The sequence below is a fragment of the Streptomyces sp. NPDC058335 genome, assembly GCF_042723915.1.
Taxonomy (GTDB): Bacteria; Actinomycetota; Actinomycetes; order Streptomycetales; family Streptomycetaceae; genus Streptomyces.
Genome location: NZ_JBHXHX010000004.1, coordinates 320,527 through 366,973 on the forward strand (window position 1 = coordinate 320,527; position 46,447 = coordinate 366,973).

The 46,447-nt window shown below is 73.2% G+C and carries 41 protein-coding genes and 2 pseudogenes; 21 read left to right on the forward strand and 22 right to left on the reverse strand.

The genetic code is table 11. The features are described 5' to 3' along the window. Positions 1-15: 15 nt before the first annotated feature. On the reverse strand, positions 16-1,470 hold the full coding sequence (locus tag ACFWJX_RS09525) for a tannase/feruloyl esterase family alpha/beta hydrolase (RefSeq protein WP_383239303.1): 1,455 nt from the start codon (positions 1,468-1,470) through the stop codon (positions 16-18). Positions 1,471-1,722: 252 nt separating this feature from the next. Here ACFWJX_RS09525 and ACFWJX_RS09530 point away from each other — a divergent pair, with 252 nt between their 5' ends. Next, positions 1,723-2,220: a peptidylprolyl isomerase gene (locus ACFWJX_RS09530; RefSeq protein WP_383239306.1), complete on the forward strand. Its 498-nt coding sequence runs from the start codon at positions 1,723-1,725 to the stop codon at positions 2,218-2,220. 147 nt (positions 2,221-2,367) lie between these two features. Here the strand turns inward: ACFWJX_RS09530 and ACFWJX_RS09535 are convergent, their stop codons facing one another. Next, positions 2,368-2,952, reverse strand: coding sequence for a L,D-transpeptidase family protein (locus tag ACFWJX_RS09535; protein ID WP_383239309.1), 585 nt, complete (start codon positions 2,950-2,952; stop codon positions 2,368-2,370). A gap of 249 nt (positions 2,953-3,201) precedes the next feature. Between ACFWJX_RS09535 and ACFWJX_RS09540 the strand changes: the two genes are divergently transcribed. Next, positions 3,202-4,224 (forward strand): RICIN domain-containing protein, encoded by a 1,023-nt coding sequence (locus ACFWJX_RS09540; protein WP_383239312.1) that lies wholly within the window; start codon positions 3,202-3,204, stop codon positions 4,222-4,224. Between the two features lie 77 nt (positions 4,225-4,301). Then, the gene (locus ACFWJX_RS09545) at positions 4,302-4,559 is read left to right on the forward strand and encodes a hypothetical protein (protein ID WP_383239314.1); all 258 of its coding nucleotides are present in this window, start codon (positions 4,302-4,304) and stop codon (positions 4,557-4,559) included. 125 nt (positions 4,560-4,684) lie between these two features. On the opposite strand, the gene ACFWJX_RS09550 is transcribed toward ACFWJX_RS09545, so the two are convergent. Next, positions 4,685-6,334: a sigma-70 family RNA polymerase sigma factor gene (locus ACFWJX_RS09550; protein WP_383239316.1), complete on the reverse strand. Its 1,650-nt coding sequence runs from the start codon at positions 6,332-6,334 to the stop codon at positions 4,685-4,687. Between the two features lie 1,032 nt (positions 6,335-7,366). Between ACFWJX_RS09550 and ACFWJX_RS09555 the strand changes: the two genes are divergently transcribed. Next, on the forward strand, positions 7,367-8,533 hold the full coding sequence (locus tag ACFWJX_RS09555) for a S1 family peptidase (protein WP_383239319.1): 1,167 nt from the start codon (positions 7,367-7,369) through the stop codon (positions 8,531-8,533). A gap of 93 nt (positions 8,534-8,626) precedes the next feature. Here the strand turns inward: ACFWJX_RS09555 and ACFWJX_RS09560 are convergent, their stop codons facing one another. After that, positions 8,627-9,157, reverse strand: coding sequence for a GNAT family N-acetyltransferase (locus tag ACFWJX_RS09560; RefSeq protein ID WP_383239322.1), 531 nt, complete (start codon positions 9,155-9,157; stop codon positions 8,627-8,629). On the opposite strand from ACFWJX_RS09560, the gene ACFWJX_RS09565 reads away from it, so the two are divergent. From ACFWJX_RS09565 to ACFWJX_RS09590, 6 genes and pseudogenes are all read left to right on the forward strand, one after another. After that, positions 9,156-9,746: a helix-turn-helix domain-containing protein gene (locus ACFWJX_RS09565; protein WP_383239325.1), complete on the forward strand. Its 591-nt coding sequence runs from the start codon at positions 9,156-9,158 to the stop codon at positions 9,744-9,746. The two genes, ACFWJX_RS09560 and ACFWJX_RS09565, sit on opposite strands and share 2 nt — an antisense overlap. Beyond that, positions 9,743-10,957 (forward strand): MFS transporter, encoded by a 1,215-nt coding sequence (locus ACFWJX_RS09570; protein WP_383239328.1) that lies wholly within the window; start codon positions 9,743-9,745, stop codon positions 10,955-10,957. The genes ACFWJX_RS09565 and ACFWJX_RS09570 overlap by 4 nt, the downstream gene beginning before the upstream one ends. Before the next feature lie 87 nt (positions 10,958-11,044). Next, positions 11,045-12,192 (forward strand): annotated as a pseudogene (locus ACFWJX_RS09575) (serine hydrolase domain-containing protein). A 108-nt stretch (positions 12,193-12,300) separates the two neighbouring features. Continuing rightward, entirely contained in the window at positions 12,301-13,950 is a 1,650-nt protein-coding gene (locus tag ACFWJX_RS09580; protein WP_383239331.1) for a serine/threonine-protein kinase, read from the forward strand. Next, entirely contained in the window at positions 13,947-14,612 is a 666-nt protein-coding gene (locus tag ACFWJX_RS09585) for a hypothetical protein (protein ID WP_383239333.1), read from the forward strand. The genes ACFWJX_RS09580 and ACFWJX_RS09585 overlap by 4 nt, the downstream gene beginning before the upstream one ends. 82 nt (positions 14,613-14,694) lie before the next feature. Then, complete coding sequence (locus tag ACFWJX_RS09590) at positions 14,695-15,582, forward strand: oxygenase MpaB family protein (RefSeq protein ID WP_383239336.1); 888 nt, start codon at positions 14,695-14,697, stop codon at positions 15,580-15,582. A gap of 38 nt (positions 15,583-15,620) precedes the next feature. Here the strand turns inward: ACFWJX_RS09590 and ACFWJX_RS09595 are convergent, their stop codons facing one another. The 8 genes from ACFWJX_RS09595 to ACFWJX_RS09630 all read right to left on the reverse strand — a co-directional run bounded on the left by ACFWJX_RS09595 (position 15,621) and on the right by ACFWJX_RS09630 (position 23,641). Then, on the reverse strand, positions 15,621-16,301 hold the full coding sequence (locus ACFWJX_RS09595) for a PASTA domain-containing protein (protein WP_383239338.1): 681 nt from the start codon (positions 16,299-16,301) through the stop codon (positions 15,621-15,623). Positions 16,302-16,407: 106 nt separating this feature from the next. Beyond that, positions 16,408-16,779, reverse strand: a complete 372-nt coding sequence (locus tag ACFWJX_RS09600) for a hypothetical protein (RefSeq protein ID WP_383239340.1) — start codon at positions 16,777-16,779, stop codon at positions 16,408-16,410. Between the two features lie 150 nt (positions 16,780-16,929). Next, positions 16,930-18,843 (reverse strand): molecular chaperone HtpG, encoded by a 1,914-nt coding sequence (htpG, locus tag ACFWJX_RS09605; RefSeq protein ID WP_383239343.1) that lies wholly within the window; start codon positions 18,841-18,843, stop codon positions 16,930-16,932. Between the two features lie 89 nt (positions 18,844-18,932). After that, positions 18,933-19,079, reverse strand: a complete 147-nt coding sequence (locus tag ACFWJX_RS09610) for a hypothetical protein (RefSeq protein WP_383239346.1) — start codon at positions 19,077-19,079, stop codon at positions 18,933-18,935. A gap of 846 nt (positions 19,080-19,925) precedes the next feature. Further along, entirely contained in the window at positions 19,926-20,393 is a 468-nt protein-coding gene (locus tag ACFWJX_RS09615; protein ID WP_383239349.1) for an MSMEG_6728 family protein, read from the reverse strand. A gap of 100 nt (positions 20,394-20,493) precedes the next feature. After that, the gene (locus tag ACFWJX_RS09620; RefSeq protein ID WP_383239351.1) at positions 20,494-22,758 is read right to left on the reverse strand and encodes a catalase; all 2,265 of its coding nucleotides are present in this window, start codon (positions 22,756-22,758) and stop codon (positions 20,494-20,496) included. 298 nt (positions 22,759-23,056) lie between these two features. After that, positions 23,057-23,377, reverse strand: a complete 321-nt coding sequence (locus tag ACFWJX_RS09625) for a DUF2795 domain-containing protein (RefSeq protein ID WP_383239354.1) — start codon at positions 23,375-23,377, stop codon at positions 23,057-23,059. Positions 23,378-23,455: 78 nt separating this feature from the next. Further along, positions 23,456-23,641, reverse strand: coding sequence for a hypothetical protein (locus tag ACFWJX_RS09630; protein WP_383239356.1), 186 nt, complete (start codon positions 23,639-23,641; stop codon positions 23,456-23,458). Between the two features lie 165 nt (positions 23,642-23,806). Between ACFWJX_RS09630 and ACFWJX_RS09635 the strand changes: the two genes are divergently transcribed. After that, a complete protein-coding gene (locus ACFWJX_RS09635) occupies positions 23,807-24,103 on the forward strand; it encodes a hypothetical protein (protein WP_383239359.1) in 297 nt (98 codons plus the stop codon). Positions 24,104-24,122: 19 nt separating this feature from the next. On the opposite strand, the gene ACFWJX_RS09640 is transcribed toward ACFWJX_RS09635, so the two are convergent. Together ACFWJX_RS09640 and ACFWJX_RS09645 are read right to left on the reverse strand one after the other, a co-directional pair. Then, a complete protein-coding gene (locus ACFWJX_RS09640; RefSeq protein WP_383239362.1) occupies positions 24,123-24,446 on the reverse strand; it encodes an alpha-amylase in 324 nt (107 codons plus the stop codon). Between the two features lie 204 nt (positions 24,447-24,650). Continuing rightward, positions 24,651-24,830, reverse strand: coding sequence for a hypothetical protein (locus ACFWJX_RS09645; protein WP_383239363.1), 180 nt, complete (start codon positions 24,828-24,830; stop codon positions 24,651-24,653). A 403-nt stretch (positions 24,831-25,233) separates the two neighbouring features. Here ACFWJX_RS09645 and ACFWJX_RS09650 point away from each other — a divergent pair, with 403 nt between their 5' ends. Beyond that, positions 25,234-25,419: a hypothetical protein gene (locus ACFWJX_RS09650; RefSeq protein WP_383239366.1), complete on the forward strand. Its 186-nt coding sequence runs from the start codon at positions 25,234-25,236 to the stop codon at positions 25,417-25,419. Between the two features lie 137 nt (positions 25,420-25,556). Next, positions 25,557-25,904, forward strand: a complete 348-nt coding sequence (locus ACFWJX_RS09655) for a transglycosylase family protein (protein WP_383239368.1) — start codon at positions 25,557-25,559, stop codon at positions 25,902-25,904. A 19-nt stretch (positions 25,905-25,923) separates the two neighbouring features. Here the strand turns inward: ACFWJX_RS09655 and ACFWJX_RS09660 are convergent, their stop codons facing one another. Then, positions 25,924-28,428 carry a SpoIIE family protein phosphatase gene (locus tag ACFWJX_RS09660; RefSeq protein WP_383239370.1) on the reverse strand — a complete coding sequence of 835 codons (2,505 nt, stop codon included), beginning with the start codon at positions 28,426-28,428 and terminating at the stop codon, positions 25,924-25,926. 202 nt (positions 28,429-28,630) lie between these two features. On the opposite strand from ACFWJX_RS09660, the gene ACFWJX_RS09665 reads away from it, so the two are divergent. From ACFWJX_RS09665 to ACFWJX_RS09690, 6 genes are all read left to right on the forward strand, one after another. Further along, a complete protein-coding gene (locus ACFWJX_RS09665; RefSeq protein WP_383239372.1) occupies positions 28,631-30,697 on the forward strand; it encodes a SpoIIE family protein phosphatase in 2,067 nt (688 codons plus the stop codon). A 210-nt stretch (positions 30,698-30,907) separates the two neighbouring features. After that, positions 30,908-31,096, forward strand: a complete 189-nt coding sequence (locus ACFWJX_RS09670; protein WP_383239375.1) for a hypothetical protein — start codon at positions 30,908-30,910, stop codon at positions 31,094-31,096. A gap of 23 nt (positions 31,097-31,119) precedes the next feature. Then, positions 31,120-31,827, forward strand: coding sequence for a hypothetical protein (locus ACFWJX_RS09675; protein WP_383239377.1), 708 nt, complete (start codon positions 31,120-31,122; stop codon positions 31,825-31,827). A 23-nt stretch (positions 31,828-31,850) separates the two neighbouring features. Then, on the forward strand, positions 31,851-32,825 hold the full coding sequence (locus ACFWJX_RS09680; protein WP_383239380.1) for a DUF6895 family protein: 975 nt from the start codon (positions 31,851-31,853) through the stop codon (positions 32,823-32,825). Beyond that, positions 32,822-33,745, forward strand: coding sequence for a DUF6895 family protein (locus ACFWJX_RS09685; RefSeq protein WP_383239383.1), 924 nt, complete (start codon positions 32,822-32,824; stop codon positions 33,743-33,745). The genes ACFWJX_RS09680 and ACFWJX_RS09685 overlap by 4 nt, the downstream gene beginning before the upstream one ends. Further along, positions 33,742-34,830, forward strand: a complete 1,089-nt coding sequence (locus tag ACFWJX_RS09690; protein WP_383239386.1) for a serine hydrolase domain-containing protein — start codon at positions 33,742-33,744, stop codon at positions 34,828-34,830. The genes ACFWJX_RS09685 and ACFWJX_RS09690 overlap by 4 nt, the downstream gene beginning before the upstream one ends. Before the next feature lie 65 nt (positions 34,831-34,895). Here ACFWJX_RS09690 and ACFWJX_RS09695 read toward each other — a convergent pair whose 3' ends face one another. After that, positions 34,896-36,269 (reverse strand): trypsin-like serine protease, encoded by a 1,374-nt coding sequence (locus ACFWJX_RS09695; protein ID WP_383239389.1) that lies wholly within the window; start codon positions 36,267-36,269, stop codon positions 34,896-34,898. Between the two features lie 155 nt (positions 36,270-36,424). Beyond that, positions 36,425-37,609 (reverse strand): ROK family protein, encoded by a 1,185-nt coding sequence (locus ACFWJX_RS09700; RefSeq protein WP_383239392.1) that lies wholly within the window; start codon positions 37,607-37,609, stop codon positions 36,425-36,427. Positions 37,610-37,797: 188 nt separating this feature from the next. Between ACFWJX_RS09700 and ACFWJX_RS09705 the strand changes: the two genes are divergently transcribed. Beyond that, the gene (locus tag ACFWJX_RS09705) at positions 37,798-39,930 is read left to right on the forward strand and encodes an alpha-galactosidase (RefSeq protein WP_383239704.1); all 2,133 of its coding nucleotides are present in this window, start codon (positions 37,798-37,800) and stop codon (positions 39,928-39,930) included. A gap of 16 nt (positions 39,931-39,946) precedes the next feature. On the opposite strand, the gene ACFWJX_RS09710 is transcribed toward ACFWJX_RS09705, so the two are convergent. The 3 genes from ACFWJX_RS09710 to ACFWJX_RS09720 form a co-directional block, all read right to left on the reverse strand. After that, complete coding sequence (locus ACFWJX_RS09710; protein ID WP_383239395.1) at positions 39,947-43,009, reverse strand: glycosyl hydrolase; 3,063 nt, start codon at positions 43,007-43,009, stop codon at positions 39,947-39,949. Between the two features lie 137 nt (positions 43,010-43,146). After that, positions 43,147-44,019, reverse strand: a complete 873-nt coding sequence (locus tag ACFWJX_RS09715; protein WP_383239398.1) for an alpha/beta hydrolase fold domain-containing protein — start codon at positions 44,017-44,019, stop codon at positions 43,147-43,149. Then, positions 44,016-44,573, reverse strand: coding sequence for a quercetin 2,3-dioxygenase (locus ACFWJX_RS09720; protein ID WP_383239401.1), 558 nt, complete (start codon positions 44,571-44,573; stop codon positions 44,016-44,018). Before ACFWJX_RS09720 ends, ACFWJX_RS09715 begins: the two co-directional genes overlap by 4 nt. Positions 44,574-44,736: 163 nt before the next feature. On the opposite strand from ACFWJX_RS09720, the gene ACFWJX_RS09725 reads away from it, so the two are divergent. Next, positions 44,737-45,186: a MarR family winged helix-turn-helix transcriptional regulator gene (locus tag ACFWJX_RS09725; protein ID WP_383239404.1), complete on the forward strand. Its 450-nt coding sequence runs from the start codon at positions 44,737-44,739 to the stop codon at positions 45,184-45,186. Between the two features lie 70 nt (positions 45,187-45,256). On the opposite strand, the gene ACFWJX_RS09730 is transcribed toward ACFWJX_RS09725, so the two are convergent. Both ACFWJX_RS09730 and ACFWJX_RS09735 read right to left on the reverse strand, forming a co-directional pair. Next, entirely contained in the window at positions 45,257-46,240 is a 984-nt protein-coding gene (locus tag ACFWJX_RS09730) for a polysaccharide deacetylase family protein (protein ID WP_383239407.1), read from the reverse strand. A gap of 90 nt (positions 46,241-46,330) precedes the next feature. After that, positions 46,331-46,447: pseudogene (locus ACFWJX_RS09735) on the reverse strand (1,4-beta-xylanase); the annotation flags it as partial.

A 46,447-nucleotide genomic window follows, 5' to 3' on the forward strand; every position in this document is an offset into this window, starting at 1 on the left:
CGCGCCGGGCGCCGGTCAGCCGTCGAGGGGGCAGTCGTCGAGCAGGGTGGCCGCGTCGGCGTCCGCCGGCCGCGCGATGGTCCGGCTCGCCGGTGGCCGGTGGCCGGACGCGAGCCAGGTCTCCAGGGCGGTGACGGCCGAGCGGTGGCAGGGCAGCAGGGGACGGAGCCGGTCGGGGAAGCTGTCGACCAGGGCGTCGGTGTGCGTGCCGTCCTCGACGCGGTAGTACCGGAACAGGCCGCCGCGGCCCGCGTCCCGGACCATCCGGGCGTAGACGTCGGAGTCCCGGCCGATGGGCAACAGGACGTCGAGCGTGCCGTGGATCGTGATCAGCGGCTTGCCGATACGGCCCGTCAGCGCGACGCGTTCCACCGCCGCGGGTACGTCGGCGGGCCGTGCCGGATAGTCGTAGTCGGCGTCGCAGCCCGGGACCGAACCCGGGGCGCAGTACGGCGTGCCCGCCTCGGCGGCGCCGTCGAAGGCGGGGTCGAACTCCTCGCGGTAGATGCGCTGGGTCAGGTCCCAGTAGACCTGGTGGTGGAACGGCCACAGGAACTCCGAGCCGGGCGGGAATCCCGCCCGGTGCAGTTCCGCCCGCGCCTGCTCGGCCGCGGGGCCGCCGGCGGCATACGTGGGGTAGTGACGCAGGGCCGACGGCAGGAACGTGAACAGGTTGGGGCCTTCGGCCCGCCAGAGCGTGCCCTCCCAGTCCACCCCTCCGTCGTACAGCTCCGGATGGTTCTCGAGCTGCCAGCGCACGAGGTAGCCGCCGTTGGACATTCCGGTGGCGAGGGTGCGCGTGGGCGCACGGTGGTAGCGCTGGGCGACCACCGTGCGGGCGGCACGGGTGAGCTGGGTGAGCCGGGCGTTCCCTTCGGCGACGGCGTCGCCGGGGCGGGTGCCGTCCCGGTGGAAGGCGAGCCCGGTGTTGCCCTTGTCGGTGGCGGCGTAGGCGTAGCCGCGGGCGAGCACCCAGTCGGCGATGGCCCGGTCGTTGGCGTACTGCTCGCGGTTGCCGGGGGTCCCGGCCACGACGAGGCCGCCGTTCCAGCGGTCGGGCAGCCGGACGACGAACTGGGCGTCGTGGTTCCAGCCGTGGTTGGTGTTGGTGGTCGAGGTGTCGGGGAAGTAGCCGTCGACCTGGATGCCGGGCACGCCACGGGGGACGGTCAGGCCCTTCGGGGTCAGTCCGGCCCAGTCGGCCGGATCTGTGTGGCCGGACGCGACGGTGCCCGCCGTGGTCAACTCGTCGAGACAGGCAGCCTGTTGGTGTGCCGCGCCCGGTACCAGCAGGCGGGAGAGGCCCGCGCAGCGACCGGTGGCGGAGCCGGGGACCGACCAGGCGTCCGCGTCCGCGGGTGAGGGCAGCAGGGCCGCGGCGGCGGCCAGGGCGACGGCGCCGAGGACGGTGCGTCGCCTCGTCGGCGGAGTCGGCGGAGTCGGCGGGGCGGTGCCGGGGAGCAGGGCCATGAAAGGGCCTCCAGGGGGCGAGAAGTCCGACGGCTGGAGGCTAGGCGGCACCGGAAGGGGCCGGACATGTGTGCGCCCGCCATGGCGGCCACGCCGTTCGGGTGGGCCGGCGCCATACGGCGCGGAATGCTTCCGCACTACACGTTCACCTACGTGAACAGGACGGGCCGTCCGCCCGCCCCCGCGATGCCGTACGTCCCGACACGGGGGGCTGGATTCGGCAGCCGTCGCCGGAGCGTGCAGGATGGGGGCATGACGACCAAGGTCTATTTCGACATCACCATCAACAACGAGCCCGCCGGGCGCATCAACTTCAACCTGTTCGACGACGTCGTGCCGAAGACCGCGGAGAACTTCCGCGCGCTGGCCACGGGCGAGAAGGGCTTCGGCTACGCCGGTTCCTCCTTCCACCGCGTGATCCCCGCCTTCATGCTCCAGGGCGGCGACTTCACGCGCGGCGACGGTACGGGCGGCAAGAGCATCTACGGCGAGAAGTTCGCCGACGAGAACTTCACCCTCAAGCACGACCGGCCGGGCCTGCTGTCCATGGCCAACGCCGGCCCGAACAGCAACGGCTCGCAGTTCTTCGTCACCACGGTCGTGACCGACTGGCTGGACGGCAAGCACGTGGTCTTCGGCGAGGTCGCCGACGACACCAGCATGGAGCTGGTGCGGAAGATCGAGGCCCTCGGCTCGCGGAGCGGCTCCACCTCCGCGAAGATCACGATCTCGGCCTCCGGCCAGCTCTGATCCCGTGCCCCATGGGCCGTCCCACGGTCGGCCGGCCCATGCCGGGCTCATCACCTTCTTCCGGATCGACCCGCACGCGGGCACGTCCCGCCACGGGTGACCGGGCGGGACGTGCCGGGTGCGCGCTCGTGCGGGCGGCGGGTCCGCCTACTTGACCGTGAGCGTCTTCGGCCAGCCGTACCGGCCCGCCTTGCCGAACAGGTTCTTGATGTCGGCCGGCTTCAGCTTGATGCAGCCGTTGGAGTAGTAGTCGCTCGTGCCGTCCCAGCGCTCCGACTCGATCCGGCCCTGCCCGCCGTTCGGCTTCATCTCGCTGTGCACGAACAGTTCCGTGCGCTTGGTGCCGCTCGCGCCGTTGTTCTTGCACCGCTTGTCGGACACCTTGATGACGTAGCCGTTGATGATGCCGTCGAAGTTCGTGCGGTGGAACTCCACCTTGTACTTGCCGTTGGGCAGCCAGCCCTTGGCAGTGGCGCACGGGTTCTTGCTGCCGTTGCCCGAACCGGCGCGGTACGAGGCGACCGCCTTGTCCGCCGCGTCGGGCACGCTCTTCATCAGGTGGAGCCGGGAGTTGATCGGGTTGGCCGAGTTCTTCTTGAAGTAGAGGTAGTAGCCGCCGCTCGCCGCCTGGGCCTGCGGGGCGGTCATGGCGGAGGTGGCGGTGACACCGCCGAGCAGGGCCGCCGTGAGGGCGAGCGGGGTGATACGGGCACGCAGGCTGTTGATGCGCATGCCGGACTCCTTGTTGTCGGCTGTACGTCGGTGGGGCGCCGCCGACCGGTCCACCCCCGTGGGCTCGGTCCCGGCGACAGCAACTGAGCCTGGGCGGGCGGATCCTGTCCGGCAAGAGCCGGCCCTGTCCGGGACAGCCGCGCGCCTGTCCGGGCTGGTCGGACGGCCGGCGGACGGCCGGTCCGGACAGCCTCGGATGTGGCCGGGACCGTCGTTGCCGGACGGGACTGCTGTGACGACAATGACGGCATGACGATCTCGGGGGGATCGGACCCGGGCGAGGCACGTACCGCGTCCGAATACGTCGCGCTGCTGCGGCGGTTGAAGGACGGCAGCGGGCTGACGTACCGGCAGCTCGAACAGCGGGCCGCCGGGCGCGGCGACGTCCTCGCGCGCAGCACGGTGGCCGATGTGCTGCGGCGGGAGGCGCTGCCCCGCGCCGAGCTGGTCACCGCGCTGGTCCGGGCCTGCGACGCCGAAGCGGACCTGCCCCGCTGGCTCGCCGCCCGTGAGCGGCTCGCCTCGGCGGAGGACGAGACCCCGCGGGACGAGCGGCAGAACCTCACCGCAGCGGACATACCGGCCGAGGCTCCCGTACGCCGTCGTCGGCCCGCCTCGCTCGAGAGCAGGCGGGTGGGGGCCGCGTCGCTCGCCGCGCTTGCGTCGCTCTGCACGGTCGCCCTGCTGGTCGTGGCCGCGATCGTGCTGCTGCCGGAGGACGACGACACGCCCACCGGCAGGGAGGCGGGCAGCCTGTCCTCGGTGGAGTCGACGGCCGCTGCCACGGGCAGCGGGCCGGCCGCCGGCTACTCCCGGATCCGTCCCGTGCGGGCGCCGGGCCTGTGTCTGACCGAGGGGGACGTCCGGATGACCGGCGCCGACCGGTCCAAGACGGTCGCGGTCCAGCGGCCCTGCGACCAGGCGGCGCCGCCACGGACGTACCTCCAGCGGCAGGACGACGGGCTGTACCGCATCCAGTGGCGCCATCCGCAGCACGGCACCGGGTGTCTCACCGTCCTCACCGACGGGGCGTACCGCAACACGCTGGAGCCGTGGGACGACTGCCGGGCGGGCGGGTCGGCCCAGCTGTTCCGCATCGAACGCGCGGGCGGGGCAGGACAGTGGCGGCTGCGCCCGGCCCTGGACGACGGGCTCTGCCTGGGGATGCGCGGAGCTGCCGCCGAGCCGGGAACGGCGGCGATGACGGAGCGGTGTTCCGCCGGCGGGAACCAGGCGCAGGTCTTCCTCATCGGGAGCGAGGCGGCCGGCTGAGCCCGCGATGCGTTCCGGGCGCGTGCGGGTCCGGTACTCGCGGAGCCCGAGCCCTCGGAAGGTCCGGGACACCGATCATGAGCACGGTGGTGATGTACGGCGTCGTGTCCGTGGACGGCTTCGTCGCCGGCGCGGACGACCAGCTGGGCCCGCTGTTCGACTGGCAGGCCAAAGGCGAGGTCGCGCTCGGCGGCGGCGCGAAGGTGCCGCAGGCGGCCGAAGCCCGAGGTCCGGCACCCCCGGGGCTCCCTTCCCTTCGTCGACGACGTGAGCCGGGCGGTCGCCGAGGCCAGGGAACCGGCCGGGGACCGCACCGTCGGCGTGTCGGCGGGTGACGTCGGCGGTCAGGCCTTCGTGCTCGGGCTGGTGGACGAGGTGACGATGGACGTCGTACCGGTGGTGTTCGGCTCGGGCAGGCGGTGCTTCGGCCGGGTCCGGGCGCGGCGTCCTGTGGACCTGCTCACAGCTTGGCGCCGAAGTTCTGCGTCCACCAGGGGCCACCGCTTCCGTCGTGGACGCCCACGCCGATGTTCTTGAAATCGCAGTTGAGGATGTTGGCACGGTGTCCGGGGCTGTTCATCCAGGACGTCATGACCGACTCGGCGCTCCGCTGGCCCTTGGCTATGTTCTCCCCGTAGGTGGACCAGCGGTAGCCCGCGGCGGTGATGCGCTGTCCCGGGTCGGCGCCGTCCGGGTTGGTGTGGTCGAAGAAGTCGCGGGCGGCCATGTCCTCGGAGTGGTCCAGCGCGGCGCTCCGCAGCTTCGCGTCGTCGGTGAGCGGGCCGCAACCGGCCGCCGCCCGCTCCTTGTTGACCAGGGCGATCACCCGCGCCCCGGTATCGGTCGGAGCCGCCTGCGCCACCGGTGTGCGTGACGCGCCCGGCCTCGGCGCGGGGGCCTTCTCGGCGGCCGGCGTGCTCTTGGCCGGGCTGGGGCTCGGGGAGGCGCTCGGACTGGGCGACGCCGAGGCGGACGGGGACGCCGACGGGGAGGGGGAGACCGACGGGGAGGTCTCGGGTGTGGCACCGGGCGTGGTGAGGTCCGTGCGGAGCACCTCGTCGGCGGTCCGTGCGGCGGTCCGCCCGCCGGGCTCGTCACCGGGCTGGGTGCCGAAGTGGTAGAGGCCGCCGCCCGCCACACAGGCGGCCACGATCGCCCCGCCGACGGCCCGGCGCCGTGTGCGCCGCCTGCGACGGGCCGCGCTGCGGGCGGTGGCCTGCCCGCCGGCGGAGCGGTGCCCACCGGCGGCCGGGACGGAACCGGCGGGGTTCTCGCCGAGGTCGAGCGGGGAGGCCGATCCGGCCAGGGCCGAGGTGTCGTGAACCGAGCGGATGCTCGCCGCCAGCGCGGGCGTCGCCGCCACCAGCGCCAGGCCGGCCAGCAGACCCTCCGCGGGCAACAGCCCGCTCCACAGCCCCGAGCAGCGCGGGCAGCCGCGCGCGTGCCGGGCTATGCGCTTGCGCCACAGCGCCGAGGGCCGTCCGTCCCAGCTCGCCAGGACGCCTCGGAGTTCCTCGCAGGGCGGCTGGGCGTCGAGCGCCCGCACGACGACGCGCGCGGCATCCAACTGCGCCTTCATCCGCTGTACCCGGACCGCGGTGTGCTGAGGGGAGAGTTCCAGCGCCCCGGCCACCTCGGTCCGGGTCAGCGCACCGGCGCACTCCAGCCACCACAGGGACAGCAGGCTCCGGTCGTCGGGCTCGAGCCAGCGTGTGGCGCGCGCGGTCTCCTGGCGCTGGCCCGACAACTGGAGCCGCACCAGGGTGAGATCGACGAAGTCCGCGCCCGGGTCGGCGAGGTCCCCGGCCTCCTCCACGGGGCCCTGGGCGAACTGCCGTTGCTGCCAGTGCGCACGGACCTGGTTCATGGTGATGGCCACCAGCCAGGACCGGAAGCTCTCGGAGTCGCGCAGCGCGGTCAGGGAGTCCAGGGCGCGCAGCATGCTCTCCTGGACCACGTCGTCCACGTCCACCGAGCCGTTCAGCGCCCGGCCCACGATGTTGTAGACCAGCGGAAGGTACGCGCTGACCAGAGCGTCCTGTGCCGCCGGGTCGCCCCCTCGGGCCGCGGTCACCAGTGCCGCCTGCTCCACCGTGTGCTGAGTACTCATTGCGCTTCCCTGTCGTCGATGCCGAACGTTGCTGTCCGTGACAGGGGAGATCTCTGAGGCGGCCTCGGATAACAGTTATTCGGAAATTCGTGTGAGGCGATGTTCGCCGCACCACGCCGCCATCGCAATGGGGACGGTCACACCGGCCCCGCCGCGTGCCTCAACGGCCCGCCTCCGTGAGGCCGGTCGCGAGCTGTCCCACCACGTCCACGACGCCGTGCCCGAAGACGGTGGGTGCGACGAGAACGCCGAGGACCAGCACGATGAGCACGGTCAACTGCTCGTCGTCAAACGGCTCCGCGCCTCGGTCCGGCGCCGCAGTCGCAGCCGCAACCGCAGCCGCAGCCGCAGCCGCAGCCGCACCACGGTGATCACCGCGAGGCAGCACCGCCACATCGATGGTCGGCACGACAAGTCCTCCCCCTCGCACGACGTCTGTGCGCCGGTCCGGCCAGAGACGGCGGCGGAAGCGGCCCGCAGCCACGTCGAGGGCCGCATCCCGAACCAGGTCGGCCGAAATCGCGGTGTTGCGCGGTGGCCCCCGAGGCGGCGTGACCATCGCACGCCCCACTGGGCGCGTCCGTACGGGTGGCATCGGCCGGGCGGCGAAGCGGCTCGGGGCCGTCCTGCGTTGTGCAGAACCCAACCATCACCCTCGGGAAAGGCACTTCGATGCGACGTACGATCCTCCTCGCCGTCTGCGCCCTGATCACCGCCGCCGCCACCGGATTCTTCGCCACCAGCGCCATCCGCAGCCGCTGACGCACCGCCCCGGGCCCGTCACCCCGGACATCCCGACCCAGCACCCCGACCGGCACCCCGACCCAGCACCCCGCCCCAGCGCCTCGGCGCACGCCTGCCCCGCGTGCGCCGAGGCGTCCGCGCACCGGGAGAGTCCCGGGGAGTAAAGTCGCGTCATTGGCATGGACCTGTCTACAGGTGATGGCTACTCTCGACCCATCCGTACGAGAGCGCTCTCAACACGCGGTTGTTCCACCCCCACCTTGTCGGAACGACGAAGGGGCAACTCCCGTGAGACACCGCAGACTCAAGTTCGCCGGACTCGCCGTCCTGCTCATGGCCGGCAGCTGGACCACCGGCTCCGTCCTGCCCGCGGCGGCGAAGGACTCTCCCGCACCGGCCGTGGCCGACTCCGGGCCGGTCTCCCCCGGACTGCTGACCGCGATGCGGCGCGACCTCGGCCTGTCGGAGCGTCAGGCGCTGGAGCGTCTCGCCGCCGAGCGCACCGCCACCGCGGTGGAGCCACAGGCCCGCCGGGCCGCCGGCACCTCCTACGGCGGCGCGTGGTTCGACGCGGAGGAAGGACGGCTGACCGTGGCCGTCACCTCCGACGCCTCCCCCGCGACCCTGCGCGCGGTCCGCTCCACCGGAGCCGCCGTACGCACCGTCGAACACAGCGCGCGCGAACTCGACACGGCCAAGGCGCGCGTCGACCGGCTGGCCGCCCCGCAGGGCGTGAGCGGCTGGCATGTCGATCCCGAGGCCAACACGCTGGTGGTCGAGGTGGTCCGGGACAGGGCCGCCGACAACGATGTCCGCCGGTTCGTGTCCCGGGCTCGCGAGGCCGGTCCCGTCAGCGTCGAGACGGTCGCCGCCGCGCCGCGGACCTTCGCGGCGGGCACGGTCGGCGGTGACCCGTACTACACCGGCAACGTCCGCTGCTCCATAGGCTTCTCGGTGCACGGCGGCTTCGTCACCGCGGGGCACTGCGGCCGGGCGGGCGCCGGTGTCAGCGGCTGGGACCGCTCCTACATCGGCACGTTCCAGGGCTCGTCGTTCCCCGACAACGACTACGCCTGGGTGAACGTGGGCAGCGGCTGGTGGACCGTACCCGTCGTGCTCGGCTGGGGGACGATTCCCGATCAGCTCGTGCGCGGCTCGGCCGAGGCGCCGGTCGGCAGTTCGATCTGCCGGTCGGGCTCCACGACGCACTGGCACTGCGGCAGCGTGCTCGCCAAGAACGAGACGGTGAACTACAGCCAGGGCGCGGTGCACCAGATGACGAAGACCAGCGTGTGCGCCGAGCCCGGCGACTCGGGTGGCTCGTTCCTCAGCGGTGACCAGGCGCAAGGTGTCACCTCGGGCGGCTGGGGCAACTGCGCCGGCGGCGGGCAGACCTGGTTCCAGCCGGTCAACGAGATCCTCAACCGCTACGGGCTGACCCTGCACACGGCCTGATCCGCGGCGGACCCGGGAGCCTCGGCCGACAGCCGGGCCAGGCCTCCGGGTCCGTGCGGCGGCACCACGACGCCCGCCCCGATCGCCGCGCGGTCAGTTCTCCAGTGCCAGCCGCATGAGCGTGAGGTCGAACCACCGGCCGAACTTCAGTCCCGCCTCGCGCACCGTGCCCACCTCCGTGAACCCGAACCGCCGGTGCAGCCGGATCGACGTGGCGTTCCCCGACTCGATACCGGCGATCATGCTGTGGTGCCCGGCCGCGCGCGCCGCCTCGACGAGGGCGCCCAGCAGTGCGCGGCCGATGCCCAGACCCTGGCTGCCTTCACGGACGTAGACGGAGTTCTCCACGGTGTGGCGGTAGCCGTCGAGGTCGCGCCACGGGCCGTAGACCGCGAACCCGACGACCTCGCCGCCCTCACCGCCGGCCTCCGCGACGAGGGCCGAGCCCCGTGCGAGGTGTACGGCGAGCCAGGCGGCGGCGTCGGCCGGTGACTGCCGGGTGTCGGTCCACAGGGCCGTCGAGGTGGCGACGGCGTGGTTGCGGATGACGCGGATCGCCTCGCCGTCGGCCGTCGTCGCCGGACGGACCCGCACCACCTCGCGCTTCTCATATATTGTCACCATGTCCAACATAGTAGATCCCCTGGTGGAGCGGATCGCCGTCCGCGTCCGCAGCGAGCGCGAGCGGCGCGGCTGGACCCTCAACCAGCTGGCCGAGGCCTCCGGGGTCTCCCGAGCCATGATCCACCGGATCGAGCGGGGCGAGAGCAGCCCCACGGCCGTCGTGCTCGGCAAGCTGTCCGCCGCGTTCCGGCTCAGTGTCTCCTCGCTGCTGGCGCTCGCCGAGGGCGAGGCGCACGGGCCCGACGGTGCGGGCGGTGTGCGCCGGCACGACGACGCGACCGAGTGGCGCGACCCGGACACCGGCTACCGGCGCCGTCAGATCACCGGACCGCGCTTCCCCGTGGAGACGGCGGAGATCCGGCTGCCCGCCGGGGCGCAGGTGTCGTACCCGGCGGCGTCCTTCGCGTTCGCCCGCCAGGTCGTATGGGTGCTCGACGGACGGCTGACCTTCCACGAGGGGGCCACCGTCCATGACCTCGGCCCCGGGGACACGGTGGAACTCGGCGAGCCCGCGCCCTGCACCTTCGCCAACGACGACGGCGCCGAATGCCGGTACGTGGTCATCCGCGCCCAGGCCGACCGGCCGTGAGCGGCCCGGCCCTCCCCCGGTACGGCACGCTGCTGCTCGCGGGCACCGCGGCGACGGCGATCGCCAACAACTACGCCCTCCAGCCCGCCCTCACCGACGTGGCCGACGACCTGGGACTGTCCGCGACCACGACGGGGCTGATCCCGACGGCCACCCTCGTCGGCTGCACGGCGGGGTTCGCCCTGCTGCTGCCCCTGACCGACCGGGTCGCCCCGCACCGGCTGGTCGGCGTGCAGCTGTGCGTCCTGGCCGCCGCGCTCACGCTGGCCGCCGCCGCGCCCAACGCGCCGGTGCTGCTGACCGCCTGTCTGCTCATCGGCGCGATGGCGGGGGTGGCGGCGCAGGCCGGGGCCATCGCGGGCCGGTACGCCGCGCCCGGTCGGCGCGGCACCGCCATGGCCACGGTCGCCACCGGCCTGTCGGCCGGAATCCTGCTGAGCCGCTGGGTCGGAGGGAGCCTGGCCGACCTCCTCGGCTGGCGCCGCATGCTGCTCGTCTTCGCCGGGCTCGCCCTGCTCGGCGCGTTCGCCACCGGTCAGCTGCTGCCGCGCGAACGCCCACGCTCGCAGGGCGGTTATTCCGCCGCGCTCGCGGCACTGGCGCCGCTGCTGCGCCGGCACCGCCCGCTGCGCCGCGCGGTGGTCACGGGCGGCCTGTGGTACTTCGCCTTCAACGTCGTCTGGGTGGCCCTCTCGCTGACGCTGGCGCGTCCGCCGTACTCGCTCGACGCCACCGCCATCGGCCTGTACAGCCTGGCCGGGCTCCTCGGATTCGCCGCGCTGCCGTTCACCGGCCGGCTGGTCGACCGGTACACGCCCGGCCGGGTGGCCGTCGGGGCCATGGGGGTCGCCGCGCTCGGCACGGCGGTCCTGGCCGCCGGTTTCCCGCACCCGGCCCCGACCGTGCTGGGGCTGGCCCTGTTCGACGCGGGCTGCTTCGCCGCGCAGGCCGCCAACCAGAGCGTCGTCGTCGCCATCGACCCCGACCGCTCCGGCAGTCTCACCGGCGTCTACCTCGTGCTCTACTTCGCCGTCGGCGCGCTGGGCACGGCCGCCACGGCCCCGCTCCTCGACGCGTTCGGCTGGCGGGGCACGATCCTCGCCGCCCTCGCCGCCCTCCTCACCGCCGCAGGCCTCGCCGCCGCCCGCGTCAGGGAGCGGGAACCGGTGGGCGCCGCGCGGGACATCGGCCCGGCGCCGTTCCACCGCTGACCGATGAGTTCCGGCGGACCGCCCGGTCACCCCTGCGCACGACCCGCCCCACTCACCGGCGGGCCGGCCGACCGAAGGCGGAACACCATGAGCGGCCTGTACGACCTCCTGCGGCAGTACGTCGACGACGGCACGGTTCCCGGGGCGGTGGCCCTGGTGGCACGGGGCAAGCGGGTCGAGACGGCGGCCGCCGGGACGTCGAGTTCGGCGGCGGCTCCCCGATGCGGGAGGACACCCTGTTCCGGCTCGCCTCGGTCACCAAGCCGGTGATGGCCGCCGCCCTGCTGACCCTGGTCGACGAGGGGCGGCTGGCGCTGGACGAGCCGGTGAAGGGCTGGCTGCCGGAGCTGGCCGCCCCGCAGGTGGTGCGCACCCCGGACGCGGCCCTCGACGACGTGGTCCCGGCGAGTCGGGACGTCACGGTGGAGGACCTGCTCACCTTCCGGGCCGGGCACGGCTTCCCGGAGGACTTCTCTCTCCCGGCCGTCCAGCAGCTCTTCGGGGCGCTCCAGAAGTCCGGCCCGGACCCGCGGCACACGCCCGCACCCGACGAGTGGATGGCCCGTCTCTCCCGCATCCCGATGGTGCGCCACCCCGGCGAGGCCTGGCTCTACAACACCTCCTCCGACATCCAGGGGGTGCTGGCGGCCCGCGTGTCGGGGCAGCCGCTGCCGGAGTTCCTGGCGGAACGCGTCCTCGAACCGCTGAAGATGACCGACACCGCGTTCTCCGTGTCGCGTGACCGGATCGGCCGGCTGCCCACCTTCTACCGCCCGGGTGCGGAGGGCGTACCCGAGGTGGTGGACACGGCCGACGGGCAGTGGAGCGAGCCACCCGCCTTCCCCTCGGGCGCCGGCGGCCTGGTGTCCACCGCGCTGGACTGGCTCGCCTTCGCCCGGATGCTGCTGGCCGGAGGCACCGCGGACGGCCGGCGGGTGCTGTCGGAGGAGTCCGTGCGCCGGATGACGACCGACCACCTCACCCCCGGCCAGCGCGCCTCCTGCGGACTGTTCCTGGAGGGCCAGGGCTGGGGGTACGGCGGCTCGGTGGACGTCGGCCGCGTCGCCCCGTGGAACGTGCCCGGCCGCTACGGCTGGGTGGGCGGCTCCGGCACGTCGGCCCATCTGATCCCCGCCGACGGCGCGGTGACCGTCCTGCTCACGCAGATGGCGATGACCGGGCCGACCCCGCCCGCCCTGATGCGTGACTTCTGGCGGCTGGCGGCGAAGGGGTGACGGGCACGGCCGTCCTGCAACCGCGCCGGCCGGAAACGTGTCTTCGTCCGCGTGGCCCGATGTGCCGGGATGCGGCACCGGGGGCGAGGTGCGGGCTGGGGGACGGCGATGAACGCATGGGCTGTACCGGGGTACTCCGAGTCGCTCGAACTCGGGTCCGGGGCGAGTGGGCGGGTGGTGCTGGCCGTCCATGAGCCGACGGGCGTGCCGGTCGCGGTGAAGTACCTCAGCGAGTCGCTGCGGACGCGGCCGGGCTTCGTGCACGGGTTCCGTGCCGAGGCGCAGCTGCTCGCCGGGCTGCGCAGCCCGCACGTGGCCGGTCTCTACGAGTACGTCGAGGCGACGAACGGCGCCGCCATCGTGATGGAACTGGTGGACGGCGTCTCCCTGCGGACCGCGCTGGCCCGGCAGGGCCCCCTGTCGCCGGAGGCGGCGCTGGTCGTCCTCAAGGGCTCGCTGCTCGGGCTGGCCGACGCGCACCGGGTCGGTGTGGTCCACCGGGACTACAAGCCGGAGAACGTGCTGGTCTCGCCCGAGGGCGTGTCCAAGCTGGTCGACTTCGGCATCGCGGTCGACGCCGGTGTGCGGGCCGGTATCGCGGGCACGCCCGCCTACATGGCTCCGGAGCAGTGGACCGGCGCGCCTGCCTCACCCGCCGGGGACGTGTACGCCGCCACGGCCACCTTCTTCGAGTGCCTGACGGGGCGCAGACCCTACGCGGGCGACCACCTGGCCGAACTGGCACTGCAACACGTCGAGGGCACGATCCCGGTCGCGGAGGTGCCCGAGGCGGTCCGCTCACTGGTCGGCCGGGGGCTGGCCAAGTCGCCGGAGCACCGGCCCTCGGACGCGGCGGCGTTCGTCGCGGAACTGGAGGGGGTCGCCGTAGCGGCGTACGGAAGTGACTGGGAGGAGCGGGGACGCGGTCGGCTGGCCGCGCTCGTCGCGCTGCTCCTGTTCCTGCTTCCGACCGCCCGGGAGGTGCCGGACACCGCCACGGACACGGCCCGTACGGTGTTCGCGCGGGGTGCGGGCCGCGCCGGGCCGCGTCCGTGGCGGCCCACCTGGCCGGGGCTCGCGGTGTCCGTGGCCGTCGTACTCGTGGCGATCCTCGCGGCGCGGGGGGTCGGCGAGGACCCGGTGGAGGCCTCCGGGGAGGCGGCGCAGGTGCTGGCCACGACCACCGCCTCGCCGGCCATGCCCACCGGCACGGCTTCGGCGAACACCGCAACACCGTCGGCGGCCCCCACGTCCACGCCGTCCGCCACCGCCTCGTCCGGCAGCCTCGCTCCCCCACCCGCGTCCCTCGCCCCCTCGGCCTCCGCATCCGAGGCCACGGCCGGCCCGGGTACGGCTACGACGACCGGGGAGCCCACGGTGCCGGCTTCGCCCACCGAGACGGCCGGCACCTCCGCTCCTCCCCCGGCCCCGCCCGCGGTCAAGGACATCGCCGTGACCGGCTTCCGGCAGACCGGGCCCGGCACGGCGACAGCGACGATCACCGTCACGACCGACGGCACCGGCCCGTTCTCCGTCACCGTCGGATGGTTCACGGGCGACACCGGAGGTCAGCCGGGAGACGGCGACGGGACACCGGCGACGACACGGCACAGCGGGGCCACGCAGTACTCGTTCACCGTCGACCACGCGTTCCGGGGCACCGGCTGCTACTGGACGGTCCAGGTCGGCACCGGCCCCGCATCCGCCGACGGCGGCGCCTCCCAGCAGCTCCTGACCCGGCGGTGTGAACTCCGATGACCACCCCCGACGGCGGCTCGCCCGCACCCGATGCCGTCCCCCCGGCGAGACCCGACGCCGGGGACGACGAGTACAGCGCGACCGTGCTGGCCAGTCACTGGGTCCAGCGGCCCGGCCCCGACCCCGTGCCCGTCCCCACCGTCGTCGCCGACACGGTGGCCGCTCCCGGCGACGCGACCGTCCTGCGCTTCGGTCCCGGCGTGACCGCGGCGCTCGCCCGGCGCCCGCGTCCGACGCCGCCCACGCTCATGACTCCTCCGGCACCGCGTCGCCGTCCGCGACGGCACGCACTGCCCGCGTTCGTGCTGGTCGCCGCCGTCCTGTTCCTGTTCTGGCGGCAGCACACGGCATCGGCGGTGGGCGTGCGCGAGGTCTCGGTGACGGCCACGCGGCAGACCCTGGGCTGTGACACGACCGCCGGCGTCGTCGGAGTCGTCCGCACCGACGGCCGGCCCGGCACGCTCTCCTACCGGTGGGTGCGCAGCGACGGCACCTCCTCCGACGTGCGGCACACGACGGTCGCGCGGGGACAGCGGCAGGTGCGGACCGAGCTGCTGTGGAGCTTCGAGGGGCCGGGCCGTCACGCGGCGGTGGCGGAGCTGCGGGTGCTGTCGCCCGAGCGTCGGTCGGCCGAGGTCCGGTTCGTGTACGACTGTCCCTGATCGCGCCCGGTGGGGGTACAAAGGAGGGAAGGACGCCACACTCCTCCGCTTCCCGTCGTGCCGAAAGGAGGCCTCGGCAGCCATGAGGACGATCGGAACGGGTGGCCCGAGCCCGCGCAGGTGGCTGGGGCAGGGTCTCTTCACGCGTGTCGCCGGGCCGGACGGCGCCCGCAACCGCGCCCTCATCCACGGCACGCCCGGCCCTCGCTGGTTCGGTCCGGAGCGCCCCGTCCGCCGGGTGCACGGCGACGCCTCGATGTTCGTCGGCGGGCTGTCCGCCCTGCTGCTCCAGTCGCTGCACCCGCTCGCCATGGCGGCCGTGGCCGCCCACTCGGGTTTCCGCGGCGACCCGTGGGGCCGGCTCCAGCGCACCAGCACCTTCCTCGCCACGACGACCTACGGCACCGCCGAGCACGCCCAGCGGGCCTGCGACCAGGTCCGGGCCGTCCATGAGCGCGTCCGTGGGGTCACCGCGAGCGGCGAGCCGTACCGTGCCTCTGACCCGCACCTGCTCGCGTGGGTGCACGTCGCCGAGGTCGACAGTTTCCTCCGGGCCCACCAGCGCTACGGACTGCGGCCCCTGTCCGACGCCGAGTGCGACGGATACGTCGAGGACACGGCACGGATCGCCGTCGCCCTCGGCATACCCGGTCCGCCGCGCACCCGCAGGGAACTCGCGGCGCGGCTGTCGGCGTACCGCCCGGAGCTGCGCGCCACGCCCGAGGCACTGGACACCGCCCGCTTCCTCCTCCTGAACCCGCCCGTCCCGCTCGTCGCCCGCCTGCCCTACGGCGTGCTGGCCGCCAACGCCGTGTCGCTGCTGCCGGAATGGGCCGCCGCCGAACTGCGCCTCCCGCGGCTCGCCGTGGTCGACAACCTGTGCGTACGGCCGCTCGGCACCGCGATGACGGCGGCGATCCGCTGGGCCCTGGTGCCGGCCCGGCGCGCGGCGATCACGCCGCCGGTCTGACGTGTCCGTGCCCGCGTCGGGCGGGTCGTCGGCGCGGCTCAGGTGCAGGATTCGCCGAACTTGACCGCTGTGAACGTCACCGGCTGACCCTTGAGGGTGGTCCCGGCGGACGGATTCTGGGTGCAGACCTTCCAGTTGCTCTCCATCAGCACCCAACGGCCCTCCGGGGAGGCGTCGTCCACCGTGATCGACGTGCCGCTGTCGAGGGCCGCGCGAGCCGCCTTCACGGACCTGCCTCGGAGGTCGGGCATCTTCCCGCCGGCCGCGGTCGGTGCCGCCTCGTCGGTGTTCGGGCACGTCTCGTCCAGTTTCACCGAGCCGAAGTCGAGCGTCTTGTCGGTGGATGCCGAGGTGCCCGCCTTCACGTTCTGGCTGCACACCTTCCAGTTTCGGTCGAAGGCCTGCATCCGGTCCCGGCCGAGCGAGTCGTGCGAGGTCAGCCCGTAGAAGCCGATTTCCTGGGCCTTGTCCTGCGCCGCCTGGAGCCCCATGCCGACGAAGTCGGGCACCGTGGCCTCGACGTCGGCGGCCGGCTTGCCGTCGGGAGAGGCGGAAGCCGTCGCGGTCGGGGTCGCCGGGGCGGGGGGAGCCGTGCTGGAAGCGGGCGCGCCGGACGGCGCCTTCGAAGCGGAGCCGGTGGCCGGATCGGCCGGATCGCAGGCGACCAGACAGCCGGCGGCAGCGGTGAACAGAACAGTCAGGACAAGGCGATTGCGCATGGAATCCCCCGAGTGGTGCCAGTACGGACCGGTTACGGTAGACCACTCGTGAAGGAATCGTGAAGTCGAGGGCTCCGGGCGGCGAGCGCCGTTTGCCGGAGCCGCCTCACGCCGCCCGTATGCGGTCCCGGGCCGGGGCCGGACGGGCCGGGGTGGAGGGTATGCGGACGGGGGTCTGGGAGGTGCGTACCGGGCGGACTCGGTAGGTGGTCTTCGTGGGGTCGGTGAGGGGGTCGCCGAGGGCGATGCGGCCGGCGGACAGGAGTTCGTCGCACTCGGCGGTGGGGAGGGCGACGTAGCAGCCGCCTCTGCCGGTGGTGGAGTCCAGCGGCCGCCAATAGCTGTACCTGCGGCGGCCGTTGGCGTGCACGGTGACGAAGACCGGGGTGCGGGCGTCCGAGACGGTGCGCAGGACGTCGGCCGTGGCCGGGGTGCGGGGCGCGTCGGCGGCCGGTGGCCTGATCGCGGTGAGCGGCATCAGCGGTGACCTCTTTCGGGGCAGGGACTCGAGACCGCCTACCCCGTCATGCCCGGAGTTGATCTCGCTTCCGCGCATTCTTCAGTACACCGCTGACATTCCGTCGTGGGCGGCGCCGCCGGGCGCGGCGCCGCTCACCGGGCGGGCCCGCTAGAGGGCGCGTTCCAGGCGTTCCGCGAGGAGCTGTGTGAAGCGGGCGGGCTCCTTCGGCCGGCCCCCTTCGGCGAGTACCGCGAGGCCGTGGAGGAGTTCCGCGTCCTCGGCGAGCGTGGCCCGGTCCACCCGGTCGCGCAGCGCGCGGTTGAGGCTCTTCACGAGCGTGTGGTCCGGGTTCAGTTCGAGGATGCGCTGGGCGCGTGGGACGTCCTGGCCCATCGCGCGGTAGAGGTTCTCCAGCGCCGGGGTCAGGTCGTCGGTGTCGGAGACCAGGCAGGCCGGGGAGACCGTGAGCCGGGAGGACAGGCGGACCTCCTTGATGTCGTCCCCGAGCTGCTCCTTCATCCAGGTGAGCAGTTCGGCGTACTCCTCGTTCTGCTTCTCCCGGTCCTCCGCGGGCTTGTCCTCGCCGTCGCCGTCGAGGGCGATCTCGCCCTTGGCGACGGACCGCAGCGGCTTGCCGTCGAACTCGGCGACCGTGTCGGTCCACACCTCGTCGACCGGGTCGGTCAGCAGCAGGACCTCGATGCCGCGGTCCCTGAAGGCCTCCATGTGCGGCGAGTTCTCGATGCCCTCGCGGGAGTCGCCGGTCATGTAGTAGACGGCGTCCTGCCCGTCCTTCATCCGCTCCACGTACTGCTGGAGAGTCGTCGGCTCGGAGGCGTCGTGCGTGGTGGGGAACGACGAGACGGCGAGGAGGGCGTCGCGGTTCTCGGAGTCGGTCACCAGCCCTTCCTTGAGGACCGGGCCGAACTCCCGCCAGAACGTGGCGTACCGGTCGGGGGCCGCGGTCATCATGCCCTTCACGGAGGACAGGACCTTCTTCGCCAGCCGCCGGTGCATCATCTGGATGTGGCGGTCCTGCTGGAGGATCTCGCGGGACACGTTGAGCGAGAGGTCCTGGGCGTCGACGACGCCCTTCACGAAGCGCAGGTACGGCGGGAGGAGCGCCTCGCAGTCGTCCATGATGAAGACACGCTTGACGTACAGCTGGACGCCGCGCTTGTAGCCCTGGGTGAAGAGGTCGTGCGGGGCGTGCGAGGGGATGAACAGCAGCGCCTGGTACTCGAAGGTGCCCTCCGCCTGGAGCCGGATCGTCTCCAGGGGGTCCTGCCAGTCGTGGCTGATGTGCTTGTAGAGCTCGTGGTACTCCTCGTCGTTCACCTCGTCGCGGGACCGCGCCCAGAGGGCCTTCATCGAGTTGAGCGTCTCGGGTTCGCGCGCGGCGGCGCCGTCGCCGTCGTCGCCGGCCGGGGCCTGGGGAGCCATCCGGATCGGCCAGGTGATGAAGTCCGAGTACCGCTTGACGATCTCCCTGAGCTTCCAGGGCGAGGTGTAGTCGTGGAGTTGGTTCTCGGGGTCGGCGGGCTTGAGGTGCAGGGTGATCGTGGTGCCCTGCGGTGCCTCGTCGGCCGTCTCCAGCGTGTAGGTGCCCTCGCCGCGCGACGACCAGCGCGTGCCCTGCGTCTCGCCGGCCCGCCGGGTCACCAGGGTGACCTCGTCCGCCACCATGAAGCTGGAGTAGAAGCCGACGCCGAACTGCCCGATGAGGCCTTCGGCGTCGGCCGCGTCGTCGGCCTGCCGCAGCTGTTCGAGGAACTTCGCCGTGCCGGAGTTGGCGATGGTGCCGATCAGCTCCGCCACCTCGTCGTACGACATGCCGATGCCGTTGTCCCGCACGGTCAGGGTGCGGGCCTCGCCGTCGGCCTCGATGTCGATGTGCAGGTCGGACACGTCGGCGTCCAACGTGTCGTCGCGCAGCGCCGCCAGGCGCAGCTTGTCCAACGCGTCCGAGGCGTTGGAGACGAGTTCACGCAGGAAGACATCCTTGTTCGAGTAGATCGAGTGGATCATCAGCTGCAACAGCTGACGGGCCTCTACGCGGAACTCAAACGTTTCGGTCGGCATGATGAGCGACTACCTCTCCGTCCCAGGTCATCGGGAACTGACTGACGGCAGTCACTGTAGAACAGTCGGTCACCGGCGTGCCCGGCCGCCTACCGCTTGGTGCGCAACCGGTCCAGCAGCCGCCGCGCCTGGGAACGCCGGCGCGGATCGGACGCGGCACGGCGCACCTGCTCCATGGTGCGGCGGCCCTGCGGGCTCCTGGTGAATGCCTTGATGCGCTGGATGACGGACGCCATCTCACTCTCCTCCGGTCGGCTCGCTCACTGCTCCTCGTCCACCTACCCGGCTGGGGGTCGATCAGACCGGTACGCGGCCATCCGCGCGAGTTCAGGCGTCCGTGGCTCGTCCGAGCGCCACCGGAGCTCCCGCCGCGGCCCGGCGCAGCCGTCGTGAGCTGTCGGAGGCTCCCAGCAGGTTCCTGTGGATCCCTACCCCCGCACATTCGCCTTGGTCCAGCCGGTCGCGCACTCCGCCGCTGCCCGGCGGCAGCTCCCCTCCGGCCGCCGCCCACCGCGTGAGGCCGAGTGCCGCGTGGTGACGGACGGCCTCGTACGGATGGTCCAGTCCCTCGACGAAGCGCCGTAGGTCCTCGCGGGCACGGCCGTCGGACGGATGTCGGCGTCCCGCAGGGACGGTGCGGCGGCCCGGACCTCCCCGCAGTCCGCCCGGTCGGCCATGCGGCGCACGGCGGGAAGGGCCTGTGCCGGGCCGGCGAGCGCGTTGCGGGTGCGCCAGACGTCGTCGCCTCCGGCGGAGGTGGGCGGTCGGCGCCCACGCCACCGGGTGCCGCTCCCACAGCCGCAGCCCGCCGTCGGCCGGCACGCCCAGGCCGTCGACAGCGCCGGCCCGCAGGTCCGCGTCGTGTCGTCGAGCAGCGGAAGCAGCAGCCGTACGGGCCGTCATGGCACCCCGGGAAGCGAGACTCGTCCGCCGCGCGGAGGTTGCACACGGGTGCCGTGCGAAGGACGCGGCACCGGTGGCGGGCGGGGGCCGGGACGGAGGGGCGACCGACCTGCACCACCGTCCGCGATTTCGCGGACGACGTGTCGTGCGGGCGATGCGCGAGCGCGTCGGACGACACGTCAGGGCGTTCGGTCCGAGGCCGGCCACACGTAGGGCAGGTCGTCGGGCACGTCCGGGAAGAGGCGGGCGTAGAACTCCGGGTCCTTGCGCACGAGCGCGGACCGGTGGCCGCGGTGGAACTCCGGATCGCCCAGCCACGGCGGCAGTTCACCGGCTTCGGCCAGCTCCCGCTGCGTTCGGACACCGGTGTCGCCATGGCTGCCGGCGAAGTCGGTCATGAGGGAGGCGGCGCAGGTGTCGGCGCGCCCGGCGGCGGTCCACACCCCGCAGACCTCCAGGCCGTAACGGACCAGCGCCTCCTCGTATCCGGCCCACATGCGGACCGCCGGATGATGCCGCCAGCCATAACCGGGGACGATCAGGCCACGCAGCACCTGGAGCGCCTCGACGCGCTGCTTTCCCAGCCGCCGCTGGTCCAGGGCCGCGGCGGACGCGGTGAAGTCGGCGTGGGGAAGGAAGGTCTGCATGGGCCGCCCTGGTGGGGGAAACGGGGACCGTCGGCCGCAGGCTGCGGGAGCCTGCGGCCGATGTCCGACCGGGGTGAGCCGTCCTGGGCCGGTCCGCCGGTCAGGCCGCGGCGAACCTGTCCCACGCGCGGTGTTCGCCCAGGAGGCGGGTGAGCTGTTCGAGGGCGGCCGTGCCCGAGGTGGTGACGACCACGCCGGGTGCGTCGGCGGGGACCCCGGACGCGCCGAGGACGGCTTCGCCGCCCGCCCAGGCGCCGAGGGCCTTGCCGTGCCGGAATGCCTCCGACACCAGGAGACTGATGCGCGGGTCCGTGGGTGCCCGGTCCGCGGGGGCGGGGAGACCCTTGGCGTCGCGGGCGCCGTAGGCGTCGCTGCCGACGGCGGGCGTTCCGGCCAGCAGCAGCGCGTCGAACTCGACGGACCGCGCGTTGGCGTAGGTGCGCTGCACCGTCAGGGAGCCGAGGGTGCCGCCGACCGGGCCGATCACCAGGGGGACCATGCCGCCTCGGAGGACGGCGTCGCGTACGGCGCCCACGCCGTCGAGGTCGCCGTCCGGGCCCGCGACGATGCCGATGACCCGGCCGTCCGTGGGCCAGCTGTGGCCGACCTGAGACAGCGCCGGACTGGGCTCGACGTCCGCGAGCGGCACGGTCGGCTCCGGAGCCGGCAGACCGAGGCCGGTGGCCACCTCTGCGCACAGCTGCGGGTCGATGTTGGCCAGGACCTGCAACGCCCGTTCCCTGACCGCCTGTTCGTAGCACTTGGAGAGTTCGAAGGTGTAGGCGCCGATGATGTGCTCGCGTTCGACCGGGCTCATGCTGAGCCAGAACCGGCGCGGCTGGCTGAAGTGGTCCGCGAACGACTCCGGTGCGTCCCGCACCTTGGTGGCCTCGGGAACCCGTACCGGCGTCTCGATGTAGGCGCCGGTGTCCGCGCCGGCGGTGAACGGGCAGCCCCCGTCGAGCGAGTTGGGCCGATAGGGGGCGACGCCGCGGTGCACGGCCGTCTGGTGCAGGCCGTCGCGCAGCATGTCGTTGACCGGGGCGTGCGGCCGGTTGATGGGCAGCTGGGGGAAGTTGGGGCCGCCGAGCCGGGTGATCTGGGTGTCGAGGTAGGAGAACAGGCGACCGGCGAGCAGCGGGTCGTCGGTGATGTCGACGCCCGGCACGAGGTGACCGACGTGGAAGGCGACCTGCTCGGTCTCGGCGAAGAAGTTCGACGGGTTGCGGTTGAGGGTCAGCAGCCCGACCGGCCGTACGGGGGCGAGTTCCTCGGGGACGATGTTGGTCGGATCCAGCAGGTCGATGCCCTGGAAGGTCTGCTCCGGGGTGTCCGGGAAGGTCTGGATGCCCAGTTCCCACTGGGGGTACGCGCCCGCCTCGATGGCGTCGGCGAGGTCCCGGCGGTGGAAGTCGGGGTCGACGCCGTTGATGATCTGTGCCTCCTCCCACACCAGGGAGTGCACACCCAGCTTGGGCTTCCAGTGGAACTTCACCAGCGTGGTGCCGCCGTCGGCGTCGACCAGGCGGAAGGTGTGGACGCCGAAGCCCTCCATCGTGCGGTAGGAGCGCGGGATGCCCCGGTCGGACATGTTCCACAGCGTGTGGTGGGTGGCCTCGGTGTGCAGGGTGACGAAGTCCCAGAACGTGTCGTGCGCGCTCTGGGCCTGCGGGATCTCGCGGTCCGGATGCGGTTTGCCCGCGTGGATGATGTCCGGGAACTTGATGGCGTCCTGGATGAAGAAGACGGGGATGTTGTTCCCGACCAGGTCGAAGACGCCCTCGCTGGTGTAGAACTTCGTCGCGAATCCGCGCGTGTCCCGCACGGTGTCGGAGGAGCCGCGCGATCCCAGCACCGTGGAGAACCGCACGAAGACGGGCGTCTCCTCGTCCTCGGCGAGGAAGGCGGCCTTCGTGACGGAGGCCGCGGTGCCGTAGCTCTGGAACACCCCGTGGGCCGCCGCGCCCCGGGCGTGCACCACGCGCTCCGGGATGCGCTCGTGGTCGAAGTGCATGACCTTCTCGCGCAGGTGGTGGTCCTGGAGGAGGACGGGGCCGCGGGGCCCCGCCTTGAGCGAGTGGTCGGTGTCGGGGAGGCGGGTTCCCTGCGCGTTCGTCAGATGGCTGCCGGACTGGGCGACGCGGGCCTGGTCGGCTCCCGTCGGCTGTCCCGTCGGGGACACGGTGTCGGGCCCGCTCTGGTCCGGCTTCGGCGGGAGGGGTTCCCTGGGCCGGGTCGGCTCGGCGACCGGAGGGGACTCGGGGCCCGGCTTCCCGGGGATGCCGTCCTCCGGTCCCGCTCCGTCGCCGCGCAGGGTGTCGGCGACCTTCTCCGCCGCCCGCTTGATGGGATTGCTCTCGCTCATCGCTTCCTTCGCTCATCGCTCGCGTTGGTGACCAGCTCGCTCACGACGAGTTCGGTCGTCATCGCGAGGTCGCTCATCGGTCATGAGGCGGCTGTGGGGCGGCTGCGTGACGGCCGGTGACCGCCGGAGGGGCGGCGCGTCCGCTCCCTCGTGCCGCGGGTCGGCGTCGGCCAGGGGAACCCGGCGCGAACACGGCGCGCAAATGCCTACGGACGGGGTGGTTCCGTGGACCAATCTGGCACGGGGCCGCGTCCTCCGCAGGGGCTCGTCCACCAGCCGGGTGACCGGGCGAGGCCCGTCAGCCCTCGTCCAGCTCTTCCTGGATCGGCGTCTTCGGAACGTCCCGCAGGTGCTGCGACAAGCCCTGCTTGCCGCCCTCGCGTGCCTGCTCGGCACGCTGTGTCGCGTTGTGTCCGAGGTCGGAGTCGGGGTCCGTGCGGACCGAACGCGCCACGTTCTGCGGGGACGTGGACTCCTCCTGCGGCACCGCACGCAGTGCCTTGACCACTTCCTCCGAGGCGCCGGTCCTGCGGGCGGCCTCGACCAGCCGTTCCTTCCCGGCCGGGAAGCGGACGTCCTTCAGGGAGTGCAGCACCTCCGGCACATCGGTGTGCGCCATGACGAGTCTCCTTCCGCTCTGCTCGGCGCCGGGCCCCTGCCGTCGGGCGCCGCGGTGGGTCCTACCGGGCGCACGACGCTAGGACCCCTTGGATCCCTCCGAGCCGTCATAGTCCTCGGAACGGACCCCGGCCTCTTCCATCGCCTCGCGCATGGTGCGGCCCGTCGCCGCACCCGGCTGGGAGGAAGCCTCGGTGTCGGCGCCCTCGCCGATCACTTCGTCGGTCGTGTCGGTCTTCTTCCGGTTCTCCTCCGGCACCGTCATCACGGCCATCCCTTCCGCGCAGGTCGAACAGATCGCGGGCCGAGTACCCGATGCCCGCGACGCACACACGCCGACGCCGGCAGGTTGCGCTCCACCCTGGGACAGAGGGCCCTTTCGTCCCGGCGGCCGACGCCTGCGCGGGAGTCCGGCGGAAGGCTGGTGCACATGATGTCCACACCGCTTGTCATCGCCCTCGGCGCCGTCGTCATCCTCGTCACCTCGACGCTGAGCGTCCGCCGCGAGCCGCCGTTCTGGATGGTCCTGCTGGTCTGCCTGGCCGCCCATCCGATCGGCGGCGCGCTGCTGCGGCTGCCCGTGCTGGCCGACGCCGGCCTCGGGACCGTGGGCGAGTGGACGGTCCGGCTGGCCGTGATCAGCGTGGGCACGGCGCTGCTCGGCCTCGCCCTCGACAGGCTCCGACGCCGGGAGCAGGGCCGGGCGCCGGAGCGGACCACGGGCTGATCACGGCGGCCGGACGCCGTCAGGCGGCCCCGGGGAGACAGGCGCTGAGGCCGATGACCCGGTTCCCGTCGAAGCCGTATCCGGCGAAGGTGGCCACGTCGCGCGGGGCCAGGGTGCGGCACGGGGCCCACTGGCCGTTGCTGTACGCGACGGTCACGCTCACGGGGGTGTCGCAGTCGTTGACGACGGTGGTGTGGCGACGGTCGGCGTAGTGGTGAACGCAGTCGGGCGCGAGGGCCCCGGGCGGGCCGTCGTCCGCGGCGTGGGAGGCCACGGGGCTCGTCAGCAGGGCGGTCAGGGTGGCGGCGGCGGTGACCGCGGCGTGCGCAAGGAGATGCGGCATGACTCTTCCCCAAGAGGTGAGGGTGTACGGATGGATGGCGGTGGGGCGCTCTGGCGCGCCATCCTCACGACTCCTCACCTCTTGCGCAAAGAGATGAAGGCATTTTCAGACGTCGTCCAACCGTGAAGCAAAGCGGCTGCTCACCGCGGGGGCGAGGTCTGCAAGTCCTGTCGGCCGACCCGGTGTTGAGACCGGGAAGGCGGTTCACTCGTGGCGGCCTCGCATGGCGAGGAAGTGCTGTGCGGGCAGGTTGCCGGCGGTGGACGGGGACGGGATGACGGAGGCGAGATCGCGCTGGATCCGCTCGGCCTCGCCCCGCACCTGGGTGGGGATGTCGCCCCGCTCGGCGACGAGACGATGGAAGATCGGCGTTTCCTGGAACACGTTCGGACGTCACTTTCGGCAGACGGCGGCCACGGCAGGGCCAGTTGGGCCGGCGGACAGGCAGGGTCGTCGAGGCGGGTCGACACCCTTGTCGACCCCTGTCCACCGAGTCGGACCGGCGCACCGGACGCCGACTCGCTCCCACGCCGGTCGGGCAGGGGCCTGGACATCGTAGACGGGTGCGAGGGGGGACGCTCCGCCGCCCTCCCCCGGTCGGCGGGCGTCTCCTTCGCCGGGCGGTGACCGCCCACCGGGCCGCAGGCCACCCAGGCGTCGGGGACAGGAAGGGCGGTGAGACAGGCGTGGGCGGCCTTGCCGAACGCGGTGACCAGGCGGCCGCCCTCGTCGGCGCGGGTCACCGGGACCGCATGCTCGGTCCGACGCCGGCGCGAGGGGGACGGCGGTGAGGTCGGAGCGCGCGTCGCCCGGGAAGGCGGAGTCCCACTTGGGGCTCCTCGCCCCGCTCGCACAGGTGGACGTCCGGATGTCCGGCTCGGAGCTGCTGGGCCGACGCCCCGGTCGCCCGCCGTCGCTCCGGGACCTCGACGAGGATCACCACTTCGTGCTCCGTGAGGGCGGGGACGCCTGAGGACCCGTCACCCGGAGGCAGTACGGCGGTCGTCACCCGGAAGGCCGTAGAACGGGCCAGGGACGGACGTGACAACAGGCGGGAGCGAAATCATACGCTTAGTGTCACTTGTCATGTTTTCACTTCAGAAACGCGTGATGCCGCGTCACGAGCGCGGACCGCTTCGGTCGGGCCGCACGGCCCTGCGGCTCGTCCTTCCCGTCGCCGCCCTCCTGACCGTGATGGCCCCCGCCGCCGGGGCGGCCCCGAGCGTCCCGGCGGAGGCCGACTGGGACGCCATCGCCCGCTGTGAGTCCGGCGGCAACTGGCGGGCCAACACCGGCAACGGACACTACGGCGGACTCCAGTTCTCGCAGCGCAGCTGGGTCGCCGCGGGCGGACTCAGACACGCGCCGCGGGCCGACCTGGCGAGCAGGAAGGAGCAGATCACCGTGGCCCGCCGGCTCGCGGCGATGCAGGGCATGAACGCCTGGGCGTGCGCGTAGGTCCTCCCGCCGTCCCCGGCTACGGGGGCGGCGGAATCTCCTGCTCGGCCCAGATGATCTTCCCGTCGGGCGTGTAGCGCGCCCCCCAGCGATGGGCGAGCTGGGCGACGAGGAACAGGCCCCGGCCCCCCTCGTCCGTGCTGCGGGCGTGTCGCAGCCGGGGGGCCGTACTGCTGGCGTCGGAGACCTCGCAGGTCAGCCGGGAGTCCCGGAGCAGCCGCAGCCGCACGGGTGGGGCGGCGTACCGGATCGCGTTGGTGACCAGCTCGCTCACGACGAGTTCGGTCGTCATCGCGAGGTCGCCCAGCCCCCACTCCTCGACCTGTCGGGTCGCGCGGGCCCGTACGTCGGCGACGGCGGCCGGGTCCACCGGCACCTCCCAGGAGACGACGTCGTCGGCGCCCAGGGCGTGGGTGCGCACCAGGAGCAGGGCGATGTCGTCGGGCTGGGGCACGGGCACGAGGTTGCGCACCGCCGACGAGCACAGGGTGGGGAGATCGGCCTCGGGATGGGCCAGCAGTTCGCCGAGGCGGGCCATGCCCCGTTCCATGTCGCGGTCGGCCCCCTCGATGAGGCCGTCGGTGTACAGGCCCAGGAGGCTGTTCTCGGCGAGTTCGATCTCGGTGGTCTCGAAGCCCATGCCGCCGAGCCCGAGCGGGGGCCCCGCCGGTACCTCCGGGAAGGTGACCTCCCCGTCGGGCGAGACGACGACGGGGGGCGGGTGCCCGGCCCGCGCGATCGAGCAGCGACGGGTGACGGGATCGTAGACGGCGTAGAGACAGGTCGCGCCGAGGAAGGTGGCCGCGGTCGTGCGGGCCGCCTCGTCGTCGCCGCCCTCCGCGCTCAGCCGGAGCACGAGGTCGTCCAGGTGCGCCAGGAGTTCGTCGGGGGGCATCTCCATGTCGGCGAGGGTCTGTACGGCGGTGCGCAGCCGGCCCATCGTCGCCGCGGCGGTGATGCCGTGCCCCACCACGTCCCCGACCACCAGGCCCACCCGGGCACCGGACAGGGGTATGACGTCGAACCAGTCGCCGCCCACGCCGTCCGTCGGGTCGGCCGGCAGGTAGCTGGAGGCGACCTCCAGCGCCGGACCGCCGGTGAGTACGTCGGGCAGCAGGCTGCGCTGCAAGGTGACCGCGGCAGTGTGTTCGCGGGTGTAGCGGCGCGCGTTGTCGACGCACAGGGCCGCCCGTGCGACGAGTTCGCGGGCCAGCAGCACGTCGTCGGGGTGGAAGGAGACGGGGTTGAGCGAGCGGACGAACGTGGTGAGTCCCAGGGCGGTGTTCCGGGCCCGCATCGGCACCGAGATCAGCGAGTGCAGGCCGAACTCCCGGATCCGCTGCGCCCGCGCGGGCTCCTCGGCCACCCACAGATCGTCGGAGGGATCGAGGACCGGGATGAGGATCGGTTCCCCTCCGATCAGCAGGCTCATGCCGTGCGGCGGCGGGAGGAAGCCCACGCGGTCGCCGATCCGCGCCACGGCCTCCGGGCAGCCCTCCCGCACCGACCTCAGCGCGGCGCGGCGCATCACCGGTCTGGCGGGCGCCGGGCCCGCGTCGGTCAGCCACGCTCCGTGTCCGTCGGTGCTGAGGACCGGCTCGAGGAGGTCGACGATGACGAAGTCCGCGAGGCGGGGGACGGCGAAGTCGGCGAGTTCCTGGGCCGTCCGCACCACGTCCAGGGTGGTGCCGACGCTGGCTCCGGCCTCGTTGACCATCGACAGCAGCCGGCGCGCGTTCCACCGTTCGGTGACGTCCAGGACCATGTAGCAGACCCCGGTGACGGCGTCGCCGACGTCGACCAGGGGGAAGAAGGAGGTCGAGTAGGCGTGCTGCCGGTGCGGGTCGGCCCAGCTCCATCCCACGTACTCGTAGTCGGTGACCGGGTTGCCCGTGTCCAGGACCTTGCGCATCAGGCCTTCGAGGGTCTCCGCCTGGATGCCGGGGAGCAGCTCGCTCAGCCGGCGTCCCAGGCGCTGTTCGCGGGGCACTCCGCCGAGGCGCTCCAACGTGTCGTTCAGCCACACATAGCGCAGGTCCAGGTCCATCACCGCCATGCCGATCGGTGAGCGGGTCAGGAACCCGTCGAGGACGGACTGGCCGACGGTCCACCGCTGGCGCTGTTCGCGTGCCGAGAGCAGGAAGCACTCGTCGTGGCCGATGCGGAAGGAGGCCGAGACCCGCAGATCGACGTCCATGGCCCGGCCGTCGCGGTGGCGTACGGAGATGCGTCCGTTCCACCCCATTCCGGCGCGGCAGCGCTCGGCGACGCCGGCCACCCGCGCGGGGTCCGCGGGCATCGCCACCAGACGCGCGGCGGGACCGCCGACGACCTCGCCGGCCGGGCGGCCGAGCAGTGCTTCCGCGCCCCGGGTCCAGCCCACGACGATGCCTCCGGCGGTGACGACGGCCGCCGCGTCGGTGGACGCGTCGAGAAGGTCGTCGGGTTCGCCGGGACGCGCTCCGCCGGGTTCGCCGGGTTCGCCGGGCGTCGGCCCGTCGGGGGTGCCTCGAGCAGATTCCATGGCTGCCATCCTCTTCACGACCATGGTCCTGCTAGTCCGTCCGATGCGCACGGCACCGGCCGCCTCCGGCCGCCGACGACGGCTCCGTTTCCGGGATCTGCCGCGCGGAGGGAGCATGGAGGTGCCGGTGCCCGCGGTCCGGGCGTGCGGCGGTACCGACCGTGGCCGCCCCGTTCCGCCGACCGGTGGAGGAGGTTCAGGGATGACGACCGAATCCTTCCGGTCCGACAGCGACCCGTACGGTCCCGGGCCGCCCCGCACCACCGGCCTGCTGGACATGCTGAGTGTGGCCGCGGTGGTGCTCGACGCCGAAGGACGCATCGTCTTCTGGACGCCGCAGGCCGAGGAACTCTTCGGCTACACCGCGGCGGAGGCCCTGGGCGCGTACGCGGCACGGCTGTTCATCGACCCCGAGCACCTGAAGGCCGTCGTACGCCTGTTCGCGGAGGTGCTGGAGACCGGCCGCGGCTGGGCGGGCGCGTTCCCCGTCCGGCACAAGGACGGCACCAGCCGCCTGGTGGAGTTCCGCAACATCCGGCTCCAGGACGATCTGGGGGACGTCTACGCCCTGGGCATCGTGGCCGACCACCAGCTCCTCCAGCGCGTCGAGACGGACCTCGCGCTGTGCGAGCGGCTCATCAGCCAGTCCCCGATCGGTCTCGCCCTCGTCGACACCGACCTGCGGTATCTCCTGGTCAACCCGGCACTGGAGCGTATCGACGGCATGCCCGCCGAGGATCACGTCGGCCGTCGTCTGCGGGAGGCCCTGCCCCTGCCCGACATCGACACCATCGAGTCCGCGCTGCGCCAGGTGATCGCCACCGGCACCCCGCTGCTCGACCAGTTCCATGTCGGCCGGCCCCCGGCCGACCCGGACCACGAGCACGCCTGGTCGCTGGCCTTCTACCGGCTGGAGGACCCGGGCGGCAGGGTCCTCGGCGCGGCCATCTCCCTCGTCGACGTCACCGAACGCCACCGTGCGGCCGCCGAGGCCGACCGGGCCCGCAGGCGCCTGGCCCTGATCGCCGACGCCTCCACGCGCGTCGGCACCACGCTGGAGGTGGAGCAGACCGCCCGGGAGCTCGCGGAGATCGCGGTCCCGCAGCTCGCCGACGTGGTCGCCGTCGACATCCTCGACTCGGCCCTCGCCTGCCGCCGCAGACGCCGTCCGGACAACGGTCCGGAACTCTTCCGCGCCCTCGCCCTCAAGGCCGCCCATCCGACCGTGGCGGAGCGCGCCGCCGACCCTCCCGGCGACCTCACGGCCTACGAGGGCGACCGTCTGGTCACCTTGTGCGTGCACAGCGGCCGGCCGGTCCTCGTACGCCATGTCGGCGAGCGCGATCTGGCGCGCATCGCCCGCAGCCCCGAGGCCTCCGCGCTCCTCGCCCGCGCCGGCGTGCACTCCTATCTCGCCGTGCCGCTGATCGCCCACGGCGAGGTGCTGGGCGCCCTCGATCTGAAGCGGACCCGCAATCCGCTCCCGTTCGACGACGACGACGTCATCCTCGCCGGTGAGCTGGCCGGACGTGCCGCCGTGGCCATCGACAACGCGCGCTGGTTCCAGAGCGTGCGCAACACCTCCCTCACGCTCCAGCGCAGCCTGCTGCCCGACCATCCGCCCCGGCACACCGGGCTGGAGCTGGCCTCCCGCTACCAGCCCGCCCAGGCGACCAGCGAGGTGGGCGGCGACTGGTACGACGTCATCCCGCTCACCGACGAGAAGACCGCCCTGGTCGTGGGCGACGTCATGGGCAACGGCATCGACGCCGCCGCCACCATGGGCCGGCTGCGCACCGCCACCTGCGCCTACGCGGACCTCGAACTCGACCCCGGCTCCGTGCTCCAGCACCTCGACAAGATCACCCGCGGCCTGGAGCACTACATCGTCACCTGCCTCTACGCCGTCTACGACCCCCGTACGCGCCGGTGCCGGATCGCCAACGCCGGCCACATGCCGCCCGCACTGGCCGGCCCCGGTCACGAGCCCAGGCTGCTCGACCTGCCCACCGGGGCCCCGCTCGGCGTCGGCGGCGTCGCCTTCGAGACCACCACGGCCGATCTGGTCCCCGGCGATCTGCTGGTCCTCTACACGGACGGCCTGGTGGAAACCCGCCACCACTCCATAGACGACCGCCTGAACGTGCTGCTCTCCTTCCTCGACGAGCCGCACCGGCCCCTGGAGGAGATCTGCGACCTCCTCCTGTACGGGCTGCGCCACCCCGAGGACCACGACGATGTCGCCCTTCTCGTCGCCCGGACCGTCTAGCTGAGGCATGGTCAGGCAGCCTCCTCGTGCCATGCGGAGGCATATGACAGGCGGGTAGGCCTCTGCAGTGCTCGACCACCCGTCACCTGAGGGACCGAGATATTGAAAAAGTTACTTTCAGAACTTATGGGATTTTTGCATCATTTCGCCCGATGCGGTCAACTCGACAGTGGAAGCCATCCGGTACCAGAACCAGAGGAGATGGTGGGCATGGCATCCACCGAGAACCGTATCGACGAGCTGACCGGCCTGCGTGCCGACGAACTCGAAGCAGTGCTCGACCCCGCCGAGCCGGACGGAGTCTTCCGCGACAGCAGGGAGTGCGGCGCCCTTGCGCTCAACGGCGGGTCGATCTCGCTGCTGCTGTCCCCGCCGACCCCGCGCCCCAAGAAGGCCTGACCCAGGAGCGACAGGAGCAGGCAATGGAGCAGTCAGGCACTTCGCCCCTTCTGCTGGGCACGGTGCAGGACCTCGCTGCCGGTGTGGTCTCCGCCCTTCGTGGCGGGGACCACGCTCCGTCGGCGAACCGCGCGGCCGTCGACGACGGCGCCGAGCAACTCCTGCTGGCGGCAGTGCGCGTGACGGGAGCCGACCTGCTCCTGCCGAACGTGCTGCTGCGCACCCGGCCCGACGAAGCGGAACTCACCGTGTTCCGCAAGGCCGTGGACGCCTTCCCGCCCCGCCCGGACACCGCCCCGGCCATCCGCTGGAGCCACTGGGCAATGACCCGCACGCTGCGCAGGTTCGAGCCGCCCGGCCCGCAGGGGCACGGGGGTGACGGACCACCGGAGCCTGAGGCGACCTGGCTCGACGACGCGTCCTGGCAGACCCTGACCCATCGGCTCGCGGTCCTGGCCGCCCTCGCGGTCCCCGACGTGGACTGCGCGGTGACCCGCGCCGCCCGTCGCCGGCCCGTGGACGTCGCCCGGGGTTTCGTCCGGGCGGTACGCCGCAGGGACTGGCAGCAGGCCGCCGGGGCGGGGCGCTGGCTGACGTTGCTGGACGGGGTGCCCTCAACCCTCGGGCTGGAAGCCGGGCTCGACTTCGTGGAGTTGATGGGCGACACCGATCCGCGCGTCACGCTCCAGGTGCAGGCGGCCCGGACGATCCGGACCGGAGTGTTCGTGTGACGCCGGACGACGGGAGCGTGGACATGAGAGAGATGTGCGCCCATGTCCGTACCGCCCGCCGCGTGCAGGAGGACGCCCTTGCCTGGGTGTCCGCGCACCGCGAGGACTTCGCGCTCGGCGCGGACGCCCTGGCACCGGACGGGGCCGTGAACGGCAGTTGGAAACCCCTGGGCGAACTGGCCCTGGTCTGCGTGAGCGTCTCCCGGAGCACTCCGCCCTCCGATCCCCTGCACGCGCCCGTGCGCGACCTCCTCGCTCACGCCTGGCGCCAGACCGGGCAGGGTGAACTCTTCGCGCGACTACAGCGGTTCGAGCCCTTCGCCACCTACCCCCTGGAGGTGTACGCCGCGTTCGCCTCGGCGGGGCTGCGACACGCGGACTACGAGGCGGCGGCCGCCACGGTGGCCCGCGCGCGCGGCTGGCGGCTCGCCGAACAGGACCCGACCCGGCGCCTCGGCGTGCTCGCCGCGGAGCGGCGCATCGGCGTCCACCGCCCCGAGGACGTCCCCGAGGCGCTGGACCGCACCTGGCTGGGCGGGCTCCCGGAACCCTGGACGTTCGAGCGGTTCTCCGGGTACGCGCTCACCCACGTGGTGTTCCACCTGACCGACTGGGGCCGGGACCCGGACGGCGTTCCGGCGGACCTGAGGACGTATCTGGCCGACTGGCTCCCGGCCTGGCTCGACACCTGCCTCGAAGCCGGGATGTGGGACCTCGGCTGCGAGTTGCTCGCGGTGGCGGCGAACCTGCCCCAGCCCCTCGACCCGGTCTCGGCGAGCGACGCCTGGAACCGGATCGCGGCGGCCCGGCACGCCACCGGCGCGCTCCCCGAGGAACGTCCGCCCGGCCCGGCGCCCGAGTCCGAGCCGGACTTCGCCCACTGCTACCACTCCACGCTGATGGCCGCCTTCGCCGCGGCCCTGACCGTCGCACAGCACCGAGCGGACGACCGCATGACCGGCCCGTACGACGACGACCTGGAAGGAGCCCTGCGATGACCGACACCCGACTGATCCACACCGTCGGCGTCCGCGCCCTGGAGTGGCTGTGGTCCCATCGCGAGGGCTTCCGTCTGGAGCCGGACGTGGATCCCGAGGTGGGCTTTCTGGAGCGGCTCAAGCCGGTCGGTGAACTCGCCCTGGTCTGCAGGGTGTTGTTCCGCGAGGGCGTGGCCGGGGCACGGCAGGCCGACCTGGCGCGCAGGCTGCTCGACCACGCCTGGCGGGAGACGCTCGACGGCGGTGCCATGCTGGTGCGGGCCCAGCGCATCGAACCGATCTCGCCCATCCCGTTCGAGGTGTACCTGCCGTTCAGGGAACTGGGCCACAGCCGGCCCGAGATCGAGCGCGCCGCCGTCCTGAACCACCGCATCGACAGCTGGTCGGCGTCCGAGAAGACGCCGACCCGGCGGCTGGGCCTGTCCGCGTTCCAGCGGCGCTTCGGGCTGTCCCCCCGCCCGCCGGAGGCCGACGCCCTCGCCGGGACCTGGCTGGCACGCACCCCGGAACCGTGGACGGTGGACGGGCACATCGCCTACGACATCACGCACGCCGTGTTCCATCTGACCGACTGGGGCGAGAACCCCGGAGGCCTGCCGCCCCGCATCGCCCACTACCTGGGCGACTGGCTGCCGGTGTGGCTCGACGACTGGCTGGACCTGCGGCGCTGGGACCTGCTGGGCGAACTGCTGGTCGTCGACGCCTGTCTGCCGCGGCCCACCCTCGAGGAGCGGGCCTGGGCGGGTTTCGCGGCGGCGCAGCAGGCCGACGGCGCGATGCCCGCACTGCGTTCGATGCCCGACGGCGATCCCGACGAGGTCTTCGACGTCGTCTACCATCCGACGCTGGTCGCCGCCTTCGCCTCGGCACTGGCCACCTCCCGCGCCCTGTCCGAGCTGGCGCACGCCACCGCGTCATGACCGCCGGCACCGCGCTCTGGCCGGGCGACCCCGAGGACGACGTCGTCCACGTGCCCCGAGATGCGTCTCCACGAGGCCGGTCGAACGACTTGGCCTGGTCGGAGCGGCTGGCCGAGGCGGTCGAGACCGCGGACGCGCCCGACGCCGTCTTCGCGGTCTCCCGGCACGGCCGCCGCACCCTGATCTGCGGCGGCTCCGCACCGGCGCCCGCCGTGCCCCGCCCCGAGCTGCGCTACGAACTGGGCTCCGCCTCCAAGACGTTCACGGCACTGGTGCTCGCCCGGCTGATCCGGCGGGGTCTGCTGACCGGTGGTGAACCGGCCGTCACCTGCCTGCGCCCGGATCGCGCGCCGGGCACGGCTCCCGTGACACTGGCGCATCTCATCACCCACACCTCGGGATTGCCCGCCCTGCCCGCCGACTTCTTCGTCCGGGCACTGCCGGCCTGGCGCACCAATCCCTACGCCCGATACCCGGGTCCACGCGTCGTCGACGCCTTCCTGCGGCACCGGCCACGGCACCGGCCCGGCACCCGTTGGCGCTACTCCAACTTCGGCGTGGCGGTACTGGGCCACGCGGTCGCCGCGGTCACCCGTACGGCATGGGAGGAACTGCTCGCCGAACACGTCCTCGATCCGCTGGCGCTGGGCTCGGCGGGTGCGTGGCCGCGCGCGGGCGGCGACGCCGTCGGGCACGGCAGGGACGGCCGCGCACCCCTCCCGCCCTTCGACGCGGGCGGCTTCCGGTCGGCCGGTGCCGTCCGGGCCACGCCGCACGACCTGCTCACCTTCCTGGAGGCCCATCTCGACCCGCTGCGGGCCCCGCTCACCGACGCGCTGCTGTCGGTGCGGTCTCCCGTCCTCCGACGCGGCCTCGGCCACCGGCACGTGCACACGGTGGGCTGGTTCCGGCACCCCACGGAGCGGGGGCCGATGTACTTCCACAGCGGGGCGACACTGGGCCAGCAGGCGTTCCTGGGGTTCCGGCCCGACACGGGCACGGCGCTGGTGGCGCTGTGCACCCGCCGGTTCCGTGCCCGCGACCCGTTCATGGCCACCGCCTACTCGCTCCTCGCGGAGGGATGAGACGGGCGGGCCCCGGCGGCGGGACGGGAGCAGTTCCGCCGCCGGGGCCCGGCGCACTCCAGCGGTCAGGAGCGCTGCCAGAGGGCCGGGGCCGCTTGTGGCGACCCCGTGCTCTGCGCCTGGTGGTTCTGCAGGCACAGGTAGTCGACACCGCCGAAGGAGACGGTCTCCCCCACTTCGTAGACCCGGCCGGGGGCCCAGGTGTCGGTGGAGGTGCCCGGCTGCGGGGCGGGCGTCACGGTGTCGCCCGCGGTCTTCAGGGTCAGCCCGAACTCGTCGAGGAGCGGGTTGATCGGCTGGAAGAACGTGGTGCCGCCGCTGGTGCAGTTCCCCGAGCCGCCCGAGGTCACGCCCTGGGCATGGGTTCCGGCCACGAACGGCCCTCCGGAGTCGCCGGGTTCGGCGCACACCGTCGTGCGGGACAAGCCGTCGACGGTGCCCTCGGCGTAGGTGACGCTCACGTCGTACTGCTCGACGGTGCCGCAGTGCCAGCCGGTCGTCGAACCGGAGCGGCACACCGACGCGCCCACGAGCGCCTGGACCGAGCCGGAGACCTGGACCGTCGTGCCGGCCTCCGCCCGGACGGCAGCCGTGGCCGTCCAGTCGCTGTTGACGCCCACCCAGGCCATGTCCTTGTCCGGGAAGACGGACGCCTGGAACACGCCCTGGTCGGTGTCGTCGAAGCCGGTCGTCGTGGCCCCCGCCTCGCCGCAGTGGCCGGCCGTGGCGAATCCCTGCTGCTCGGCCTTGGTGACGGAGAAGCCCACGGAGCACCGGGCGGTGCCGTCGATGTAGTAGGCGTCCCCGCCGACGACGTCCGCCATCAGGCGCGGGCGCTCGGCCGACACCCGAATGCCCAGCCCCTTGCCCTGAGCACCGGCCGCCTTGATGAAGGCGGTCGCGGCGGACCGGCTGGTCGCCTGGACGACGACCCGGTTCGCCCTGACGTCGACGTACCAGACGGGCGTCTGCGCGGTCGGGACCCGGCCGGCCGCCTCGTCGAGGTCGTCCTTGAGGGAGAGCAGGCCGCTCAGGGGTGTGGTGACGACGGCGGCCTGGGCGCCCTCGGCGCGGATCGCCGGCACGTCGGCGGCGTCGGTGGTGGCGACCGTGAGGCCGGCGGAGGTCCTGCCGGTCACCCACGCCCCGGCGAAGCGCGCGCCCAGCGCGTTGTGGAGGCGGCCGGCCCGGGGGCCCGCCTCCGCTTCGTTGGCCAGCCGGGCGGCGGCCTGCCCGGCCGTCAGGCGCAGGTCCCGCTGGAGGGCGCGCAGCACCTCCGGCGGGGCTTGCTCGGCGGCGAGCGTGCGGGCGGCGGCGGGTCCGGGCCGTGCGGCGTGCGGCGGCCCGGCGGCCGCGACCGCGGGAAAGGCCGTCAGGACGAGCGTGCTGACGGCGGTCAGGGCGGCGCGGCGTCTGCCGGTGGTGGGTCTGGCGACCATGCGAAGTGCCTCCTCGGGAAGGGGTCTGATGACGCGAGGCCTTGCCCGTGGCGTGCGAAGAGATGTCGGAGGCAGGAGGGTTTAGCGGCTTCGAGGGACGGCGGGGGCTGCCATGTGCAGTACACGGAGGGCAACGGCCGGAACCGCTCCGGTCCTCAGTTCGGTGGGGTGATGAAGGACTGGATGGCGGTGGCGGCGGCCCCACGTGCCCACTCCTCGAAGGGCAGCGGCCTGGTCTGTACGTCGCACTGCGCGGCCGAGCCGAACGCGGCGGCCGTGAACGCCTCGCGGATCTGCTCGGCGAACAGGTCGTAGGCGGCCAGGCCCTCGCCGGAGATGATCACGCGGGCGGGTCCGAGCAGGTTGGCGACGGTGGCGATGCCCCGGCCGATGGCGTCCCCGGCCCTCGCGTACGCCTCGCGCGCGTCGGTGTCCCCCTGCCGTGCCCTCTCCACGGCCTCGGCGGTGTCGGCGACCTCGGTTCCGCCGGTCTCGCGGATGCGGGCGAGGATCGCTCCGTCCGCGGCGACGGCCTCCACGCAGCCGCGGTTGCCGCAGTGGCAGGGCGGTCCGTTCGGGTCGACGGTCACATGGCCGATCTCGCCGGCCACACCGTGCGCTCCGGCGACCACCCGGCCGTGCACGACCAGGCCGCAGCCGATGCCCGCGCCGACCGTGACCACGGCGAAGTCCGACAGGCCCACGCCCGCGCCGAACCACTGCTCGGCGACGGTGAGGGCCCGCACATCGTTGTCGACGGTCACCGGCAGCCCCGTGACGGCGGCTGCGAGTCCCGCCAGCGGCACGTCACGCCACTCCAGGAACGGCGAGTACCGCACCACGCCCTCCGCGCGGTCGACGTCACCCGAGACGGCGACGCCCAGGCCGGCCACGCGGACGCCGTAGCCGTCCGCCTCGGTCAGCAGTTCCCGCACCAGGTCGGCGGTGGCGGCGAGGACCGCCGCAGGGTCGCGGTCCGCCGGCGGCACGCGCCGGGCGAGCAGGATCCGGCAGCACAGATCGGTGAGCACCCCGATGATCTCGTCGCCGGTCAGCTTCACGCCGATGAAGAGCGCGCGGCCGCCGTCGACCCGGACCAGGGTCGCGGGCCGCCCCAGCGCCGGGCGGACCTCCGTGTCCGGGCCCGCGTCGGCCTCCTCCACCAGATAGCCCGACTCGATCAGGGGGCGGACGGCCTTGGTGACGGCGGCCGGGGACAGGCCGGCCCGCCGGGCCACCTCCAGGCGGGTGAGGGGGCCGTGGGACAGGACGGTGGTGAAGATGTGCGCGGCGGCGGGCGTGGCGGCGGGGAAGGTCTCGGTGTCGGCGGGCGAGGGCATGGCCGGAACCTACGGGCTCTTATTTTCCACTGTCAATGAAAGAAACAGGGAAACCCTGAAGCCCCGCTGTGAATTGCGCTCGCCTTTCGAAGCATCGATACAGGTGGGGGCTTGACATGCGATCGAAGGTCAGGCTTGGCTTTGCGTCACTCCGTCACTCCCCTCGTCTTTCACCCACGTGAGGCCCGATACCGATGATCTCCTTCTCCCCGGACACCGGGATCTGGCTGCTGACCACCCCGCACACGTCGTACGCCCTGCGGATCGACGAGACGGGCGCTCCCTGCCATCTGGCGTGGGGCCCGCGGCTGACCCTCCCGGAGGCGGAGTGCCTCCTCGTCCCCGTCGAGTCGGCGGGCGACAGCTTCGAGGGACGGCCGCCGGTGGGTGAGGAACTGCCCGTCGACGGAGGCACCCGCTTCGGCCCGCCCTCCCTCCAGGTGCGCTACGCCGACGGCTCCCGCGCCTTCGAATGGGAGCCGGTGGGACACCGCGTGCACGAGCCCGCGCCCGGCAGCACCGAACTCGTCCTGGAGTTCCGCGACCGGGTCCACCCCCTGTATGTGGCGCTGCACTACCGGGTGCGCGAGGACACGGACGTCATCGAACGCCGGACCGTGCTGCGCAACGCCGGGGACCGGCACGTCGACCTCCTGCGGGCCGACTCCGCCGCCTGGACCCTGCCCGCGCTGCCCGACTACCGGCTCAGCCATGTCACCGGCCAGTGGTCCGCCGAGAGCCAACTGCGCCGGGACACCCTGCCCTACGGCGAGACCGTGCTGACCAGCAGGCGCGGCATCACCAGCCACCACGCCAACCCGTGGCTGATGCTCGACGCGGGCGACGCCACCGAGGACCACGGGCGGGTGTGGAGCGCCGCCCTCGCCTGGTCCGGAACCTGGCGGCTCACCGCGCAGCGCACCCCCGACGGGCGGGCCGGCTGGACCGGCGGCGCCGGTCACGAGGGCACCGGCGTGCCGCTCGCGCCGGGCGAGGAGTACGCCACTCCCGTGTTCGCCGGGCTGTGCACCGACGGCGGGTTCGGCGCGGCGAGCCGCGCCTGGCACGCGTACACGCTCGCCCATGTCCTGCCGCGCGGCCGGGAGACGGCGGCGGTGCTCTACAACTCGTGGGAGGCCACCGGCTTCGACGTCGACGAGGCGAGCCAGAGGGCCCTCGCCGAACGGGCCGCCGCGCTGGGCGTCGAGCTGTACGTCGTCGACGACGGCTGGTTCGGCTCGCGCCGCAGCGACCGGGCCGGCCTCGGCGACTGGACACCCTCCCCCGACCGCTTCCCGGACGGTCTCGGCCCGCTGTCCGACGCCGTGCACGAACTCGGCATGCGGTTCGGCATCTGGGTGGAGCCGGAGATGGTCAACCCCGACAGCGACCTGTACCGCGAACACCCCGACTGGGTCCTGCACATCCCTGGCCGGACCCGCAGCGAGCTGCGCAACCAGCTCGTCCTGAACTTCGCCCGCGAGGACGTGGCCGACTGGGCGTACGGATGGCTGACCCGGCTGGTCGGCGACCACGCCGTCGACTTCCTCAAGTGGGACATGAACCGCGCCTTCAGCGAGGCGGGCTGGCCCGGCGCCGACCAGGGCGACGACCGGCTGTGGAGCGCGTACGTCACGAACCTCTACGGCGTCCTGGACCGGCTGCGCGCCGACCATCCCGGCCTGCGGATCGAGACGTGCAGCGGGGGCGGCGGGCGCGTCGACCTCGGCATTTTCGCCCGCACCGACCAGGCCTGGGCGTCGGACAACACCGACGCCGTCGACCGCCTGGCCATCCAGCACGGGTACGGGCAGGTCTACCCCGCCCGCACGATGTCCGCGTGGGTGACCGACGTGCCGAACCAGCTCACCGGCCGCACGGTGCCGCTGCGGTTCCGCTTCCATTCCGCCATGGCCGGGCTGCTCGGCATCGGCGGCGACCTCACCCGCTGGTCGGAGGAGGAACTGGCCGAGGGCGCGGCGCTGGTGGCCGAGTACAAGAAGGTGCGCCACCTCGTGCAGCACGGTGCGCAGTACCGGCTGACCGAGCCGCTCGGCGACCGTCCGACGGTGGTGCAGTACATCGCCGAGGACGCCGCCGAACTCCTCGTGCTGGCCTGGCAGCGCGGGCCCCGGCACGGCAGCCCCCGCCTCCCCGTCCGCCTGCCGGCGCTCACGCCCGGCGCCCGCTACCGCGACACCCGCACCGGAACCGTGCACCACGCCACCGTCCTCACCGAGTACGGCCTCCGGCTCGACCTGCCGCGGGGCGACTGGTCGAGCACGGCCGTCCACCTGGTCCGGCTTCCCGACCCGGCCTGAGGGGCCGGCGCCGCCGTCAGGACACGCGCGCCTGAACGTACGGCACCAGGCGTACCGGTCCGACCAGGCCGTGGTCCTGACGGGCGACGCCGCCGAACACGCCGGGCTGCGCCACCCGGAGACGGTTGATCAGCGGGGTCGCCACCTCGACCTCGACGACGTTGGGACCGGGCCGCAGCAGGGCGGTGCCGAGATCGACGACGGGGTGCAGGCGGTCCACCGGGGCGAGCCGCCTGCCGTTGACGGTCACCCGGCACGTGTCGCTGACCTGGCCGAGTTCCAGGCGGGCGCCGTGCGAGGCGTCCCAGTCGGCGGGGAGGTCGACGGTGGTGCGGTAGCGGCCGATCCCCGCGCTGTCCGCCAGTTCGGGGATGCGCGACCAGGGCAGCAGCGCGTCCAGCGTCACGGTGACCTCGACGCGTTCGGTGCGGGTCGCGCCGGTGCCGGGCCGCCAGTCCTCGGCGTCGAGCCGCCACCGGCCCGGGGTGATCACCGCGGGGACGGCACGGACCGTCGTGGTGACCGGCCGCCCCCGGTCCGGCCGGGTGGTGTACGTGCCGGGTGCGGCCGCCCGTACGACGAGTCCCTCGCCGGTGAAGAGGGCCTCGTCGGCGTCGGTGGCCACGACGTGCGGGCGGGCGCCGTGGCGGTCCCCGAAGAGGCCGGGCCGGCCCAGTGCGACGATCGCCGTCTCCCCCGGCCGGAGGGAGATCCGCAGGGTGAAGTCGTCGCCGTCCCGCGTGTAGTGGGCGAGCCGGACGGCCTCGCCCGACCAGGGGTCGAGGAGGTAGGGCACCGTCTCCCCGGACCCGGCCCCGGCCCCGGACCCGGTGCGGCGCAGCGTCACGTCGTGGTCGACGGCCGCGACGGCCGGTTTCACGGTCTCCGCGTGCTTGCCGTTGCAGAGGTAGTAGAAGTCCGCGTCGGCGGTCGCCCGGTGGGCGTTGAGGAGCGTGGAGGACGTGGCGTGACGGGCGTCCGGTGTGACGCCGAGCCGGTTCAGGGCGTCGCCGACGAGCGCCTTGTCGGTGACGCGGGCGACGTTGGGCAGGGCGAGCAGCCGGGCGAGGACGCCGCGCAGCCGGTCGGTCTCGCCGTCCGCGGGCACGCCCGGCGTCAGTGCCTGGTCGAAGGCGCCGTACAGGATGACGGGCAGTCCGGCCTCGGCGAGGGCGAGCACCTTGCGGGCGTCGTCGACGGCGAGGGTGGGCGTGGAGCCGTAGAAGAAGTCGCCCTCGACGAAGAGGGCCTTGTACGCGGGGCCGTCGGGCGCCAGGCGGCCGCCCCGGACGGTGGCGTGCGGCAGGTCGAGCAGCGGGCCGCTGAGGAACTGGTGGGTCCAGCCGAGCGGGACGCCCGTCGCCGTGAACCAGGAGGCGCCGATGCCGGTGGCGGTGTAGCCGGTCTGCCGCAGGATCGCCACGTCGGCCCGGACGGTGCCCGCCTGGAGCACGCGGTGCACGCGGCCGAGATAGCCGGCGATGTCCGCGACGTGCTGCCAGGTCGGCTGCCGCGGACCCCATGACTCGCCGTAGCCGGAGGCGCCGTTGTACGGACTGAACGCGGCGAAGCCGGGCCAGCTCACCTGGGGTGCGGTGGCGTAGGAGAAGCCGTGCAGGACCGTCTGGTTGACGCCGGCCGCGTAGGCGCCGCCCATGGTGCGCAGGAAGCGGTCCCAGGTCGTGCTGTAGGCGGACCCGTTGTAGGCGCCCGCCTCGCAGGACAGGACGGTGTGACCGGCCATGTCGCGGCCGCCCGCCAGGCAGCGGTAGTCGTCGAGGTTCTTGAAGCCGAGGGACTCGCCCTCGGCGATGTCGAGCAGGGCGGCCGAGGCGATGGCGTCGGTCTGGAGGCCGTACGGCTGTGCGCGCAGTTGCATGCCCAGGGAGTGCGCCCAGTCCCGCAGGGCGCGGACGTGGTGCCGGTTGAACAGGTCGGACACGGTCGCCCAGAAGTCGTGCCGGATCTGCCGGGTGAGCTGGGCCTCGAAGGCGAAGACCTGGTTGCTGTCGTCGAGCACGACCGCCGGCAGGTACGGCAGGAGCGGCCGTCCCGTGCGCTTCTCGAAGGCCTCCGGCAGCGCGGAGGTCCAGCACAGTCCGTCGGTCTCCAGTTCCACGGAGTCCTCGAAGAAGGCGCCGCCCGCCGCCTCGAGCAGCTTGCGCAGCTGTGGCGTCAGGATCTCACGGTCCCAGTGGCCGGTGACGGCCCCGGTGCCCGCGGCGCTGAAGTGGTCGACGACGTAGGCCGCCGGAGCGGAGTGCGGCCCGGACTCGGGCTGCTGTCCCGAACCGCGCTGCCAGTAGGAGATCAGCACCCAGTCGCCGTCCCCCGGTGCCGTCCAGGAGAGGGCGCCGTCGGCGACCAGGGAGGTCAGGTCGCGGACACTCGCCAGGTCGAGACCGGTCTCCTTGCGGGTGGAGTTGGCGGTGTCGACACGGGCCGCCTGCACGGCGAGGAGCCGCTGCCGGGTGACTCCGGAGGCGGGTGCGTGCTTGGGCGGGGGCACCGGGCCGTCGTACGACGCTCCGGCGGCCAGGGCGACCCGGCCGTGGGCGAGTTCCTGTGCGGCCACGTCGTCGTCGGGAGAGACCCCGGGGACCGCGACGGGCCAGCTGGGGCCCAGTGTCAGGTCGATGGTGACCCCGCGTCTGGCGGCTCTGCTCAGGGCCGCCTCGACGCCGTCCCGCCATGCCCCGCTGCCCCAGCCGTGCCGGGCGGTGTCCAGGACGGACTTGTCCTTGATGCTGTGGTGGACGGCGGCGATCTCCATCCCGCCGAAGCCGGCGTCCGCGATCTGATCGATCTCGCGGGCGATCTCGTCCGGGTCCACCAGTCCGTCCGGCCACCACCAGCGGAACTTGGGGCGCACGGACCGCGGGGGCTTCGCGAACCAGTCGGCCCCCGGGCCGCGGCCCGCGGCCACGGTCTCCGTGGCCGCGGGTACCGCGGCCGCGGGGGCGGCGGCTGCCGCTCCGGGCAGGGCGCCGAGGACCGTCGCCCCGGCTCCCGCCGCCAGTCCCGCGGCCAGCGCCGTCCGCCGGGGTATGCCGCCGCTCTGCGTCATGCCTTCATCCATGGTGCGCCTCGAGTTCGGGAGAACAACCCACGATTGAATCGTTTCAATCATGATCGACGCGGGAACGCTAAACCGGCCGTCCGGACCAGGTCAAGGGTGAGGACACGGAGTCGCCGGCACAGCCGTGCGCCGAGGCGCTACCGAGTGGCCTGCCGGAGCCAGCCCAGGGTCCGGCCGAAGACGTGCTCGACCTGCGCCTCGGGCAGGCCGTGCCACACGTGGTCGGCGCCGGGGACCGTCCACAGCTCGACCGGGACACCGGCCTCGCCGAGGCGGGCGGCCAGGGCTCGGCTGTGGTCGCAGTCGACCAAGGAGTCGTCCTCGCCGTGGACCAGGAGGAAGGGCGGCACCCCGGGCCGGACCTGGGCGACGGGGCTCGCCTCTCGGGCGAGTTGCGGCACCTCGGCGGGCGCCGCTCCGAGGAGCAGTGCCTCCGGGGTGTCCGCGTCCTCGGCCTGCCGGGTCAGGTCGCTGGGCGCGTACCAGGCGACGGCGCCCCTCAGCCGCGGCGCCCCTTCGGAGAGGGCGAGCAGGGACGCGAGGTGTCCGCCTGCCGATTCGCCCCATACGGTCGTCCGGTCGATGTCCGTGCCGAGTTCGGGGGCGCGCAGGGCGAGCCAGCGCAGGGCGGCGCGCAGGTCGTCCAGCGGGGCGGGGAAGGCGGCCTCGCCGCTGAGCCGGTAGTCGACGGAGGCGACGGCCAGTCCGGCGCCGGCGATCCGGGCGAAGGGGCCGGGCTCCCAGCCCCGCATCCGGTACCCCATGTCCTCGCGCCTCCCCCGGCGCCAGGCCCCGCCGTGCACGAACAGCACGAGGGGGACGGGCGGCCGGCCGGGACCCTGCTCGGGCAGCCACAGGTCGAGTTCGAGCGGCCGCGCCCCCGGTACGTCCGCGTAGGGGACGCCGCGCAGGAGGCGGACCCCGGCGTCGAGGCGCGCGGCCGGCGGCAGCGGGGCCTCGTCCGGATGGGGGGCCGCGATCAGGGCGCGCAGGCCGGTGGGTGCGGTCACGGGGTGCGCCACTGGTGGTCGGGCAGGAACCGCACGTCGTACCGCTGGGGCACGGTGGCGAACTTGCTCCGCTCGGGCACGTACGGCGACGTGGGCAGGTCGGGACCCTCGACGGGCGTGCCGAGGTTCTCGAAGAACCGCTCGAACGTGCCGCCGGGACCGGCAGCCACGCCGACGATCCGGCTGCCGTGCCGCTCGATGCGGTAGGCGTGGGGGCAGTTCTTCGGCACGAAGCCGAAGTCACCGCCGGTCAGGAGCTTCTCGTACTGCTCCCCCGCGGTGTCCTCGACGAACAGCCGCACCGCGCCGTCCGTCACGAAGAAGACCTCGTAGGTGTCCGGGTGGAGGTGGGCCGGGATGGTGTCGCCCTTGGGGCCCTCGCAGGTGAAGAAGTTGAACGTGCCCTCCGTCTGCTCGCCGCCCGCGTACACGGTGAACAGGTCGGTGAACAGCAGGGCGCGGTCGCCCATGCCCCGCTCGATGAAGTACGGCTTGCCCGGGTCGGGCGGGATCTGCGAGGCACGGCGGTACTGGGTGGCGTACTCGATGGTCACGGCTCTCCTCGATTGGTGCGGCGGCCTGCCGGCGGCATCTTGCGGCCGGTCGGCGAGCGTGCGGCGAGCGCGCCGCAGTGCCCTATGTCAGCCAGGCTGACATAATGGTTCGGCAGCGTGCAAGACTTCGCTGACCTTTTCTTCGTCCGACCCTGGGGAGCGCATGGACGCCGGACGCCGCAGCCTGCCGCAGCTGCTGGGCGAGGCCCGTCGGTGGTTCGACGACGCCCTGCTGGCGGCTCTCGAGGCCGACGGCGCCGAGCAGGTGTCGTCGACCCAGCTGCAACTGTTCGCGGTTCTCGACGAGCGGGGCACGACGGTGTCCGAGCTGGCCCGCCGCATGGGCGTCACCCGGCAGACCGCGCACAAGGCCGTGCACACCCTGGTGGCCATGGGTCTGCTGGAGCAGCTCCCGCATCCCGCCTCGGCCCGGCAACTGCTCATCCGCCGCACCCCGGCGGGCCGGCGGGCGCACGAGCGGGCGACGCAGGTCCTCGGCGCACTCGAACGCACCCTGGCCGAGCGGATCGGCGGGCGGTCCGTCGCGGAACTGCGGGCCGTGCTGGAGCTGCCCTGGGGTGAGCCTCCGGAGCCTCCCGGTTCGGCGGGCTGAGGCGCGCCACGCATGCCGACGGGGGCACCCGACGTGTCGGATGCCCCCGCTTCGAGCCCGGCCGTGACGGTCAGCCGGTGGTGCAGGAGACCGTCGGCCAGGTCCAGTTGCCGTTGGGCTGGACGGTGACGCCGAAGGTGTTGCCGCTGCCGTTCGGCTTCGCCGTCAGCACCTGACTGCTGGGGTAGCTCGCGCTGACGTTCCAGGTGGAGAGGATCTTCGCCGGGGACGGGACGTTCATCGTCACCGTCCAGTTGCCCGCCCCGCTCACCGACACGTTCAGGTTGTACCGGTCGCCCCACTGCTGGCCCGCCGACAGCGTCGCCGTACAGCCGCCGCCACCGCCGCCTCCGCCGCCTCCGCCGCCGTCCGGTGCCACCGCCCGGCCGGTCTGCGGGGAGATCATGCCGGCGCACAGGCCGCGACCGGCCAAACCCTGCGCGATGCGCGGGATGGCGGCGAGGGTGTTGGCGGACCAGTCGTGCATGAGGATGGTCTGGCCGTTGGTGAGCCGGGCGGCGGCCTGGACGATCGCGTCGGTGCTCGCGCCGTTCCAGTCCTGGGAGTCGACGTCCCAGATGATCTCGGTGAGGCCGTACTTGGCCTCGACCGACCTCACCGTCGCGTTGGTCTCGCCGTACGGCGGGCGGAACAGCTTGGGGGTGCCGCCGCCCGCTGCCGCGATGGCCTGTTGGGTGCGGGAGATCTCCGAGTCGATCTGCGACGGGGAGAGCTGCGGCAGGTGCGGGTGGGTGTAGCTGTGGTTGCCCACCCACATGCCGGCGTCGACCTGGGCCCGCACCTGGGCCGGGTTGGCGGCGGCGTACTGGCCCTGGTTGAACATGGTGGCCCGGAGCCCGTTCTGCTTCAGTGCGTTGAGCAGGGCAGGTGTGCTGCTGGACGGTCCGTCGTCGAAGGTGAGTCCGACGTACCCGTTGCAGGTCGCGGCCTCGGCCGGGGCGGCCTGGACGCCGAGGGTGCCGGCGGCGGCCAGCGCGAGAACGGCCAGTGCCGTGCCCGGCCTGCGCGTCGAGGGACGGGGTCTGGTGCTCATGCGGATCGGTCCTCCACTCGGGGGCTGGGGTCCTCGTCTGGATCAGGCCGGATCAGGAGCCCGGCATGATCCCCACGGCAGGTCCTCGGGTCAGCTCGGCGTGCAGGAGACGGTCGGCCAGGTCCAGTTGCCGTTGGGCTGGACGGTGACGCCGAAGGTGTTGCCGCTGCCGTTCGGCTTCGCCGTCAGCACCTGACTGCTGGGGTA

Coding starts and splice junctions, on each gene's coding strand:
- ACFWJX_RS09675 (WP_383239377.1), top strand. CDS start 31,120: ATGGAGCAGTCAGGCACTTCGCCCCTTCTGCTGGGCACGGTGCAGGAC.
- ACFWJX_RS09620 (WP_383239351.1), bottom strand. CDS start 22,758: ATGAGCGAGAGCAATCCCATCAAGCGGGCGGCGGAGAAGGTCGCCGAC.
- ACFWJX_RS09550 (WP_383239316.1), bottom strand. CDS start 6,334: ATGAGTACTCAGCACACGGTGGAGCAGGCGGCACTGGTGACCGCGGCC.
- ACFWJX_RS09660 (WP_383239370.1), bottom strand. CDS start 28,428: ATGGAATCTGCTCGAGGCACCCCCGACGGGCCGACGCCCGGCGAACCC.
- ACFWJX_RS09600 (WP_383239340.1), bottom strand. CDS start 16,779: ATGCCGCTCACCGCGATCAGGCCACCGGCCGCCGACGCGCCCCGCACC.
- ACFWJX_RS09590 (WP_383239336.1), top strand. CDS start 14,695: ATGAGGACGATCGGAACGGGTGGCCCGAGCCCGCGCAGGTGGCTGGGG.
- ACFWJX_RS09710 (WP_383239395.1), bottom strand. CDS start 43,009: ATGGATGAAGGCATGACGCAGAGCGGCGGCATACCCCGGCGGACGGCG.
- ACFWJX_RS09535 (WP_383239309.1), bottom strand. CDS start 2,952: ATGCGCATCAACAGCCTGCGTGCCCGTATCACCCCGCTCGCCCTCACG.
- ACFWJX_RS09700 (WP_383239392.1), bottom strand. CDS start 37,609: ATGCCCTCGCCCGCCGACACCGAGACCTTCCCCGCCGCCACGCCCGCC.
- ACFWJX_RS09560 (WP_383239322.1), bottom strand. CDS start 9,157: ATGGTGACAATATATGAGAAGCGCGAGGTGGTGCGGGTCCGTCCGGCG.
- htpG (WP_383239343.1), bottom strand. CDS start 18,843: ATGCCGACCGAAACGTTTGAGTTCCGCGTAGAGGCCCGTCAGCTGTTG.
- ACFWJX_RS09610 (WP_383239346.1), bottom strand. CDS start 19,079: ATGGCGTCCGTCATCCAGCGCATCAAGGCATTCACCAGGAGCCCGCAG.
- ACFWJX_RS09630 (WP_383239356.1), bottom strand. CDS start 23,641: ATGACGGTGCCGGAGGAGAACCGGAAGAAGACCGACACGACCGACGAA.
- ACFWJX_RS09685 (WP_383239383.1), top strand. CDS start 32,822: ATGACCGACACCCGACTGATCCACACCGTCGGCGTCCGCGCCCTGGAG.
- ACFWJX_RS09640 (WP_383239362.1), bottom strand. CDS start 24,446: ATGCCGCATCTCCTTGCGCACGCCGCGGTCACCGCCGCCGCCACCCTG.
- ACFWJX_RS09725 (WP_383239404.1), top strand. CDS start 44,737: ATGGACGCCGGACGCCGCAGCCTGCCGCAGCTGCTGGGCGAGGCCCGT.
- ACFWJX_RS09690 (WP_383239386.1), top strand. CDS start 33,742: ATGACCGCCGGCACCGCGCTCTGGCCGGGCGACCCCGAGGACGACGTC.
- ACFWJX_RS09695 (WP_383239389.1), bottom strand. CDS start 36,269: ATGGTCGCCAGACCCACCACCGGCAGACGCCGCGCCGCCCTGACCGCC.
- ACFWJX_RS09680 (WP_383239380.1), top strand. CDS start 31,851: ATGAGAGAGATGTGCGCCCATGTCCGTACCGCCCGCCGCGTGCAGGAG.
- ACFWJX_RS09655 (WP_383239368.1), top strand. CDS start 25,557: ATGCCGCGTCACGAGCGCGGACCGCTTCGGTCGGGCCGCACGGCCCTG.
- ACFWJX_RS09545 (WP_383239314.1), top strand. CDS start 4,302: ATGAGCACGGTGGTGATGTACGGCGTCGTGTCCGTGGACGGCTTCGTC.
- ACFWJX_RS09730 (WP_383239407.1), bottom strand. CDS start 46,240: ATGAGCACCAGACCCCGTCCCTCGACGCGCAGGCCGGGCACGGCACTG.
- ACFWJX_RS09615 (WP_383239349.1), bottom strand. CDS start 20,393: ATGCAGACCTTCCTTCCCCACGCCGACTTCACCGCGTCCGCCGCGGCC.
- ACFWJX_RS09595 (WP_383239338.1), bottom strand. CDS start 16,301: ATGCGCAATCGCCTTGTCCTGACTGTTCTGTTCACCGCTGCCGCCGGC.
- ACFWJX_RS09565 (WP_383239325.1), top strand. CDS start 9,156: ATGTCCAACATAGTAGATCCCCTGGTGGAGCGGATCGCCGTCCGCGTC.
- ACFWJX_RS09580 (WP_383239331.1), top strand. CDS start 12,301: ATGAACGCATGGGCTGTACCGGGGTACTCCGAGTCGCTCGAACTCGGG.
- ACFWJX_RS09625 (WP_383239354.1), bottom strand. CDS start 23,377: ATGGCGCACACCGATGTGCCGGAGGTGCTGCACTCCCTGAAGGACGTC.
- ACFWJX_RS09670 (WP_383239375.1), top strand. CDS start 30,908: ATGGCATCCACCGAGAACCGTATCGACGAGCTGACCGGCCTGCGTGCC.
- ACFWJX_RS09665 (WP_383239372.1), top strand. CDS start 28,631: ATGACGACCGAATCCTTCCGGTCCGACAGCGACCCGTACGGTCCCGGG.
- ACFWJX_RS09585 (WP_383239333.1), top strand. CDS start 13,947: ATGACCACCCCCGACGGCGGCTCGCCCGCACCCGATGCCGTCCCCCCG.
- ACFWJX_RS09540 (WP_383239312.1), top strand. CDS start 3,202: ATGACGATCTCGGGGGGATCGGACCCGGGCGAGGCACGTACCGCGTCC.
- ACFWJX_RS09525 (WP_383239303.1), bottom strand. CDS start 1,470: ATGGCCCTGCTCCCCGGCACCGCCCCGCCGACTCCGCCGACTCCGCCG.
- ACFWJX_RS09530 (WP_383239306.1), top strand. CDS start 1,723: ATGACGACCAAGGTCTATTTCGACATCACCATCAACAACGAGCCCGCC.
- ACFWJX_RS09635 (WP_383239359.1), top strand. CDS start 23,807: ATGATGTCCACACCGCTTGTCATCGCCCTCGGCGCCGTCGTCATCCTC.